General features: G+C 67.9%; 34 protein-coding genes and 1 pseudogene. 8 read left to right on the top strand and 27 right to left on the bottom strand.

Going from position 1 to position 42,013, the window contains the following annotated elements:
* The first annotated feature begins 120 nt into the window (after nt 1-120).
* On the top strand, nt 121-447 hold the full coding sequence (locus ACTCB7_RS12955; protein ID WP_463006992.1) for a hypothetical protein: 327 nt from the start codon (nt 121-123) through the stop codon (nt 445-447).
* A gap of 133 nt (nt 448-580) precedes the next feature.
* Here ACTCB7_RS12955 and ACTCB7_RS12950 read toward each other — a convergent pair whose 3' ends face one another.
* Both ACTCB7_RS12950 and ACTCB7_RS12945 read right to left on the bottom strand, forming a co-directional pair.
* Nucleotides 581-910 carry a hypothetical protein gene (locus ACTCB7_RS12950; protein ID WP_224420850.1) on the bottom strand — a complete coding sequence of 110 codons (330 nt, stop codon included), beginning with the start codon at nt 908-910 and terminating at the stop codon, nt 581-583.
* Nucleotides 911-1,176: 266 nt separating this feature from the next.
* On the bottom strand, nt 1,177-2,238 hold the full coding sequence (locus ACTCB7_RS12945; RefSeq protein ID WP_224420849.1) for an oxidoreductase: 1,062 nt from the start codon (nt 2,236-2,238) through the stop codon (nt 1,177-1,179).
* Nucleotides 2,239-2,265: 27 nt separating this feature from the next.
* Between ACTCB7_RS12945 and ACTCB7_RS12940 the strand changes: the two genes are divergently transcribed.
* The gene (locus tag ACTCB7_RS12940) at nt 2,266-2,517 is read left to right on the top strand and encodes a hypothetical protein (RefSeq protein WP_224420848.1); all 252 of its coding nucleotides are present in this window, start codon (nt 2,266-2,268) and stop codon (nt 2,515-2,517) included.
* A gap of 95 nt (nt 2,518-2,612) precedes the next feature.
* On the opposite strand, the gene ilvD is transcribed toward ACTCB7_RS12940, so the two are convergent.
* The 12 genes from ilvD to nrdR all read right to left on the bottom strand — a co-directional run bounded on the left by ilvD (nt 2,613) and on the right by nrdR (nt 16,009).
* Nucleotides 2,613-4,457, bottom strand: a complete 1,845-nt coding sequence (gene ilvD, locus ACTCB7_RS12935) for a dihydroxy-acid dehydratase (RefSeq protein WP_463006991.1) — start codon at nt 4,455-4,457, stop codon at nt 2,613-2,615.
* Between the two features lie 93 nt (nt 4,458-4,550).
* A complete protein-coding gene (locus ACTCB7_RS12930) occupies nt 4,551-5,210 on the bottom strand; it encodes an ATP-binding cassette domain-containing protein (RefSeq protein WP_463006990.1) in 660 nt (219 codons plus the stop codon).
* Entirely contained in the window at nt 5,194-6,888 is a 1,695-nt protein-coding gene (thiP, locus tag ACTCB7_RS12925; RefSeq protein WP_463006989.1) for a thiamine/thiamine pyrophosphate ABC transporter permease, read from the bottom strand. The genes ACTCB7_RS12930 and thiP overlap by 17 nt, the downstream gene beginning before the upstream one ends.
* Nucleotides 6,885-7,889 carry a thiamine ABC transporter substrate binding subunit gene (gene thiB, locus ACTCB7_RS12920; protein ID WP_463006988.1) on the bottom strand — a complete coding sequence of 335 codons (1,005 nt, stop codon included), beginning with the start codon at nt 7,887-7,889 and terminating at the stop codon, nt 6,885-6,887. Before thiB ends, thiP begins: the two co-directional genes overlap by 4 nt.
* 92 nt (nt 7,890-7,981) lie before the next feature.
* Nucleotides 7,982-10,399 carry an endopeptidase La gene (gene lon / locus ACTCB7_RS12915; protein WP_463006987.1) on the bottom strand — a complete coding sequence of 806 codons (2,418 nt, stop codon included), beginning with the start codon at nt 10,397-10,399 and terminating at the stop codon, nt 7,982-7,984.
* 90 nt (nt 10,400-10,489) lie between these two features.
* Complete coding sequence (locus ACTCB7_RS12910; protein WP_163647592.1) at nt 10,490-10,963, bottom strand: phosphatidylglycerophosphatase A family protein; 474 nt, start codon at nt 10,961-10,963, stop codon at nt 10,490-10,492.
* Nucleotides 10,960-11,913 carry a thiamine-phosphate kinase gene (gene thiL / locus ACTCB7_RS12905; RefSeq protein ID WP_463006986.1) on the bottom strand — a complete coding sequence of 318 codons (954 nt, stop codon included), beginning with the start codon at nt 11,911-11,913 and terminating at the stop codon, nt 10,960-10,962. The genes ACTCB7_RS12910 and thiL overlap by 4 nt, the downstream gene beginning before the upstream one ends.
* A 13-nt stretch (nt 11,914-11,926) precedes the next feature.
* Entirely contained in the window at nt 11,927-12,427 is a 501-nt protein-coding gene (nusB, locus tag ACTCB7_RS12900) for a transcription antitermination factor NusB (RefSeq protein ID WP_463006985.1), read from the bottom strand.
* A complete protein-coding gene (gene ribH, locus ACTCB7_RS12895; protein ID WP_463006984.1) occupies nt 12,424-12,906 on the bottom strand; it encodes a 6,7-dimethyl-8-ribityllumazine synthase in 483 nt (160 codons plus the stop codon). Before ribH ends, nusB begins: the two co-directional genes overlap by 4 nt.
* Before the next feature lie 93 nt (nt 12,907-12,999).
* Complete coding sequence (ribBA, locus tag ACTCB7_RS12890; protein ID WP_463006983.1) at nt 13,000-14,184, bottom strand: bifunctional 3,4-dihydroxy-2-butanone-4-phosphate synthase/GTP cyclohydrolase II; 1,185 nt, start codon at nt 14,182-14,184, stop codon at nt 13,000-13,002.
* A 166-nt stretch (nt 14,185-14,350) separates the two neighbouring features.
* Complete coding sequence (ribD, locus tag ACTCB7_RS12885; RefSeq protein WP_224415374.1) at nt 14,351-15,484, bottom strand: bifunctional diaminohydroxyphosphoribosylaminopyrimidine deaminase/5-amino-6-(5-phosphoribosylamino)uracil reductase RibD; 1,134 nt, start codon at nt 15,482-15,484, stop codon at nt 14,351-14,353.
* 42 nt (nt 15,485-15,526) lie between these two features.
* A complete protein-coding gene (gene nrdR / locus ACTCB7_RS12880) occupies nt 15,527-16,009 on the bottom strand; it encodes a transcriptional regulator NrdR (RefSeq protein ID WP_224415375.1) in 483 nt (160 codons plus the stop codon).
* A gap of 164 nt (nt 16,010-16,173) precedes the next feature.
* On the opposite strand from nrdR, the gene ACTCB7_RS12875 reads away from it, so the two are divergent.
* The gene (locus ACTCB7_RS12875) at nt 16,174-17,124 is read left to right on the top strand and encodes an ABC transporter substrate-binding protein (protein ID WP_463006982.1); all 951 of its coding nucleotides are present in this window, start codon (nt 16,174-16,176) and stop codon (nt 17,122-17,124) included.
* Nucleotides 17,125-17,235: 111 nt separating this feature from the next.
* On the opposite strand, the gene exaC is transcribed toward ACTCB7_RS12875, so the two are convergent.
* Nucleotides 17,236-18,756 carry an acetaldehyde dehydrogenase ExaC gene (exaC, locus tag ACTCB7_RS12870; RefSeq protein WP_224415377.1) on the bottom strand — a complete coding sequence of 507 codons (1,521 nt, stop codon included), beginning with the start codon at nt 18,754-18,756 and terminating at the stop codon, nt 17,236-17,238.
* Between the two features lie 657 nt (nt 18,757-19,413).
* Nucleotides 19,414-19,725 (bottom strand): cupin domain-containing protein, encoded by a 312-nt coding sequence (locus ACTCB7_RS12865; protein WP_224420834.1) that lies wholly within the window; start codon nt 19,723-19,725, stop codon nt 19,414-19,416.
* Between the two features lie 423 nt (nt 19,726-20,148).
* Between ACTCB7_RS12865 and ACTCB7_RS12860 the strand changes: the two genes are divergently transcribed.
* Nucleotides 20,149-20,373 carry a hypothetical protein gene (locus tag ACTCB7_RS12860; RefSeq protein WP_463006981.1) on the top strand — a complete coding sequence of 75 codons (225 nt, stop codon included), beginning with the start codon at nt 20,149-20,151 and terminating at the stop codon, nt 20,371-20,373.
* 97 nt (nt 20,374-20,470) lie between these two features.
* Here the strand turns inward: ACTCB7_RS12860 and ACTCB7_RS12855 are convergent, their stop codons facing one another.
* From ACTCB7_RS12855 to ptsP, 5 genes are all read right to left on the bottom strand, one after another.
* Entirely contained in the window at nt 20,471-21,052 is a 582-nt protein-coding gene (locus ACTCB7_RS12855) for an antibiotic biosynthesis monooxygenase (protein WP_463006980.1), read from the bottom strand.
* A 128-nt stretch (nt 21,053-21,180) separates the two neighbouring features.
* Nucleotides 21,181-22,281 carry an NADH:flavin oxidoreductase/NADH oxidase gene (locus ACTCB7_RS12850; RefSeq protein WP_463006979.1) on the bottom strand — a complete coding sequence of 367 codons (1,101 nt, stop codon included), beginning with the start codon at nt 22,279-22,281 and terminating at the stop codon, nt 21,181-21,183.
* Nucleotides 22,282-22,459: 178 nt separating this feature from the next.
* Entirely contained in the window at nt 22,460-24,211 is a 1,752-nt protein-coding gene (locus tag ACTCB7_RS12845; protein ID WP_463006978.1) for a PTS fructose-like transporter subunit IIB, read from the bottom strand.
* Nucleotides 24,208-25,188, bottom strand: a complete 981-nt coding sequence (gene pfkB / locus ACTCB7_RS12840) for a 1-phosphofructokinase (RefSeq protein ID WP_463006977.1) — start codon at nt 25,186-25,188, stop codon at nt 24,208-24,210. Before pfkB ends, ACTCB7_RS12845 begins: the two co-directional genes overlap by 4 nt.
* On the bottom strand, nt 25,188-28,070 hold the full coding sequence (gene ptsP, locus ACTCB7_RS12835) for a phosphoenolpyruvate--protein phosphotransferase (RefSeq protein WP_463006976.1): 2,883 nt from the start codon (nt 28,068-28,070) through the stop codon (nt 25,188-25,190). Before ptsP ends, pfkB begins: the two co-directional genes overlap by 1 nt.
* Before the next feature lie 250 nt (nt 28,071-28,320).
* Between ptsP and cra the strand changes: the two genes are divergently transcribed.
* The 3 genes from cra to ACTCB7_RS12820 all read left to right on the top strand — a co-directional run bounded on the left by cra (nt 28,321) and on the right by ACTCB7_RS12820 (nt 32,055).
* Nucleotides 28,321-29,328: a catabolite repressor/activator gene (cra, locus tag ACTCB7_RS12830; RefSeq protein WP_463006975.1), complete on the top strand. Its 1,008-nt coding sequence runs from the start codon at nt 28,321-28,323 to the stop codon at nt 29,326-29,328.
* Between the two features lie 78 nt (nt 29,329-29,406).
* Nucleotides 29,407-30,069: a phosphoribosyltransferase gene (locus ACTCB7_RS12825; protein WP_463006974.1), complete on the top strand. Its 663-nt coding sequence runs from the start codon at nt 29,407-29,409 to the stop codon at nt 30,067-30,069.
* A 78-nt stretch (nt 30,070-30,147) separates the two neighbouring features.
* Nucleotides 30,148-32,055, top strand: a complete 1,908-nt coding sequence (locus tag ACTCB7_RS12820; RefSeq protein WP_463006973.1) for a metallophosphoesterase family protein — start codon at nt 30,148-30,150, stop codon at nt 32,053-32,055.
* A gap of 9 nt (nt 32,056-32,064) precedes the next feature.
* Here the strand turns inward: ACTCB7_RS12820 and ACTCB7_RS12815 are convergent, their stop codons facing one another.
* The 6 genes from ACTCB7_RS12815 to ACTCB7_RS12790 form a co-directional block, all read right to left on the bottom strand.
* Nucleotides 32,065-34,236 carry an ATP-binding protein gene (locus ACTCB7_RS12815; protein WP_463006972.1) on the bottom strand — a complete coding sequence of 724 codons (2,172 nt, stop codon included), beginning with the start codon at nt 34,234-34,236 and terminating at the stop codon, nt 32,065-32,067.
* Nucleotides 34,237-34,289: 53 nt separating this feature from the next.
* Nucleotides 34,290-34,790 carry a putative pterin-binding protein gene (locus ACTCB7_RS12810; protein WP_463006971.1) on the bottom strand — a complete coding sequence of 167 codons (501 nt, stop codon included), beginning with the start codon at nt 34,788-34,790 and terminating at the stop codon, nt 34,290-34,292.
* 97 nt (nt 34,791-34,887) lie between these two features.
* Nucleotides 34,888-35,715: an MOSC domain-containing protein gene (locus ACTCB7_RS12805; protein WP_463006970.1), complete on the bottom strand. Its 828-nt coding sequence runs from the start codon at nt 35,713-35,715 to the stop codon at nt 34,888-34,890.
* Between the two features lie 120 nt (nt 35,716-35,835).
* Nucleotides 35,836-36,264: a universal stress protein gene (locus ACTCB7_RS12800; RefSeq protein ID WP_463006969.1), complete on the bottom strand. Its 429-nt coding sequence runs from the start codon at nt 36,262-36,264 to the stop codon at nt 35,836-35,838.
* A 10-nt stretch (nt 36,265-36,274) separates the two neighbouring features.
* Nucleotides 36,275-38,872 (bottom strand): TRAP transporter permease, encoded by a 2,598-nt coding sequence (locus ACTCB7_RS12795; RefSeq protein ID WP_463006968.1) that lies wholly within the window; start codon nt 38,870-38,872, stop codon nt 36,275-36,277.
* Nucleotides 38,873-39,049: 177 nt separating this feature from the next.
* The gene (locus ACTCB7_RS12790; RefSeq protein ID WP_224420826.1) at nt 39,050-40,018 is read right to left on the bottom strand and encodes a TAXI family TRAP transporter solute-binding subunit; all 969 of its coding nucleotides are present in this window, start codon (nt 40,016-40,018) and stop codon (nt 39,050-39,052) included.
* Nucleotides 40,019-40,500: 482 nt separating this feature from the next.
* Here ACTCB7_RS12790 and ACTCB7_RS12785 point away from each other — a divergent pair.
* Nucleotides 40,501-42,013: pseudogene (locus ACTCB7_RS12785) on the top strand (BCCT family transporter); the annotation flags it as partial.

The following is a 42,013-nucleotide window of genomic DNA, read 5'->3' as shown; positions in this document are numbered from 1 at the left end:
GTCGGCGCTGTATTGCCTGCGTTTCCTGCTCATGATCAGGTTCTCCTGTCGGAATGATCAGAGCTTAGCGCCTGGTCCGAATTTCGGGGTCCACTTCAGACCTCGGCCCTGCTGGCTTCAATGCTGGTACTGTCCGGCACTGCCGTGGCGGATACCACCGTGGCACCCGACAAGGGCGTCGATGCTGGTGTCGAGGGCCACAATGTACCTCCGCAGAAGCCCGAGGAGCAGACGGAAGCGGCAAAACTCAATGGTACCCCCGACCAGGACGGCGCCGCCGGCACCAACGAGCTCGCCAAGGATGAGGGTGTCGATACCTACGAGGATCGCCCGTCGGATACCGGCGCCTCGGACGTCGACAAGCAGACCAGCTACAGCGACAACAGTGTGGTCAAGGACAAGGGGGTCGATGCCAAGGATGATCGCATCGGCGATGATTCCCCCTGATCACTGCTACGTGAAAATCGTTTCGTGTTCTGGTTGAACGACACCCATAAAAAAACCCCGCTCATCAGCGGGGTTTTTTTGTAGCTCGGCACTACCGAACCGGGCCTGGGAGAAAGGACCCGGAAGTGGGCGGTTATACACCACCGTCGCTCACCAGCGGCTTGACCTGGTAGGCAGTGCGCATCACGGCATGATGGCCTTGTCCAATGCGCGCCTGAACGGCCTCGATGCCGGCGCCGGGGGCGAGATCGCTGACGTCGGTAACGACCTCGCTGCCATCACCAAGGTTGATGCCGGAATTGTGGGTCGCCTGCACGGGGTGCTGCGGCGGCACCTGATGGCCGACATCCAGGCCGCTGTCCGGGGCGATCGTGCTTGTTTCGCCGGCCATCACGGCACCGGAAGCCGCCAGAGTGGAAACCAGCAGGACAGACGCGAGGGAAATCGGATTGATGCGTTTCATGTTCGAACCTCCTCATGGAAGACGTGGCTATTGACCACGGAGTGACCCGACATTCAAGCGGCATGGGCCGAGCAGCGGGTTTCCATGTGTCACGGGACTTGGCGCTTGTGGCGCCGCGTCGACGGGAACAACATTAACACGCTAACAATTATCTCGCAATATCTATTGCAGGCTAATGTTAACCCGGCAATCAAAACCGCTCCCTCCCAGCATGAAAAACCCCGGCCGGAGCCGGGGTCGAAGGGGAAGCATGCGCATGACGGGCATCAGTGCCTCGGGGCGTTCTTTTCCTTGAGGCGCACCCAACGCTGCTGACGCGCGCTGTCGAGCCCCGTCTCGAGCAACTGCATTACCGCCAGTGCCTCGTCCACCGGCACCGGGTTGTCGCCCTCGCCCAGCAGGGCATCGCGCACGCCCTGATAGTAGGCCAGGTAATCGCCGGGCAGCGTCGGATGCTCGCGCTCCCCCAGCCGGCCATCCTCCGCGGCCAGCGTCAGTCGTCCGTTCCGCGTGTCCTCGCCCCACCGGGGTGCCGGTGTCTCGCCCTGCTTGAGCCGGCCCTCCTGCGGATCCAGCCCGTACTTGACGTAACTACCCTGCGTACCGTGGATGACGAAACGCGGCGATTCGGCGGCGACCAGCGCCGAGGCATGCAGGCTCACACGCTTGCCCTCGTAGTCGAGCAGAGCCAGGAAGTCGTCATCGATCTGGGCGCCGTCACGGCGCCGTGCCAGATCCACGAGAATCGCGCGCGGCATGCCGAACAGCTGATGCACCTGATCCAGCAGGTGCGGCCCCAGGTCGAACCAGATCCCGCCCCCGGGTCTGGCCTGCTCCCGCCAGCGCTGGCGGACTTCGGGGCGGAAACGGTCAAAGCGTGATTCGAAGTGCACGACCCGGCCCAGCGTCTCCTCGGCAAGCAGCTCGCGCACGGTCAGGAAGTCACTGTCCCAGCGGCGATTGTGAAACACCGACAGCAGGCGCCCGGCCTGCTCGGCCAGCGTGCGCAGCTGCCGGGCCTCGCTCAGGGTCACCGTGAACGGCTTGTCGACCACTACGTGCTTGCCGGCGGCGAGCGCCGCCTTGGCCAGCGGAAAGTGGCTCTCGTTGGGCGTCGGAATGACCACCAGATCGACCTCGTGCCGCGCGAAAAGCGCCTGCGGCGAGGCAGCCACCTCCACCGCGGACAGGTCGCGATGAACCTTGGCGGCATCGCTCGATGAGACCGCCACCAGCTCGAGCCCCGGGGTGGCCTGGATGAGCGGCACGTGGAAGGTCTGGCTGGCAAAACCGTAACCGACGACCCCGACGTTGAATGATTCCTTCATGGCGTCTCCTTGCTGACAGCAATCCCCATGCCCACATGGACGGGCGAAGATCTTGCCGTGATAATTGTCAAGAACATGGTCGACACCCTTACCTCGACCTTCGTCGTATCAACCATACTGTGGCGTGAAGTTCAGCATTCCGCGAGGAAGGAGGAAACGACGATGTGTTATTCCGAGGACAGCCTGGAATGGCTGGAAGTTTGGTATGTCATCGAGTGCGAACTGGAGCTTCTGCGTGAAGCGGCCGAGGCCGAGGCAGAGGTGCCGGAAGCTGCCTGACGCACCGCGGCAGGCCCGTCGCCTGCCCGCGATCATCGAGGCCCGCGCCACCCGCGGGCCTCGTCCTGAGTTGGCGCGTCAGCCGCGCGACACGCTCAATCGAGCTTGCTCAGGTCCCGTACCGCGCCCTTGTCGGCGGAAGTGGCCAGCAGTGCATAGGCCTTGAGCGCCGCGGAGACCTTGCGCAGGCGCTGGATGCTCGGTTTCCAGGCCTCGCTGCCACGCGCCTGCTGAGCCAGGCGACGCTGCTCGAGTTCCTCGTCGGAGAGCTTGACGTCGATCGAACGGTTGGGAATGTCGATACGGATGATGTCGCCGCTCTCCACCAGGCCGATGGCGCCGCCGGCAGCCGCTTCCGGTGATACATGACCGATCGACAGTCCCGAGGTGCCGCCGGAGAAACGGCCGTCGGTAAGCAGCGCACAGGCCTTGCCCAGCCCTTTCGACTTGAGATACGAGGTCGGATAGAGCATCTCCTGCATGCCGGGGCCGCCCTTCGGGCCCTCGTAGCGGATCACCACCACCTCGCCTTCCTTCACCTGGCCGCCGAGGATGTGCTCCACCGCCTGATCCTGGGACTCGACCACGTGCGCCGGCCCCTCGAAGACCAGAATCGAGTCATCGACGCCGGCGGTCTTCACCACGCAGCCATCCTGGGCGATGTTGCCCTTGAGCACGGCCAGACCGCCCTCGGTCGAGAAGGCGTGCTCCAGGTCGCGGATACAGCCGCTCACACGGTCGCCGTCCAGGCTCGGCCAGCGCGCCGACTGCGAGAAGGCCTCCTGGGTAGGCACGCCGCCCGGCCCGGCTCTGTAGAACTCGACCACTTCCGGGCTCGGATTGCGCATGATGTCCCACTCGTCGAGGGCCGCCGCCAGCGAATCGCCGTACACGGTGGGTACCGACGTATTCAGCACCCCGGCGCGGTCCAGCTCGCCGAGAATCCCCATGATGCCGCCGGCACGATGGCAGTCCTCGATATGGTACTTCTGGGTGTTGGGCGCCAGCTTGCACAGCTGCGGCACTTCCCGCGACAGGCGGTCGATATCGTCCATGTCGAAATCGATCTCCGCCTCCTGGGCCGCCGCCAGCAGATGCAGGATGGTATTGGTGGAGCCGCCCATGGCGATATCCAGGGTCATGGCGTTCTTGAACGCCGCCTTGGAGCCGATGGCCCGCGGCAGCAGGTGCGCCTCGTCGCCTTCGTAGTAGCGCCTGGCCAGCTCGACGATGCGATGGCCGGCGGTCTCGAACAACCGCCGACGGTCGGCGTGGGTGGCCAGGGTGGTGCCGTTGCCCGGCAGCGCCAGACCCAGCGCCTCGGTCAGGCAATTCATGGAGTTGGCGGTGAACATGCCCGAGCAGCTGCCGCAGGTCGGGCAGGCGCTGCGTTCCACTTCGTTGAGGGTCTCGTCGTCGACCTTGTCGTCGGCGGCCATGACCATGGCATCGACCAGATCGAGACCGTGGTCGAGCAGCTTGGTCTTGCCGGCTTCCATGGGGCCGCCGGAGACGAAGATCACCGGAATGTTGAGGCGCATGGCAGCCATCAGCATTCCCGGGGTGATCTTGTCGCAGTTGGAGATGCACACCAGCGCGTCGGCGCAGTGGGCATTGACCATGTACTCGACGCTGTCGGCGATGATGTCGCGGCTCGGCAGCGAGTAGAGCATGCCGTCGTGGCCCATGGCGATGCCGTCGTCCACCGCGATGGTGTTGAATTCCTTGGCCACTCCGCCGGCCTTCTCGATCTCGCGGGCCACCAGCTGCCCCATGTCCTTGAGATGCACATGACCGGGCACGAACTGGGTGAACGAGTTGGCCACCGCGATGATCGGCTTGTGGAAGTCGTCGTCCTTCATCCCGGTGGCGCGCCACAGGGCGCGGGCACCGGCCATGTTGCGACCGGCGGTGGTGGTGCGTGAGCGATACTCGGGCATGGGGTTTCCTCGAAAAGGGCGAGCCGTCTTGGCCGACGCCATCGCATCGGCGCTGACGGTCTGTGGTGTCTGTCCAGCGAGCTCCCGATTCTGTCAGATCGCCGCGGAATCGACCAGTCGCCCGCCCTGCAGCCGACAGCAGCGATCCGCCAGGGCGCGGATGTCCTCGCTGTCGTGGCTGACCAGCAGCACGGCGACCCCTCGCCGGCGCTGCTCGCGCACCAGCTCCCAGAGTTGGTGCCGGTTGTCGGCATCCAGTCCGCTGAACGGCTCGTCGAGCAGCAGCAAGGGGCGTTCGCGCAGCAGGGCCCGCAGCAACGCCACGCGCTGGCGCTGCCCGCCGGACAACGCCTCCGGCAGACGGTCCTGCAATCCCTCGAGCCCGACCCGCGCCAGCCCGTCGCGAATGCGCCGGTGGGCGGCGGCATCCAGGCGCAGATCCGGCGCCAGGCCCAGGCCGACGTTGATCCATACCGGCAGATGGGCAAACAGGTTGTCCTCCTGGAAGACCGTGGTCAGGGGGCGCTCCCATGGCGGCAGGTCGCGCCACGCGTGCCCCGACCAGCCCAGCCAGCCCGATGCCGGCTCGAGAAAGCCCGCGATCAGGCTCAACAGAGTGCTCTTGCCGCACCCGGAGGGCCCCTGAACGGCCAAACACTCGCCGGGCGAGAGTGCCAGCGTGAAGTCGAAATCCGGCGTTTCGCCGGGGTCGGCACGCTCGTAGTGAAACTGCAGGTCACGACATTCCAGCATCGGCAGCCTCGGCGGCACGGGATGAATAGCGGGATTGCGGGTAGCGGGGCCGACGCCGCGAGAGGCGGTCCAGCAGCGCGAAGACCACCACCACGACCAGCAACAGCACCAGCGCCGTGGCCGCTGCCCCCTGCCAGCGGTAACCGCCGAGCTGCTGGTAGAGCAGCATCGGCAGTGTCGGACGGCTGGGGCTGCCGAACAGCGCGATGACGCTGAAATCCCCCAGCGACAGGGTCATCGCATAGGCCAGCGCCAGCCCCATCGGCTGCTTCAGCCGCGGCCAGACCAGCCAGCGCCAGTAGGCCCAGCCGCGCACGCCCAGCTGATCGGCCAGCCGCCGGGCGTTACCGACCGGCAGCGCCACCCCGCCCTGCAGCACCTGCATGACGAACGGCAGGGCCATGAAGGCATTGACCAGTGCCACCAGCGCATAGCTCTGCCAGTCGCCGCCCAGCCCCGGACGCAGCAGCAGAAACAACCCGGTGCCCAGCACCATCGCCGGCAGTATCAGAATCAGCTGTCCACCGCCCTCGAGCAGGCCGGCCGGCAGCGCACGCCTTCGATCCCGCCAGCGCCGGGCGGCAGCCACCAGCGCCAGCGCCAGCATCAGCGCTCCGAGTGCCGCCGCCAGCGCCATTGCCAGACTCAACAGGGTGGCTGGCCACAATGCCGACTGCCCGGGCAGTGCCGGCAGCCCGCGGGCACCGGCGATCACCACCGCCGACAGCGGCGGCAACAGCAGGGCCGCCAGCATCGTCAGCCAGACGCCATCCACGAGCCGCGACAGACCCCGGGCATCACGACGCCGCCAGCGACCGGCCGGCCGCGCCGCGTCGCCGGTGGCCAGCAGCGGCATCCCGCCACCCTGGCGCAGCGCCAGGGCCCACAGGGCCAGGCAGACCGCCAGCTGGGTCAGCGCCAGCAGCGCCGCGCGCGCCAGATCCCCTTCGTAGGTCAGCGCCTGGTAGAGGGCGACCTCGAGGGTGGTCGCGCCGGGGCCGCCGCCCAGCGTCATGACGATGGCGAAACTCGAAAAGCACAGCGTGAAGACCAGCGCCATCAGGCGCGGCAGCAGGCGCCGTATCACGGGCCATTCCAGACAGCGCCAGATGGCGCGCCGCGTCAGGCCGAACTGGGCAACCAGCCGCCACTGGGCCTCGGGCTGGCGTTCGAGCCCCTGCAGCAGCAGGCGCGCCGCCAGCGGCAGGTTGTAGAAGACATGCGCCAGCACGATGCCCGACAGCCCGTAGAGATAGCCGAGCGGTTCACCACTGAGCTCACGCCACAGCGTCGACAGCCATCCCTGCCGGCCGTGCACCGCGACCAGCCCGAACAGCGCAATCAGCGTGGGGATCACCAGCGACAGTTCCATGGCCCGCAGCAGCAGGCGTCTCCCGGGAAAGCGCGGCCGCCGTGCCAGCGCCACGGCGACCGGAATCGCCGGCACCACGCTGAGCAGCGTCGACAGCCCGGCCTGGAGCAGCGAGAAACGCAGCACCCCGCTCAGGTAGGGGTCGCGCCACAGCGTGTCGAACGCCACCTCCGGCGCATTGACCAGCAGCGCGGCGAGACTGCCCAGCCCCAGGCCGACCACCAGCGTCCAGGCGAGCACGCCGACGCCCAGCACGCCACGGGCCGGGCGCCAGTCCCGCCCGGGGCCGGTCCCCGCCTCGCTCATTGGGTGCTGACGCGCAACCAGTCATCGACCCAGGCCTTGCGGTGCTCGCGGACGACCGGCGGCGAGAAGGTGTAGACCTTGGGGTCGATCAGCTTCGAATACGCTTCGGGCAGGCCGTCGCCGAGATCGATCGCCGGGTACATGACGTTGGTCAGCGGCAGCTCGCGCTGAAAGTCGCGACTGAGCATGAAGGCCAGAAACTCGCGGGCCAGCTGGGGATGCTCGCTGTGGCGCGTCCTCGCCGCCACCTCGACCTGCAGGTAGTGGCCCTCGTCGAACGCGGCCGCCTGGTAGCGATCCGTATGGTCCACCGCCATGTGGTAGGCCGGCGAGGTGGCGTAGGACATTACCATGGACGCTTCGCCGTTCAAAAACAGCGAAAAGTAGGCCTCGCTCCAGTCGCGGGTCACGGTCAGGATGTGCGGCTGCAGGCCACGCCAGATCGCGTCGGCGCGATCGCCGTAGGCATGCTTGATCCACAGCAGCAGCCCCAGCCCCGGCGTGCTGGTGCGGGGGTCCTCGATGATCACCTTGAGATCGTCCGGCGCGTCGATCAGCTCCTGGAAGCTGTGCGGCGGCTCGGGCAGCGCCTGAGAGTCATAGACGAAGGCGAACGGCGCCCAGTCGAACGGCACGAAGGTGTCGTCGTCCCAGTCGACCGGCAGCGCCAGCGGCGACAGGTCGACGCCATGCGGGGCCAGCAGCCCGGTGTCGCGGGCCTCGGCCATGAGGTTCATGTCCAGCCCCAGCACTACGTCGGCGGCGCTGTCCTCGCCCTCGAGCTTGAGCCGCTGGAGGATGCCCACACCGCCGTCGAGGGCGACGAAGCGGAGCCGGCAGTCGCATTGCGACTCGAAGGCCTTCTTGACTGACGGCCCCGGCCCCCACTCGGAGACGAAGGCATCGTAGGTATAGACCGTCAGCGTTTCCTCGGCCTGAGCCGGGGAAACGCTGCACAGGGCGGCCAGAGTCAGGCCGCCGACGAGAGTCCTGCGAGACATGGCGTGTCCTTGTCGTGTCGTGGGCGATGAGCGTCGCGGCGCATTATAGTCCCTCGCCTCTCACCCCGTCCTCACGACCGGCGCGCCCCGTCTCAGTCGAACACGACGCGGGCAACATCCTTGTACTGCCTGGCGAAATGCACGGTCATGCCCTCCTTCAGGTAGTCCGGCAGCTCCTCGTAGTCGCGCCGGTTGGCCTCGGGCAGGATCACCTCGAAGAGGTCGCTTCTGCGCGCGGCGATGATCTTTTCGCGGATCCCCCCGACCGGCAGCACCTGCCCGGTCAGGGTCAGCTCGCCGGTCATCGCCAGCGGGCGGCCGATGGCCTGATTGCGCGCCAGCGACAGCAGCGCCGTGGTCATGGTCACCCCGGCCGAGGGGCCGTCCTTGGGGGTGGCCCCCTCGGGCACGTGCAGGTGCACGAAGGCCTCGTTGAAGAAGTCGGCATCGGCACCGTAATCACCGAGATGCCCCAGCGCATAGCTGTAGGCGATGTTGGCCGACTCCTGCATCACGTCGCCGAGCTTGCCGGTGAGCTTCAACCCACGGGTCAGGGCGTGCACCTTGGTGGCCTCGATGGGCAACGTCGCCCCGCCCATCGCCGTCCAGGCCAGGCCGGTGACCACACCGACGCCCTTGAGCACCTGCTCCTTGCGGAACAACGGCGCGCCGAGGAAGTCCTCGAGGTTGTTGACCGACACCTTGACCGTCTGCTGGTCGTTCTCCAGCAGCTTCACGGCCGCCTTGCGTACGATGCGGTGCAGCTGCTTCTCGAGCTGGCGCACCCCGGCCTCGCGGGCATAACCCTCGATCACCTGCCGGAGCGCCGCGTCGGTCAGGTTGATGCGCTTCTTGGCGATGCGGTCGCGCTCGAGCAGGCGCGGCCACAGGTGATGTTTGGCGATCGCCACCTTCTCCTCGGCGATGTAGCCGGACAGGCGGATCTGCTCCATGCGATCGAGCAGCGCCGGGGGGATCGAGTCCAGGGTGTTGGCGGTGCACACGAACAGCACCTTGGACAGGTCCATGCGCACGTCGAGGTAGTGATCGAGGAAGTCGACGTTCTGCTCCGGATCAAGTACCTCGAGCAGTGCCGAGGCCGGGTCGCCCTGGAAGGACTGGCCCAGCTTGTCGATCTCGTCGAGCATGATCACCGGGTTCTCGACCTCGACCTCCTTGATCGCCTGGACCAGCTTGCCGGGCATGGCGCCGATATAGGTGCGCCGATGGCCCTTGATCTCGGCCTCGTCACGCATGCCGCCCACCGAGAAGCGATAGAAACGCCGGCCCAGCGCCTCGGCGATGGAGCGCCCCACCGAGGTCTTGCCGACCCCCGGCGGGCCCACCAGCAGCAGGATCGAGCCGCCCACGTCGCCCTTGAAGGTACCCTCGGCGAGGAACTCGATGATCCGCTCCTTGACGTCGTTCAAGCCGTCGTGGTCGCGGTCGAGCACCGTGCGCGCGTGCTTGAGATCGAGCTGGTCGTCGGAGGTCACGCCCCAGGGCAGCGCGGTCAGCCAGTCGAGATAGTTGCGGGTGGTGCCGTACTCGGGCGAGCCGGTCTCGAGCACCGAGAGCTTGTCGAGCTCCTCGTCGATGCGCGTCTGGACGCGTTCGGGAACCGTCAGGTGCTCCAGCCGGGCGCGGAAGGTATCGACATCGTTCTCGCGATCGTCCTTGGAGATGCCCAGCTCCTTCTGGATCACCTTGAGCTGCTCGCGCAGGAAGAACTCGCGCTGGCGCTCCTGCATCTGGGCGTTGACCTGCTCGCTGATCTCGCTCTGCAGCTGGGCGACCTCGATCTCCTTGCGCAGCAGCGGCAGCACCTTCTGCATGCGCGCCATCACCGGCAGCGTCTCGAGCACTTCCTGGAGTTCCGGCCCCTTGGCAGAGGTGATGGCCGCGGCGAAATCGGTCAGCGGCCCCGGCTCCTGAGGGCTGAAGCGATTGAGGTACTGCTTGAGCTCCTCGCCATAGAGCGGGTTGATCGGCAACAGCTCCTTGATGCCGTTGATCAGTGCCATGGCATAGGCGCGCGCCTCGTTCTCCTCGGCGTCGACCGGCTCCTTGGGATAGGTGACCTCGACCAGATAGGGCGGGGTCTTCGACAGCCAGCGCACGATCCGAAAGCGCCGCATGCCCTGGGCGATGAACTGGATCTGCTGCTCCTCGCCCTGCGCCTTGTGCACCTTGACCGCGGTGCCGATCGTCGGGAAGTCCTCGTGGCCGAGCTGGTCGACGCCGGCATCACCGACGTAGGCTACCCCCACCACGTGATGCGGCGTATCGGCAACCCGCTGCATGGTCTCCTCCCAGCGCCGGCGCTGGATCAGCAACGGCTGCACCTGGGCGGGAAAGAACGGGCGGTTGTGGATCGGCAACAGGTAGATGCGTTCGGGCAGGTATTCCTGGGTAGGCACCACCGCCCCGCGCGGCGCCTGTTCGCCGTCGTCACGGGAAGCGCTGGAGTCCAGGAGAATATCCGGTGCGTCTTGGTCGCGTTCGCTCATCGTTCACCCTTGTCCGCTGGGTCGAATTACCCATCTGGAACCTGCTATGCGGGCAGCGCGGAAAAACTTCAAGCGCGACGGGCGCGGGACTCAGTGCAGCCAGAACCACAGGTGCATGGTGCTCCAGGCGTAAACACCGGCGAGAATGTCGTCGAACATGATGCCGAAGCCCCCGGCGACGCGCCGGTCGACCAGGCGAATCGGCCAGGGCTTGATGATGTCGAACACCCGGAACACCACGAATCCCCACAGCGCCGCCTGCCACGAAAACGGCACCGCCGCCATGGTCAGCCAGTAGCCGACAAACTCGTCCCAGACGATGCCGGAGTGATCGTGGACGCCCAGATCCCGGGATGTCTTCTCGCACAGCCAGATGCCGATCAGTCCGGCGACCAGCACCAGCCCCAGATACCAGGACAGGGTGAGCCCGGACATCAGCCAGTAGAAGGGAATCGCCGCCAGGGTGCCGAAGGTGCCGGGGGCGAACGGCACCGCACCGCTGCCCAGCCCGAAGGCGAAGAAGTGGGTAGGACGGCGCCAGACGCTGGAGGGAGCCCGGTTCATGGCGTCCCTCCCGGGAAATGCTGCCAGCCCGTGGGGCGGGTGCTGTCATCGATGCCATGAATGCCCGGTTCGCCGACCACCCGGCCGATCGGCGTCAGCGGCAGGCCGAGCGTCTGAAGGCGATTGACGGCCTCGTTCAGGGCCTCGGGCGGCAGCGCGACCAGCAGTTCGTAGTCATCGCCACCGGCGAGTGCCGCCTCCCGGGCGGCCGCCTCGCCGAGCCGCGCCGTCAGCCCCTCGGCCAGCGGCAGTACCTCGGGTTGCAGCGCTGCCCCGACGCCACTGGCGGTGCACAGATGCTGCAGGTCGGCGAGCAGACCGTCGGACACATCGATCGCCGCATGTGCCAGCTCGCGCAGCACCTCGCCCGCGGTCAGCCGGGGCTCCGGCAGCAGGTAGGCACGCAGCAGCGGATCATCGAGGTCGCGCACTCCGTCACGCCAGGCCGCGAGGCCGCCACGACCACCGCCCAGCGCGCCGGTCACGGCCAGAATGTCCCCAGCCTCGGCCCCCGAGCGGCGCAGCGCCCGGCCGGCCGGCACCTCGCCATGCACCGTCACCGACAGGCTCAACGGCCCGCGGGTTACATCGCCGCCGACCAGCGCCACCCGGCTGCGCCGGCACAGGGCGTGAAAGCCCGCGGCGAAGCTTTCCAGCCACGCCTCGTCGGCCTCGGGCAGGGTCGCCGCCAGCGCGCACCAGCGCGCCCGGGCTCCCATGGCGGCCAGGTCGCTGAGCGCCACCGCCAGCGCACGATGGCCGATCGCCACCGCCGGCGCCGCCTGCGGGAAGTGCACATCCACGACCGAGGTATCCACGCTCACGGCCAGCTCGCTGCCGGCACTCGGCGCCAGCAGCGCGCAATCGTCGCCCGGCCCCGCCACGACACCCGGCTCGGCGTCGCAGGGGCGTGCGAAGAAACGGGCGATGAGTTCGAACTCGCTGGGCATGGCAGCCGGCACGTCAGCGAAGACGCGCGTTGACCTCGGTCGACCGCAGGCGGGCGGCCAGCTTGTCGAGGATGCCGTTGACGTACTTGTGACCGTCGGTGGCACCGAAGGACTTGGCCAGCTCGACGCCTTCGCTGATCGCCACGCGATACGGCACCTCGAGGCGATGAGAAAGTTCGTAGGCGCCCAGACGCAGGATCGCCAGCTCGATGCTGTCGAGATCCTCGAGCCGACGATCGAGCAACGGCGCGATGGCGGCGTCCAGATCACTGCGATAGCGAGCCACGTTCTGGAACAGCTCGTGGAACAGCGCCAGATCGGCCAGCTCCATGACCTTGTGCCAGTTCTCGTGGTCCTCGAGATCCTCGTCGGCCACCTGACTGCGGAACTCCGCTTCCACGGTGGCCACCGGCTTGCCGGTCATCTGCCACTGATACAGTGCCTGCACGGCCAGTTCGCGGGCCGCGTGCCGCGCCTGGCGGCCCGACTGATTCGAGCGCTTGCGATCGGTCATGCCTGGCCTCCCAGGCGACGCATCAATGACACCATCTCCATCGCCGCCATCGCGGCCTCGGTGCCCTTGTTGCCCGCCTTGGTGCCGGCGCGCTCGATGGCCTGCTCGATGGAGTTGACCGTCAGCACCCCGTTGGCGATGGGCGTATCGAACTCGAGCTGCAGGTTGCCCAGCGCGGCGTTGCAGCCGCCGGCGACGTGCTCGAAGTGCGGCGTGCCGCCACGGATGACCGCGCCCAGCGCGAGCACCGCATCCGGCTTGACCACCTGCAGGGCGCGCTTGACCGCCAGCGGCAGCTCCCAGGCGCCGGGGACGTGCACGAGATCGATGTTGTCCTCGTCGACGCCGTGGCGCACCAGGCTGTCGACCGCGCCCTCGACCAGGCTGTCGACGACGTGATGATTGAACCGGCCGACGACGATCACGTAACGACCGTCGACGTCGGTGAAGGAACCTTCGACTTGAGATATCGGCTGCATAACCATGTCCTGGACAAAAAGGGGCCTATTCTAGGCAACCGCCGCGCGAATGTCTGCGTCGACTCGCGGGGCCCGCAGCGCCGGCGGCACGCGTCAGTCGGCGGCGCCCGGCGCCGACTCGGCATCGATCCGCTCGACCACTTCCAGGTCGAAGCCCGACAGGGCCGAGAATTTCCAGGGCGAGCTGAGCAGACGCATCTGCCCCACCCCCAGCTGACGCAGGATCTGCGAGCCGGTGCCGATCATCAGGTAGTTGCCGGCCCCGTCGGAATCGCTGGTGCGCGGAGCCCGCTGGCGACCGAGGAAGATGTCGAACTGGGCCTTGAAGTCCAGGGGCGCCCGCCCGTCGTCGAGCAGCACGAACACCCCTGCCGGGGCGGCGGCGACATGCGCCAGGGCGTTGTGAGCGGTCCAGCTGGCCTGGTCGCCCTTCTGCAGGGCCAGCAGATCGCGCAGGCTGTCGGCCAGGTGCACGCGTACCGTGGTCGGCTCCCCGGCGTGGGGCTCGCCCTTGACCAGCGCCAGGTGGTGAGCGCCCTGGATGCGGTCCCGGAAGACGTGCAGGGTCATCTCGCCGAAGGCGGTCTGTACCGTCTCGCTGTCGACCCGTTCGACGGTCTGCTCGTTGTGGATGCGGTAGTGGATCAGGTCGGCGATGGTGCCCATCTTCAGGCCGTGCTCGACCGCGAAGCGCTCGAGCTCGGGACGCCGCGCCATGCTGCCGTCCTCGTTCATCACCTCGCAGATGACCCCGCTGGGCTCGAGCCCGGCCATCGCCGCCAGGTCGCAGGCCGCCTCGGTATGCCCGGCGCGGCGCAGCACGCCGCCCGGCTCGGCCATCAGCGGGAAGATGTGCCCGGGCTGCACGATGTCGGCCGACTCGGCATCGCGCGCCACCGCCGCGCGCACGGTGCGGGCGCGATCGGCGGCGGAGATACCGGTGGTGACGCCCTCGGCGGCCTCGATCGACACGGTGAACTTGGTGCCGAAGCCGGAGCCGTTGTCGCGCACCATCAGCGGCAGCTTGAGACGCTCGCAGCGCTCGCGGGTCATCGGCAGACAGATCAGTCCGCGCGCGTGCCGGGCCATGAAGTTGATGTGCTCGGGCTCCACCTTCTCGGCGGCCATGATGATGTCGCCTTCGTTCTCGCGATCCTCGTCATCCATGAGGATCACCATCTTGCCCTGGCGAATGTCTTCGATCAGCGCCTCGACGCGCGCCAGCCCTCCGGGGGTCGGCAAGTCGGAATCGGCGGCGTGGGAGTTGGAAAGCGCCATGGAATCTCCGGTCTTCATGTTTCAGACCCAGCATGTCTAGAACCCGGCCCGGCCGGTAATGTCGTCACCGGCCGACGCCGGTGAACGCTGCGCGGCCTTGTACGCCGTGTCAGGTCGGCGGTCAGGGTACCTGCCCGGGGCCCGGCGCGCCAGCCCCGCGACACCATCAGCTCACGCGTTCGGGGCGGGCGATGATTCGCCAGTCGCGCCCCACCGCGCGAATGTCGTCGATCTGCAACGGGCGCTGCTGGGCCATGCGCGACAGCCCCGGCAGGGCGAACAGCGGACGCGCCTCGCCGCCCAGCAGCGTCGGCGCCACGAACAGCTGCATTTCGTCGATCAGCTCGGCATCGAGCATCGCCCCGGCGAGCGTCGCCCCGGTTTCCAGCAGCACCTCGTTGCAGGCCTCCTCGGCCGCCAGATGACGCAGCAGTGCGGCCAGGTCGACCCGCTCGGCCAGCGACGGCAGTTCGAGCACCTCGGCACCGGCCGCTTCCAGGGCGGCGCGGCGGTCCGGCTCGCGGGCGCAGGTCGCCACCAGGGTGCGCCCGGGCTCGCGCAGACACGCCGCCGCCAGCGGCAGACGCAGTCGCGAATCGACGATCACCCGCAATGGTTGGCGCGCGGCCACCCGGGCCGCCGCCCCGGCCTCGAGCCCCAGCTGATCGGCACGCACCGTCAGCCGCGAGTCATCGTGGATCACTGATTCGACCCCGGTCATCACCGCGCTGGAGCGCGCCCGCAGCCGCTGCACCTGGGTTCGCGCCGCCGGCCCGGTAATCCACTGCGATTCGCCGCTGGCCATGGCCGTGCGACCATCGAGGCTCATGGCCATCTTCAGCCGCACGAACGGCCGCCGGTGCGTCATGCGCGACACGAACCCCGGATTGAGCCGCCGGGCGTCGGCTTCCAGCAGCCCCGTCTCGACGGCGACCCCCGCCTCGCGCAGCATCGCCAGGCCACGCCCGGCCACCTCGGGATTGGGGTCTTCCATCGCCACCACCACCCGCTTCACGCCGGCCTCGATCAACGCCTGCGCGCAGGGCCCGGTACGGCCGTGGTGGGCGCAGGGTTCGAGGGTCACGTAGGCGGTAGCGCCTCGCGCCGCCTCACCGGCGGCCTGCAGAGCATGGATCTCGGCATGCGGCTCGCCGGCACGCACGTGCCAGCCCTCGCCGACCACGCGACGCTGCTTGACCAGCACGCAGCCCACGCGCGGATTGGGATCGGTGGTATAGAGCCCGCGTCGCGCCAGTTCCAGCGCGCGGGCCATGAAGGATTCGGGTGTCGCCTTGGCCATGCGTTCCTCGGCGGTTGCAGGATGGTCGTCCGGTGGACCGGCTCAGCGTGACTCGTCACCAGGCGAAAAGCTCGGCTCCTGGGCGAGCCGGTCGATCTCGGCGCGGAACTCGTCGATGTCCTGAAAGCGCCGGTAGACCGACGCGAAGCGGATGTAGGCCACCTGGTCGAGCCGCTTGAGTGCGTGCATGACCTCCTCGCCGATTTCACGGGCCTCGATCTCGCGCTCGCCGCGCGCGCGCAGCCGCTGGCGGATGCGCTCCACCGCGGCCTCGATCGACTCGGCGCTCACCGGGCGCTTCTCCAGCGCCCGCAGCATGCCGTCGCGCAGCTTGCGGGCATCGAAGGATTCGCGCGAGCCGTCGGCCTTGATCACCCGCGGCATGACCAGTTCGGCGGTCTCGTAGGTGGTAAAGCGCTCACCGCAGGCGCCGCACTGGCGCCGCCGGCGCACCTGATCCCCTTCGGCGACCAATCGCGAATCGGTGACCTTGGTATCGTTCTTACCGCAGAAGGGACAATGCATCGCTCGAGATCCACCAAGAGTAGGTGATGTCATTGTAACGGGATGGCGCGCGGCGCGGAAATCGCCATGATGACGTCCGGCGTCGCCCGAGTGTCGCCTGGCGGCAAAGGACTGCCGCTCTCCGGGATAGGCTGAGTTGGCCACTCATTATATGGAGCCTTGCCATGACCCGGTCCCTGCTGCCTTCCACCACGCTCGCCCTGCTCTCCGCCCTGCCCCTGTGGGGGGCCGGCAGCACAGCCAGCGCCGACATCGACACCGTCCGTCTGGGCGTTCCGCCCTGGCCCGGAGTGACGGTCAAGAGCGAGGTGGCCGCCCAGCTGCTCGAGGCGATGGGCTATCGCACCCGGCAGAACAACCTGGCGGTCAGCGTGATTCTCGACGGCCTGGCGCGAGGTGACCTGGAGGCCTACCTGGGCGGCTGGTATCCGGTCGAGGAGGACATGATCGAGCCGCTGGTCGACCAGGACAAGGTGGTCAAGGCCACGGCCAATATCCGCGGCGCCAACTCCGGCCTGGTGGTTCCCGACTATGTGTACGAAGCCGGGGTGCACAGCGTGGCCGATCTGGATGCCTACCGTGATCGCTTCGACGGCGAGATCCTCGGCATCGAGGCCGGCACCGGCATCAACAACGCCGTCAACGCGGCCATCGAGGCGGATCGCGCCGGACTGGGCGACTGGAGCCTGCGCGAAAGTTCCACTGCCGCCATGCTGGCCCAGGCCGGCCAGAAGATCGACAACCACCAGTGGGTCACCTTCATCGGCTGGGAGCCGCACTGGATGAACATCAGCTACAACCTGCGCTACCTCGAGGACAGCGACGACGCAGGGGTGGCCGACATCCGCAGCACCGTCTGGACCGTGCTGCCCGCCGATCTCGAAGCCCGTGATGCGGACGTGTACCGCTTCTTCTCGCAGATGGTGGTGGACATCGACGACCAGAACCAGTGGGTCTACGCCCACAGTCACGAGGAAAAGAAGGCCGAGAACGTGGCACGCCGGTGGATCGGATCGCACCTGGATGAAGTCGCCACCTGGCTCGACGGGGTCGAGGCCAGAAACGGCCGGCCGGCCATCGACGCGGTCCGGGCACGCTTCGATCAGGCGGAGTAACTCGCCTGCACCGGGCGCTACCCGAAAGGGGGCATTGCCGAAGCCATGGCCGGCAACGACATCGGGCGCGCCACTGGCGCGCCCGATCCATCGACAACGAAGCGTGAAGGCTCAGAAGAAGCCCAGCGGATTGGTATCGTAGCTGACCAGCAGGTTCTTGGTTTGCTGGTAGTGCTCCAGGGCCATCTTGTGGGTTTCGCGGCCGATGCCCGACTTCTTGTAGCCCCCGAAGGCGGCATGCGCCGGGTACTGGTGATAGCAGTTGGTCCATACGCGCCCGGCCTGGATGCCGCGACCCATGCGGAAGGCCACGTTCATATCCCGCGTCCAGACGCCGGCGCCGAGCCCGAACTCGGTATCGTTGGCGATATCCAGTGCCTCGGCCTCGTCCTTGAAGGTGGTGACGCCCACCACCGGACCGAAGATCTCTTCCTGGAACACACGCATGCTGTTGCGTCCCTTGAGCAGGGTCGGCTGGATGTAGAAGCCCTTGTCGTAGGCCGGATCGAAGCTCTCCTTGCCGCCGCCGGTGAGGAACTCGGCGCCCTCTTCGCGGGCCACCTCCATGTACGACATGATCTTGTCGTACTGCTCCTGACTGGCCTGGGCGCCGACCTGAACGTCGGTGTCCAGCGGGTTGCCACGCTTGATCGCCTGGGTACGCTCGATCACCTTGGCCATGAAGGTGTCGTACATCGATTCCTGGATCAGCGCCCGCGACGGGCAGGTGCAGACCTCGCCCTGATTGAGGAAGGCCAGCACCAGCCCTTCGACGGCCTTGTCGATGAACTCGGGCTCCGCGTTCATGATGTCGGCGAAGTAGATGTTCGGCGACTTGCCGCCCAGCTCCACGGTGGAGGGGATGATGTTGTCGGCGGCACACTTGAGAATGTGCGAGCCCACCGGGGTCGAGCCGGTGAAGGCGATCTTGGCGATGCGCTTGCTGGTCGCCAGCGCCTGACCAACTTCCTCGCCGTAGCCGTTGACGATGTTGACCACCCCCGGCGGCAGCAGGTCGCCGATCAGCTCCATGACCTTGAGGATCGACGCCGGGGTCTGCTCGGCGGGCTTGAGCACCACGCAGTTGCCCGCCGCCAGCGCCGGCGCGAGCTTCCAGGTGGCCATCAGGATCGGGAAGTTCCAGGGGATGATCTGCCCCACCACGCCCAGCGGCTCGTGGAAGTGGTAGGCGACGGTGTTGGCATCGATATCGGCGGCCGTGCCCTCCTGGGCGCGGATGCAGCCGGCGAAGTAGCGGAAGTGATCCACCGCCAGCGGCAGATCGGCGTTCAGGGTCTCGCGCACCGCCTTGCCGTTGTCCCAGGTCTCGGCGACGGCCAGCATCTCCAGATTCTGCTCGATACGATCGGCGATCTTCAGCAGGATGTTGCTGCGCTCGGCGGCCGAGGTCCGCCCCCAGGCGGGTGCCGCCCGGTGCGCGGCATCCAGCGCCAGCTCGATATCTTCCTCGGTGGAGCGCGGTATCTCGCAGAATACCTCACCGTTAACCGGACTGATGTTGTCGAAATACTGGCCCTTGCGCGGGGCGACGAACTCGCCGTCGATATAGTTGCCGTAGCGCTTTTCGAACGCGACGATGGCACCGTCGCTCCCCGGATTGGCGTAGATCATGGCTGTGCTCCTGACTGGGTTGTGATGAGTGGCACCGATTGAGTCTTGGTCACGACGCCCCGCCGCGACATAGTCCGAAGGTATGAGTCGCTGAATGAACCGGTGCCGCAGCAGTACTGCCCGGCCCCCTGCCGGGATCGACGAACGGCTATGCCACCAAAGTGGAGTTGTCTCGGAGGGGGCCAAAATCGATCATGAGTCCATCGCAACGACGCAGGACGTCGGCAAGAAATACAAGGCAGATCGACGGTGACGGGGTAAAACGGCAACAAGACCAAGAACAACCGAAGGCCGTCGAAGAGCAAGCACAAGACACGGCGGCAAGACGCATCACACAAGAACAACAAAAGATGCAAAAAAGTCCCCCGGCGAGGGGGACGAGGCGGAGCACGCCAGCTCACTGTTACGTCGCCGCCGGTCCACGACCCGCCATGCGACGAATTCAAGCGCCACGACAAGCGGCGCCGCTGGAGAAGATCAGCAAGAACAACGCCAGCTTCCAAGAAATCCAACAACAACAATATTCAAGAAAAAGAGACAGTCATCGCCCAGCCCTTGCCATCAGGGGCTGGGTGCTCTCTTTTGGGCCCCCGAACGCTGCTCTCGCCCGCTTCCGGTGCATCATTCCCCCTTCCTCTACCACCCCGACAAGCCGCATCAGTAATGGATCGCCAGCCAGACGGTCGGGCCGTCGGGATCGGTCCAGGCGACCCGATGGCGCATGTGCGCCGGAATGACCACATGATCGCCGGGTGCCAGGGTCATCTCCTCCCCTCGCTCGAACGCCAGCACGGCACGCCCCTTGAGCACCACCACCCACTCGTCGCGCGCCTGGTCGTACCAGCCCCATGCCGGCGAACGCTGCCCGCGCGAGACGATCCGCTCCACCGTCACGGCCTCGTTCTCGATGATCGACTCGAACAGCTCGTCATCGAGCCGCTCGGGAATCCCGGCAAACAGATTGTCCATGAGCCCACCTCCGACAAGGTGCGATGCCGGAACCGCCATCGCACTCATTCACACCGATCTCGTAGTGCCGCTACCGATCCCGACGCCGGGCGTCCATCGTGTAGTTAAGCTACAACCACTTGTGCGCCCAATGGCGCTTTGTGGGATATGCCGCCCTGCACCATAGTGAAATCACGGCGCCGGACAGGGTATCGCCACCGTGATTCACTGACCGTCGCCCGGCTACCACCTGAGCGCCAAGCCGCCGTTGACCCGGGCGCCAGGAGCGAAGGTCTTGGAGAACTTATGACCCTGACGCAGTGCAGCCATGGGCGCTTATCCGGCCCGGCATGCGTAGCCAAGGCACCAGAGCGCCATCGGTGATGGCAGCCCGGGACGGGAATCTCCCTCCGGGTAATGATGACCTTGCATGAGGATTGAATCATGAACAACATCCAGTTGACCGAGCAGGCCGACCTTATCGCCAGCACCTTCAGCAAGCAGGACCTTGCCAAGGTCGTGGTCGCGCTGAAAGCCAACGGCCAATCCCTGCAGCATGCCGTCGAGGTACTCGACACCATCGATGCCTGCCAGGGCTACACGCTCGATCAGGCCTGGGACGAAGTGCTCGCCGGGGAGAACCACGTCATCCTCGCCGACGACGACTGACCCCTTCGGTCATGAGCGGCCCGATCGACTCCCGGGCTACGCCATGCCGACTCGAGCCGAGGCGCAATGCCTCGGCTTTTTTCGTACCAATGAGCCGTCAGGCACTCCGCCGGGCCCGACGCCATGCCGGCAGACGCCGGGTTCCGGCGGGCGGGGCGTTGAGCCACGGCGCCAGCAGGCGCGTGGAGAGCGGGATGAACAGGAATACCATCACCGGGGTGAGCATCAGGGTGCTGGCCAGCACCCGCGGCACCAGCGGCAGGGAGCCCAGCGTATCGCCGAGCAGCCATTGAAAAGTCAGCGAGACCGGGAAGAACGCCAGCCAGATGGCGATGGCCTGCTTCCAGCGCGGCGGAGTCCGGCCACAGCTGCCACGAAACCAGCTGTCGAGCCCGGTGGCGCGATGCTCCTGGGGCGCCTCGAACAGGTCGCGACCGCGGACCAGCCAGGCACGCCGCGAGGCGGAGTGCTCCCAGGCCGATAACGTCGCCTCGTCGGCGAAGCGAAAGACGATCTGATATTCGTTGTCGTCGGGCGGTGGTGCCAACACGCCGGAGCCCAGATAGCCGGCAAAGTCCGCAGCCAGGTCACGGCCCTCGTTGAGCCAGGCGTTGAAGTCCCGGTAGCGCCCGCGAGCCACGCGACGTGCCACCATCAGGGTGACGGGTGAAGTCGACATCGTGTATCTCCTTTTGCATCCGGCATCCCGGGTAGGGAGCCGGTGTGACGGGGGCCGGGGTAACGGCCCGCCGTTTCAAGGGATGCAAAAGCTACACCATCGATGCCGAGACGGCTACTGCGACGTGGCTAGTCGAACAGCCCCTTCAGGGTACGCGGCTGACACCGCAGGTACTGATTCGGCGCGCTCACGCTCGCCCCCAGTCGGGCCGCCGCGTGCCACGGCCAGCGCGGGTCGTAGAGCATGCCCCGGGCCAGGGCCACGGCGTCCGCCTCCTCGCCGACCAGAATGCCCTCGGCCTGCTCGGGCTCGGTGATCAGCCCCACCGCGATCACCGGCATCGCCGTCTCGGCCTTGATGCGCCGGGCGAACGGCACCTGGTAGTTGGGGCCGACGTCGAGGGCCTGATCCGGCGACAGGCCGCCACCCGAACAATGCAGAAAGCTGCAGCCACGCGCTTCCAGGGCGCGAGCCAGCACCACGCTCTGCTCGAGATCCCAGCCACCCTCGACCCAGTCGCTGCCGGAGATGCGCACGCCCACCGGCTTGTCGGCGGGGAACACCTCGCGCACCGCGTCGAACACCTCCAGCAGCAGGCGCATGCGGTTCTCAAGGCTGCCGCCGTAGGCATCGTCGCGCCGATTGCTGAGCGGCGAGAGGAACTCGTGGAGCAGATAGCCGTGCGCGGCGTGCAGCTCGATCAGGTCAAGCCCCAGCCGGGCGGCGCGCTCGGCCGAGGCCACGAAGTCCGCCTTGAGCTGCTCGATCTGTTCGCGGGTCATCGCCCGCGGCTCGCGCTGGCCCGGTGAATAGGGTACGGCAGAAGGCGCCAGCGTCTCCCAGCCGCCCTCCTCCAGCGGCAGCTGGCCACCGCCCTCCCAGGGCACCCGGGACGATGCCTTGCGCCCGGCATGGCCGAGCTGGATGCCGATCGGCATCGGCGAATGCGCCCGCACGGCCGCCAGGGTCCGCGCCAGCGCCCGTTCGTTGGCGTCGCTGTAGAGGCCATGGTCCCAGGGGCTGATACGCCCTTCCGGCGAAACCGACGAGGCCTCGATGATCAGCAGGCCGGCGCCGGACAGCGCCAGCTGGCCGAGGTGGATGGTATGCCAGTCGGTCATGCTGCCTTCGCCATCGGCGGAATACTGGCACATGGGGGCGATGACGATGCGGTTGGGCAGCGACAGCCCGCCGAGTGTAAGGGGCGTGAACAGTCGAGGTGACGCCATGCGAACTCCCGAAACGAATGCGTGTGTTCGGGAAAATTTACGCGGCTAACGATTGCCTGGCAATGTCGCCATGGCGACGTCGATAACGACAGGGTGTGAGGGAAGAACTGACAAAAGACAACCGGCGGCAGGCCGGCATGCTGCGCCGCCCTGCCGCCGGATCAGACAGACGAGGCTGTCAGGCCGCCTCGGCGACCGCCACGGCCTCGCTGTGACGCTTGATCGCCGCATAGCCCAGGCCGGTGACCAGCGAGCCGGCAACGATCGCCAGCAGGTAGAGGAGTACCGGGCTGATGGCGTTGGGGATGAGCAGCACGAAGATGCCGCCGTGGGGCGCCATCAGCTTGGCACCGAAGAGCATCGACAGCGCACCCGTCAGCGCGCCACCGACCATGCAGGCGGGGATCACTCGCAGCGGGTCCTTGGCGGCAAAGGGGATCGCCCCCTCGGTGATGAAGCACAGCCCCAGCACGAAGGAGGCCTTGCCCGCCTCGCGTTCCGGCTCGGAAAACTTCTGCCGGGCAACGAAGCTGGCGATGCCCATGCCGATCGCCGGCACCATGCCGGCGGCCATGATCGCCGCCATCGGCGCATAGGTCTCGGAAGCCAGCAGCCCCACCCCGAAGGTGTAGGCCGCCTTGTTGACCGGCCCGCCCATGTCGAAGCACATCATGGCGCCCAGCAGGGTACCGAGCAGCACGGCGTTGGCCGAGCCCATGTTGTTGAGGAAGCCGGTCAGGCCGTCGAGAATGGCCGCCACCGGCGTGCCCACCACGTAGATCATCACCAGCCCGGTGAACAGGCTCGCCAGCAGCGGAATGATCAGGATCGGCTTGAGCGACTCGATGCTCGCCGGCAGCTTGACGTAGCGGGTCACGGCCTTCGCCGAATAGCCCGCCAGGAAGCCGGCGAGGATGCCGCCGATGAAGCCGGCGCCGAGCGTGGAGGCCAGCCAGCCACCGATCATCCCCGGGGCGATGCCGGGTCGGTCGGCGATCGAATAAGCGATGTAGCCGGCCAGCACCGGCACCATCAGCTTGAAGGCGCTGCCGCCACCGATCTGCATCAGCGCTGCGGCCAGGGTACCCTCCTGCTCGAAGGCCTTGATGCCGAAGACGAACGACAGCGCGATGCACAGGCCCCCCGCCACCACCATGGGCAGCATGAACGACACCCCGGTGAGCAGGTGCTTGTAGACGCCCTTTTCCTTGAAGCTGGTCTTGCTCTCGCCACCACCCCCGGCCGCAGCCTGGGTATCGCTTTCCACGGCGGCATTGTCCAGCGCCGCCGTGATGGTCTCCTTCGGCTTCTTCAGGGCATTGCCGGTGGAGGTGCGCCAGACGCGCTTGCCGGCAAAGCGGCTGGGGTCGACCTCGATGTCGCAGGCCAGGATCACCACGTCGGCGTCACGGATTTCCGCGTCGGTCAGCGCATCCTGGGCGCCGACCGAGCCCTGGGTCTCGACGCGAATGGCGTGGCCCATGCCACGCCCCGCCTCGGCCAGCGCCTCGGCGGCCATGAAGGTATGCGCCACCCCGGTCGGGCAGGCGGTGACGGCGACGATGTGCCGCCCTTCCGGACTTTCAACCGCCGTGGTCGCTTCAGGCGCGGCGGCCGGCGTGAAGGGGGTCGCCTCGCGGGCGGCGCGATCGAGGAAGTCACCCGGGTCGGGCAGCGCCTGAGCGATCGGCGCCTGGAACAGCGGCTTGTCGCGGAAGCGCTCCGGATCGGGCACCCGGTCGGCGGCGACCACCACCAGATCGGCGGCGTCGATGGCCTCCCGGGAGACGGGCGTGACCGGGGCCAGTTCGCCATGCATCTCTACCGTCGCGTGCCAGCCCCGGCGGACGGCCGCCTGCTCAAGCCGCCGCGCCGCCAGGAAGGTCGTCGCCATGCCGCTGGGGCAGGCGGTAATCAGAATCACGTTCATGCGTGGACTCCCCCTGCGTGCCGGGCGCCGTCGTCGAGGCGCTGCACGCGTGTTTGTCGTTGGAGATCGTTGAAGTCGTCGGCGTGCGGGTCGCCCACACCAACATGGCGCACGGCTTCCGCGGACAGCGCTGTGGCGAAACGCAGTACCTGCTCGGGCGGATGACCGCTCAGCACCCCGTGCAGCATGGCGGCGACCAGGGTGTCCCCCGCGCCCACCGTGCTGGTCACCGCGACCGACGGCGGCAGTGCCAGCCATTCGCCGCGGCGGCTGGCCCACAGCACCCCGTCCTGACCGGCGGAGATCAGCGCCTCGGCGATGCCCGCGGCATGCAACCGGCGCACGGCCTCGAGGCGCGGGGCCTCGCCATCCAGCGAGCCGCCCGCCCAATCGGCCAGCTCCTGCTCGTTGGGCTTGACCGCCGTCGGCCCGGCGGTGATCGCCGCAGTAAGTGCGGGCCCGCTGGTATCCACCCACACCGGGATGTCCCGCTCGCCGAGCCGGGCGATCAGCGCCACCAGGTCGGCGGCATCGACCCCCGGCGGCAGGCTGCCGGCGATCACCACGGCATCCGGACGGCGTGCCGGGTCGTCGGCCCGGGCGTCGAGATCGGCGCGCAGCGCCTCGAGCGCACCGGCGTCCACCGCCAGGCCGGGGCCATTGATGTCGGTGACGCGCCCATCGTGCTCGGCGACCTTGGCGTTGATGCGGGTCTCGCCGGCCACGCGCCGGCAGGCGTCTTCCACGCCCAGGTCGGCGAAGGCACGCACGAAGACGCCGTCGTTGGCCGCTCCCAGAAAGCCCGAGACCGTGACGTCATGACCCAGGGCCACCAGCACCCGAGCCACGTTGACGCCCTTGCCGGCGGCCTCCAGGTGCGTGGACTCGGTACGATTGACCCGGCCCAGCGCCAGTTGCGGCAGACGGATCGCCAGATCCAGCGCGGGATTGAGGCTGATCGCGAGAATCCGGGCCATCAGAGTGCCTCCAGCGCTTCACGCACCGCCTCGGCGGTGGGCTGGGCCAGCGCAGTCTCGGCATGGTGACGGGCCTCGTCGAGGCTCAGTTCGCGCAGCCGGGCCTTGACCATCGGCACCTGACGGATCGATACCGACAGCTCGTCGACGCTCAGCCCCAGCAGCACCGGAATCGCCTGGGCGTCGCTGCCCAGCTCGCCGCACACGCCGACCCACTTGCCCCGGGCATGCGCGGCGTCGACGGTCATCTGGATCAGCCGCAGCACCGCCGGATGCAGGCCGTCGGACTGCGCCGAAAGCTCGGCGTGGCCACGGTCGATCGCCAGGGTGTACTGGGTCAGGTCGTTGGTGCCGATCGAGAAGAAGTCGACCTCCTCGGCCAGGCTCGGCGCCAGCAGCGCGCAGGACGGAATCTCGATCATCACCCCGAGCTGCACGTCGCTCGCCCCCACCTCGGCCTGGACGCGCTCGAAGATGGCGCGGGCGGCACGGAACTCGGCGATGTCCTTGACCATGGGGAACATGATCCGCAGCGGCTTGTCGCCGGCAGCGGTCAACAGCGCGCGCAGCTGGGTCTCGAGAATCTCGGGCCGGGTCAGTGCCAGGCGCAGCCCGCGCAAGCCGAGGAAGGGGTTGTCCTCCTGCGGCACCGGCCAGTAGGGCAGCGGCTTGTCGCCGCCCACATCCAGGGTCCGGGCCACCAGCGGACGGCCGTCGAGAGCATCGATGGCCTGGCGGTACTCGCCGATCTGGGTCTCGAGATCGGGTGCCTCGGCGTGGGCCATGAACACGAATTCGGTACGCAGCAGGCCGACGCCCTCGGCACCGTGCTCGACGGCGTCGCCGGCGTGGGCGGTATTGCCCAGGTTGGCGGCCACCTCGACGCGATGGCCGTCCCGGGTGTGTGCCGACTCGAAACGCTGGGCATGCGCCTCGCGCTCGCGGATCTCGCGCTCCTTGAGGCGCAGCTCGGCGCGGTCGCGACGCTCGGTGGACGGCGCGGGGATCACCCGGCCGCGCTCACCGTCGAGGATCAGCTCGGTACCGTTGGCCAGCGTCATCACCCGCTCGCCGGCGCCGACCACGGCGGCGATGCCCAGCGCCCGCGCCAGGATCGCGCTGTGCGAGGTGGCGCCGCCGCGCACGGTCAGCAGCCCACGCACCTTGCTGGTGTCGAGTCGCGCCACGTCGGAGGGGCCGACATCCTCGGTGACCAGGATGTAGGGCGAGTCCGGCGGCGTCGGCATCTCGGCACCGCAGAGAATGCCCAGCACGCGGCGACCGACGTCGCGCAGGTCGGCCGCGCGCTCGGCGAGCAGACGATCGGCGAGCACTTCCTGGGCACGTGCGGCGGTATCCACCGCCTGCCACCAGGCCGCCTCGGCGGAGAGCCCGTCGGCGATGCCCTCGTGGGCGGCCTCGCGCAGCTCCGGGTCGTCGAGCATCTCCTCGTGCATCGACAGGATCTCGGCCACCTCGCCGCCCTTGGCTTGACGAATCAGCGCCTCGAGCTGCTCGATCGCCTCGTGCATCGCCCGCTCGAGACGCCCGCGCTGGGTCGTGGCATCGCCGGCCCGCTCGCCCTGCAGGTCGCGCGCCCGTTCCGGATAGTCGAAACGCGGCAGGCGCATCACGAAGGCCGGCGCGATGGCCAGGCCCGGTGACGCGGCCACCGCCGGATGCGGCGTGTCGGCCGGCAGCGGCTCGAGCTCGACCGTGCGGCTCGGCTGCTCGACATCATCGACACCGCGACGCTCCTCGAACGGCTCGACCTTCTCGCCCAGCCCGTCGCGGACCGCCGCGGCGACCTCGGCCAGGGCCTCGGCGGCACCCGCGCCCTCGGCGGAGAACACCAGCGTCTGGCCGCGACGGGCGCCGAGGCCGATCACCTTGGTCAGGCTCGCCGCCGAGACCGACTCGGCCGCGCCTTCGAGCAGGCGCACCTTGATCGGCAGGTTCTGGGCGCGAGCCACCTGGACCAGCTGCTTGGCCGGGCGCGCGTGCAGGCCGTGGGCGTTGAGCACCCGAACCCGCGCGGTCTCGGCGCTGGCGGTCTCACCAGCCAGCCGCGCCAGCACGGTCGCCACATCGGCATCGGCCAGCGCCTCGCCGTCACCGGCATCGAGCAGTCCGGCCAGGCGCTCCAGCAAACCGCGATGCGCATCCCCCTGCCCGGCCAGGCAGAATACGCCGTTGACCGGCCCCAGCGGACCGGTGAAGGCCTGCTCAGGCGTGGCCAGCGACAGCGCCGGCGTGCGCACGCCACGGTCGCTGCTGGCCAGCCACAAGCCCTGGCCCAGTGCTACCGGCTCCTGCTCGACGACCGCCGCGACGAAGTCCCCGTCGACACAGCCGACCTGACGCAACCGCGCCGCCCCGGCCAGGGCCAGCTCGAAGCGGTCCCGGGCGGGGAAGTTCAGGCACAGCGTGTCGGCGTCCACGCGGGCGTTGACCGGCGCCCTGGACAACTCGCCGAGCACCGCCTCGCGACTGGCGGCCGATGCCAGCCGCTCGGCCACGCCGTCACGGTCGAGCACATGGGTGAGCGCACGCAGGATGTCCAGGTGCTCGTCGCTCTGCGCGGCGATGGTCACCAGCACGTGGACCCGGTTGCCGTCGTGCCACTCGACCCCGTCGGGGAATTGCAGCACGCGCACGCCGGTGGTCAGCACCTGATCGCGGCTCGCCGGCGTGCCATGGGGTATGGCGATGGCGTTGCCCAGATAGGTCGACGACTGGGTCTCGCGCTCGTGCAGACCGTCGCGGTACTCGGGGGTCGCGCGGCCGGCCTCGACCAGCGAGCGTGCCGCCTGGTCGAGGGCGTCGCGCCAGTCGGCGGCCCGGCAGCCGAGCACGACATCGTCGGTTTGAAGCGTCAACATGGATAAGCCTCCTCGCGGTGCCGACGGCCATGGGCCCGGTACCGCCCTCGAACACGGGACAGGGCCGCCGTGAATTCGACTTGTCCTGCCTCGCTGAATCGTGTCACCTTAATCATGAAAGCAATGCTGAAACGATCCACCCGATTAATCAAGCACCCATTCCTACGACCTTAGCAGGGGCCCCAGGAGGGCCCGCGCTTCGTAGAATGGGCGCACTATGCATACCCGGAGCCACAACAACGAGATGGCCATGACCCTTGCCGAAATCGCCCGCCTGGCCGGCGTCTCACGCACCACCGCAAGCTATGTGATCAACGGCAAGGCCGAGGAGCGCCGTATCAGCCGCGACACCGTCGAGCGGGTGATGGCCATCGTCGAGCGCTACCAGTATCGGGTCGACGCCCAGGCCGCCGCCCTGCGCCGCGGCCAGAGCCACACCCTGGGCCTGATCATTCCCGATCTGGAAAACGCCAGCTACGCCCGGCTGGCCAAGCGGCTCGAGCGCGGCGCCCGCGAGCAGGGCTTCCAGCTGCTGATCGCCGGCTCCGACGACGACCCCGCCACCGAACGCGAACTGGCCCGCGCCCTGCGCGCCCAGCGCTGCCAGGCACTGATCGTTGCCACCAGTCTGGCGGCGGAAGACCCCTTCTACGTCGACCTGATGGCCGGCGGCCTGCCGGTGATCGCCGTCGACCGGGCACTCGATCCGGCGCGCTTCGTCTGCGTGCTGAGCAACAACGTCGCCGCCGCCGAGACGCTGACCCGCTCGGTGCTGGATGCCGATGTGCACCACATCGCCTGGCTCGACGCGGTGGACGAGCTGTCGATGACCCGGGAGCGCCGGCAGGGATTCGAGCAGGCCGTGGCGGCCGCGGGGGCCGAGCCGTGGATCCTCTCCGCGGCACGCTACGACCGCCACGACGGCGCCCTGCTGATGGAACGGCTGCTGGCGGAGCGCGGCATGCCGGATGCCCTGGTCACGGCCTCCTACACCCTGCTTGACGGCGCCCTGGATGTACTGCTGGCACGCGGCGGCCTGCCCGATACCCTGCGGCTGGCGACCTTCGGCGATGATCGGCTGCTGGACTTCCTGCCGCAACCGGTCAACTCGCTGCCCCAGGATCACGCCCGCATCGCCGAACTGACTCTGGCCCGCGCGATCGCCGCGGCGCGCGGCGACTATCGGCCAGGTGTGACGGTCGTGGAGCGCTCGCTGCGTTGCCGGGCGCCACGCCCCGCCCCCTCGACGATCGGTTGACGCCGGACATTGACCCCGGCCCACAAGACTGGCCACGCTGAACACAGCCAGCCAATCCCGTTGCCGAGGAACCCCGCCATGACCGAGTTGCCCTTTGAGGATCGTCGCGACGCCGGTGAACGCCTTGCCAGCCACCTGGCGGGCCGGGTGACAGCGCCGGCGGTGGTGCTCGGACTGCCGCGCGGCGGCGTGCCGGTCGCCGCCGAGATCGCCCGCACGCTCGACCTGCCGCTGGACGTGCTGGTCGTGCGCAAGCTGGGCGTGCCCGGCCACGAGGAATTCGCCATGGGCGCCATCGCCAGCGGCGGGGTCACGGTCGTCGATGACGAGCTGGTCACCCGGCTGCGGATCGGCTCGCGGGCGCTGGATACCGTCATCGAGCGCGAGCGCGCCGAGCTGGCCCGACGTGAACAGGCCTATCGCGGCGACCGCGCCTATCCCGACCTCGCCGCCACCACAGTGGTGCTGGTCGATGACGGCATCGCCACCGGCGCGACCATGCGCGCCGCCGTTCAGGCGGTACACCGGCTCGGCGCCAAGCGCTGTGTCGTCGCCGTGCCGGTGGCCGCCCCCGACAGCCTGGCACTGCTGCGCGACACGGCCGACGAGGTGGTGTGCCTGGCCGCGCCCGAGATGTTTTCCTCGGTCGGCCAGTGGTATCGGCACTTCGACCAGACCAGCGACACCGAAGTGCGCCAGTGTCTGGCCGACGCCGCCGCGCCGGGCACCTCGAAACAGTAAGTCGCCGGGCCCATGGCCAGTGGCGGCCGGGCTCGCTAAGCTGAGCGTTTTCGCCCCCGGCAGGACCCGACGCACCCGATGACCGACACGCCGCCTCCCTCGCTGCCCGAAGTGCTGGCCGGCCCGCTGCTGCGGCGGGCCGAGCCGACCAACCTGACCCTGTGGCTGGTGGCTTCCCGGCCGCTCGACCTGCAGCTGCTCCTGACGCCGGACGGTGGCGAGAGCCGCCGCCTGCCCCTCGACGCCGCCTGTCGTCGGCTGCGCGTCGGCCATCACGCCTGGGTGCATCTCATCCACGTCACGCTGGACGATGCCCTGCCCGAGGATGTGCCGATCGGCTACGACCTGCACATCTTGGCCGAGGACGGCGAGTCACGCGGCATTGCCGAATGGGCGCCGCACCTGCTCTACCCCGGCCAGACACACCCCGACTTCGTGCTGCGCTCGCGCTGCGACGACCTCCTGCACGGTTCCTGCCGACGCCCCCACCACCCGGCGGCCGACGGCCTGGCCCGTGCCGACCGCTGGTTCGCCGAGCATCGCGACACGGCCGAGGCCCGTCCGGCCCTGCTCATGCTGACCGGCGACCAGATCTACGCCGATGACGTCGGCGGCCCGCTGCTGGCCGCCATCCACGAACTGACCCGGCGCCTCGGACTCTACGGCGAGCGCCTCGAGGGGGCTGTGGTCAACGACAGCGCCGAGCTGCTCGCCCATCCGGCCACCTACTACCATCGCGAGCGTCTGCTGCCCGCGTTCGAGTCCAGCGAGGCCCTGCGCGAGCGCTTCTTCGGCGGCGTACGCAAACCCATCTTCACCACCGCCAACGCCTCGAATCATCTGATCACCTTCGCCGAGGTACTCGCCATGTACCTGCTGGTCTGGTCACCGGTGCCATGGCGGTTGATCACCACGTCGAAACCGGCCCTGAGTACCGAAGACGCGACCACCTGGGACAGGGAAGCGGCAGCCATCGACGACTTCGTCGCCACGCTGCCGCAGGTGGCCCGGGTCATGGCCCAGCTGCCCACACTGATGATCTTCGACGACCATGACGTCACCGATGACTGGAACCTGACCGCCGCCTGGGAGGAGACCGCCTACGGCCATCCCTTCTCGCGGCGGATCATCGGCAACGCTCTGCTCGGCTACCTGCTCTGCCAGGGCTGGGGCAACGCCCCGCAGCGTCTCGACGCGCCGCTCGGCTCGCTTGCCGACCTGCTCGACGCCGTCGTCGACGGCGAGCTGCCGGCCGACCGGCAGGACGGCCTGATCCGCGAGCTGCTGCGCTTCGAGGGCTGGGACTATACCCTGCCCACCACGCCGCGAGTGGTGGTGCTGGATACCCGCACGCGACGCTGGCGCAGCGAGCGCGCCCGACACCGCCCGTCGGGACTGATGGACTGGGAAGCGCTCAGCGACTTCCAGCAGACGCTGCTCGACGAGCCCAACGTGATCGTGGTGTCGCCGGCACCGATCTTCGGCGTCAAGCTGATCGAGGGCGTCCAGCGGGTCTTCACCTGGCTGGGCAAGCCGTTGCTGGTGGACGCCGAGAACTGGATGGCGCATCGCGGCGCCGCCAGCGTGATGCTCAACATCTTCCGTCACTCGCGTACCCCGGGGCATTACGTGATCCTCTCCGGCGACGTGCACTACTCCTTCGCCTACGAGGTCCGACTGCGCCACCGCCAGCGCGGCCCGCGCATCTGGCAGGTCACCAGCAGCGGGCTGAAGAATACCTTTCCCGATACCCTGCTTGACGCCTTCGACCGCCTCAACCGCTGGCTCTACGCCCCCTGGTCGCCGCTCAACCTCTTCACCAAGCGCCGACGCATGCATGTTCGCCCGCTGGTGCCGGAACGCGCCCGAACCGGCGAGCGACTGTGGAACGGTGCGGGTATCGGCCATGTGCGCCTCGACGCAGACGGGCGCCCGCGCGAAATCGCCCAGCTCGGCAGTGACGGGCGCGACACGCGCTTTCTTTGACGACGCCGCTCAATCGCTGCCCAGCGCCGCCAGCGTCTCTTCCAGGGTGTGGCGAAGCGTCTCCAGCCGCGCCTCGCGGGCCGACGATGTGAGCCGCCCGGCCTGGATCTCCAGCTCGCCGGATAGCGTCGCGACGCGATAGAGGCCGATCCCGGCCGCCTCGCCCTTGAGCAGATGCGCCTGATGGGCGAGCGCCGCGCCGTCCGAATTCGCCTGGGCCGCCGCCAGCCGGGACAGACGCTCGGGGATCTGATCGCGGAACAGCGCGATCAATTCCTCGAGGCCCTCCCGCCCCAGCGAGTCGCGCAGTTCCCGGAGCACGTCGCGGTCGACCAGCGGCGAGTCCAGCGAGGCATCCAGCTCGGCCTGAAACGCGCGCAACGTCTCGCCCCGCTCGCCCAGATAGTGATGCAGCAGGCGCTCGAGGGGCTCCGGCAGCACCGGCTTGCTCAGATAGCCGTTCATGCCCGCCGCCAGGGCGCGCGACTTCTCGCCCTCCAGCGCCCCCGCGGTCATGGCGATGATCGGCACCTCGGCCTGTGCACCGCCCCGTTCGCGGATCGCCCGGGTCGCGGCGATACCGTCAATGCCGGGCATCTGCATGTCCATGAAGATCAGGTCGAAGGCCTCCTCTCGTGCCCGCGCCACGGCGGCCCGGCCGTCCTCGACCATCGACACCTCCAGACCGAAGCGCTCGAGCATGGCGACCGCCACCCGGCGGTTGACGGCGTTGTCTTCCGCCACCAGCACGCGCCCCGCGAATCCGGCCCGGGCGGCGTCGGGAAACGCCACACGGGACGGCAACGGCAGGGAAGCGGCGTCGGCGGTCGGCAACGGCAGCTCGACCCAGAAGCTGCTGCCCTCGCCTTCGCGGCTGGTGCAGCCGATCCGTCCATTCATGGCGCTCGTCAGCCGCTTGCAGATCGCCAGCCCCAGCCCCGAGCCGCCGAAGCGCCGCGCCGTCGAGGCGTCGGCCTGGCGGAAGGGCTCGAACAGCGAGGCCTGGCGATCGACGGGAATCCCGCACCCGGTGTCGCTGACCTCGAAGCGTATGTGGCCAGCCGCCGTGGTCGCGACCGTCAGCGTCACACGTCCCGCCTCGGTGAACTTCAGGGCATTGGAAAGCAGGTTTAGCAGAATCTGGCGCAGACGGCCGGCGTCGCCGCTCAGGTATTCGGGCAGCGCGGGATCGAGACGCCGTGTCAGGGTGACGGCCGTGCCCTGCGTCCGAGGGGCGAACAGCCTCATCACGCTGTCGATGCAGCCGCGCAGGTGAAACGGCTCGACCTCCAGCTCCAGATGACCGGCCTCGATCTTCGAAAAGTCGAGAATGTCGTTGATCAGGCTGAGCAGGATCTCGGCGCTTTCGTGCAGGGTTCGGGCATAATGGCGCGCGCGCGGTTCCTGCAGGCGATCCAGCAACAACGCGCTCATGCCGAGCACCCCGTTGAGCGGGGTTCGGATCTCGTGGCTGACCACGGCCAGGAAGTCCGACTTGGCCCGGCTCGCCGACTCGGCACGCACCGCCGTCGCCTCGAGCTCCCGACTCAGCTTCTCCAGGCGGCGCCGGGAGGCGGCGTTGTCCCGCGCCTCCTGAAACAGAAAACGCACCACCACCAGCGTGGCCAGGCTCATCAGCACGATCAGCGCGAGCAGCAGGGCATAAAGCTGGAACATGGTTTCCCGCGCCTGCGACCGGGTCTGCGCGAGATAGGCATTGATCGCCATGACCAGACGCTGGGTATCCGTACTCAGGGACTGAAAACGCCCCTGCAGCTGCTCGATGGCCGCGGGTGTCAGTCGATCCAGCCCGCGCAGGGCGTCATCGAGGGCGGCCACCTTCGCAAGAATCGGGCCGATACGCCGGTTGACCGCCGGTATCGTGTGCATCAGCTCGGCGCTCTGCCCGTCGATGAGCAATCGCGAACGGCTGTAGAGCAGGTCGAAGGCCCGCCGCAGCGCCGTCAGGTCCGCCCTGCTGCTCGGCCGGCTGCGCAGCACCTGACTGCGCAGCTCCACCGTGTCACGGTCAAGCTTGGAGGCGACCCAGGCGGCATCGCTGCCGACCGTCGGCACCAGGCTGCCCTGACGCCAGAAGATCAGACTGACCACACCCAGCGCGGTGACGAAACACAACAGCGCTGCCACGCCGCCCAGCTTGAGACGCAGGGGATAATGCACGCGGACCTCCGCAGTCAGGAATCATCCGGTGCTCGTTCACCGGCTCGCGGCACTCACTCCACCGTGATGGCGGCCACCTGCCAGACGCTGCGCACATGGATGCGTTCGGTCTGCAGCTCAGGGTGGGCGTCGAACGGATAGAGCACGAACAGCGGCCCGAAGCTGCGTATCGTCAGCGGCTCGCCGTCGCGGCGCATGGCCAGCAGCACGTCGTAGTCCTCGACGTCGCTGACCGGAATCGCGGCGACGAAATCGTTGAGTGCCTTGACCTGCAGCCGCTGACCACGCGCGCCGACCGCCTTCAGCACATCCCGTAACAGCGGCCCCTCGAAACGCGACACCCCGTCGGTCCAGGGGGTGTGAGTCGCGACCGCATGCATGCCCAGCCCGCGCAGCATGGCGGCATCGAAGCGCGCCTCGTCACCGGTGTTGGTGCGGGTGATGTCACCGGATACGGTCAGAATCACCCGCCCCTGCGGCGCGGGCAGTTCGGCGGCCGCCAGCGCGGCGGTGCACGGCAGGAAAAGGATCAGCAGCAACAGGACAGGACGCATGATCGGCCTCGTTCTCGCAGGATGGGAGCCTCGGCTCCGCGATCACCCGGGCGGCCACGTCCTGTCGCAGGGCCCGGAGTGAATGAGGGTACCGGCGTCAGACGCCGGCCGCTCGGGTTTCCAGAATCTCGACCGGGGCACCGAGGTGCAGCTCGCCCGCGTTGAGCGCGATCAGATTTTGGCCGAACAGCACCTTGCCGTCCGGACCGCGGCGATACCCCGCCAGGGTGCGCAGCGGCTCGCGATCCGGCTGGAAGCGCCCCGTCGCCGGGTCGACGGTGGTCATGACACAGCGCGCACAGGGCGTGTCGACGAGAAACTCGACCTCGCCGATGCGCACACGCTGCCAGGCATCCTCGGCATGGGGTTCGGTGCCCGCCACCACCAGGTTGGGACGAAACTGGGCCATGCGCTGCGGCCGATCGAGACGCGCGTTGAGCGCCGTCAGCGAGGCCTCGCTAATCATCATCAGCGGATAGCCGTCGGCAAAGCTGACCCGCTTGCCCAGGCCCGGCCGGTAGCGCGACGAGACCTCGCCCAGCCACAACAGGTGTGCCGGCTCGCCCAGCAGCTCGGAGAACCAGCGATCCAGAGCGGGCTCCGTGGTCCAGGCCGCGAAGCGATCTCCCCACACCGCCGTCTCGAACGGCCGGGCGGCAAAGCGTTGTATCACGGCCTCGATGCGCCCGGCCTCGGGGTGCCAGATGGACAGCCCGGCGGGCGACGGCTCGGCAACGATGCACTGCAGGTGCGGATGGGTCCGCGCCGTGAGAAAGGTGCCGTCGGGACGCACCAGCATGTAGCGGCGATCCCCCAGCAACCCCTCCTCACTGACCGTGGCACGCTCCAGCGAACGGCCGGCGGTGGATTTTATCGGGTAACGGTACAGGCCGGAAAGGCGTGGCGAAGCCGTGGCTTCATGCATGGCGACTCCAGAACGACAACACGAAGAAAGATACTGCCGGCCGGGCCGACAGTATCAGGCGCGTCACGGCGAGTGCGCGACGGCGACTCGGGCGGGGCGCAACCCGCCCCGCCGGTCGGGTCAGCGCACCACCATCACCGACATGCCGGCGCGGTGGACGACATGTTCGGCATTGGGGCCGAGCAGACGATCCGCCAGGCTGCGCCGAGTGTGCGACGCCATGACGATCAGGTCCGCACCGATGGCGCTGGCACTCTCGACAATCCCTTCGTAGGGCGAGCCCTCGGCGACGATGCACTGGGTCTCGACCTCGTCGGGCACATGCTCGGCGACGAAGCGATGCTGGGCTTCGGACAGCGCCTTGCGGGCCTTCTCGCCGAAGTCCTCCGGGAAGAAGCTGCCCACCAGCGGCATGTGGTAGTCGGGCAGCACGGTGACGACATGCAGGCTGGCCCCGAAGGTCCGGCACAGCGCCAGCGCCGTGGGCAGTGCCCGTTCCCAGGAGGCCGGCTCGTTGAGGTCGACGGGCAACACGATCTTGCGATACATGGCGATTCTCCTACACCGCGGGCGCCGGGTCGGACGATGCCTGCCGGCGACGACGCTGCAACAATACCACCAGGGCGAAGACCGCCAGCCCCGGAATCCACATCCACTCCTTGGCCCAGCGCTCCTCGGGCGCCTTGACGGACAGGATCTGCTGATCGAACTCGAAGCCCAGCTCCTCGGCTTCGCTGCCGAAGGTGGTCATGTCGACGACCGTCTTGCCGTCATCCTGCATCAGCTGCAGGCCGAGGTTGTCCATCCGCTCGGCGCCGGTGGCCCCGTCCGGGCGCGGAATCTGCACGAAGAACTCGGTGGGGTTGCCGTAGGCATCTTCCCCGGCGACCTTGACGCGCAGGTTGTCCCCCTTGCCCAGGCTGCCCAGGGCCTGCTCGAACTGCGCCGGCGGCACATCCCGGTAAGGATCGTGGATCATGTCCATCCAGAACCCGGGGCGGAACAGCGTGAAGGCCACCAGCAGCAGCAGCAGGCTCTCGTACCAGCGGCTCCTGACCAGCAGGAAGCCCTGGGTCGCTGCGGCGAAGATCAGCATCGCCACTGTCGCCACCACGAAGATCAGCAGGCCATGCCAGAGGTCGACATCGATCAGCAGCAGGTCGGTGTTGAAGATGAACAGGAACGGCAGTGCCGCCGTGCGCAGGCTATAGTAGAACGCCTGGAAGCCGGTGCGTATCGGATCGCCACCCGACACCGCTGCCGCGGCGAACGAGGCCAGCCCCACCGGGGGCGTGACGTCGGCCATGATGCCGAAGTAGAACACGAACAGGTGAACGGCGATCAGCGGCACCAGCAGGCCGTTCTGCTGGCCCAGCGAGACGATCACCGGGGCCAGCAGCGCCGAGACCACGATGTAGTTGGCGGTGGTCGGCAGCCCCATGCCCAGGATCAGGCTGAGCACCGCGGTGAGCAGCAGCATCAGCATCAGGTTGCCCATCGACAGCGTCTCGACCAGATCGGCCAGCACCAGGCCGACCCCGGTCTGGGCCACGGCGCCGACGATGATCCCCGCGGTCGCCGTGGCGATGCCGATGCCGATCATGTTGCGCGCCCCGTCGACCAGACCGCCCCACAGGTCGAGGAAGCCTTCGCGGATATCCGCGGCCATGCGACTGCGCCCGCGGAAGATCGCGATCAGCGGCCGCTGGGTGACGATGATGAAGATCATGAACATGGTCGCCCAGAAGGCCGACAGCCCCGGCGACAACCGCTCCACCATCAGACACCACACCAGCACGATCACCGGCAGGATGTAATGCAGGCCGACCATGACCGTGGGCCGGGTCTGCGGCAGCGTGACGACCGCTTCATTGGGGTCGTCCTCCTCCAGCTCGGGGTAGTACGAGCTGACCTTGAGCAGCGCCACGTAGATCGCCACCAGCGCCACCGCGACCACCCAGGGGGTCGACTCGCCGAGCACCGGCTTGAGCCAGCCCAGGCCATAGTAGACGGCGAACGACAGCGCCATCAGCGCGATCAACCCGCCCAGGAAGCCGATCACCTTGTTGAGCAGCGGCTTGACCGGATTGCTGCTCTCCAGCCCCTTCATGCCGGCCTTCATCGCTTCAAGGTGAACGATGTAGATCAGCGCGATGTAGGAAATCAGCGCCGGCAGGAAGGCGTGCTTGATCACTTCCACATAGGAGATGCCGACATACTCGACCATCAGGAAGGCCGCGGCGCCCATCACCGGCGGCATGATCTGGCCATTGACCGAAGACGCCACCTCGACCGCACCGGCCTTTTCGGCGGAGAAGCCGACCCGCTTCATCATCGGCACGGTGAAGGTGCCGGTAGTCACCACGTTGGCGATCGACGAGCCGGAGATCAGGCCGGTCATGCCCGAGGCGACCACGGCGGCCTTGGCCGGACCGCCGCGATAGTGGCCCAGCAGCGAGAACGCGACCTTGATGAAGTAGTTGCCGGCCCCGGCCTTCTCGAGCAGGGCGCCGAACAGCACGAACAGGAAGACGAAGCTGGTGGAAACCCCCAGCGCGATGCCGAACACCCCCTGGGTGGTCAGCCACTGGTGGTTGGCCAGGCCCTCGAAGCTCACCCCGCGGTGAGCCAGCATGCCCGGCATGTACGGGCCGGCCAGCGAATAGACCAGGAACACGATCGCCACGATCATCAGCGGCGGGCCGAGCGCCCGACGCGTGGCTTCCAGCAGCAGCAGCATGCCCACCACGGCGACTACCACATCCTGAAGGATCGGGTCGCCGGGCCGCTGGGCCAGCTGGTCATAGAAGAGATACAGATAGGCCGCCGCGCCGGCGCCCAGCAGTGCCATGACCCAGTCGGTCAGCGGCACCCGGTCGCGCGGCGAGCGCTTGAGCGCCGGATAGGCCAGGAAAGCGAGAAACATGGCGAACGCCAGGTGAATCGAGCGCGCCTCGGTGGCGCTGAACACGCCGAACTTGAGCATGAAGGGAAGCGGCGAGGCAATCCACAGCTGGAACAGCGACCAGAGGGCCGCCACCCCCAGCAGAATCTTGTGAGGCGTTCCCGTGAGCTTGCGGGAACCGGTGTCGCTGGACGCGACCAGATCCTCGAGCTCCTGGGAACTGGCAGGTGACGACTTGTTGTCTTCAGCCATAGCAATGCCCTGTGTCTGCGACCGGGGCGACCGGCAGATTGTCGCCAACGATCATCGGCTTGTGACGCATACATTCAGTGTAGGCGGCGTCGAGCGCATTTCGACGACGCCGAGAACCAACGATGCGCGACCGCCCGAAGGCAGCCGCGCATCGCGTCAAGCGGAGGAGCTGTCGACTCAGTCGATCCAGCCGCGCTCCTTGTAGTAGCGAGCCGCGCCTTCATGCAGCGGTGCGGTCAGGCCGTCCTTGATCATTTCCTCGGGCTTGAGGTTGGCGAAGGCCGGATGCAGCTTCTTGAAGCGATCGAAGTTCTCGAACACCGCCTTGACGGTCTGGTAGACCACGTCCGGGTCGGTATCGGCATCGGTGACCACGGTGGCCTTCACGCCGAAGGTCTGGACGTCATCCGGGTTGCCCTTGTACAGGCCGCCGGGGATGGTGACCTTGGAGTAGTACGGGTACTTCTTGACCAGGGAGTCGACGGCGTCGCCGGTCAGCGGGATCAGCTTGGCGTCGACGGTGGTGGTGGCTTCCTGGATGGAACCGTTGGGGTGGCCGACCACGTAGACCATGGCGTCGATGTTGTTGTCGGCCAGGGCGGACGCCTGCTCGGCGGCGGTCAGCTCGGACGCCAGGGAGTAGACGCCGGAGTCCCAGCCCTTGGCATCCATCAGCACTTCCATGGTGGCGCGCTGGCCGGAACCCGGGTTGCCGATGTTGACGCGCTTGCCCTTGAGGTCGTCGAGCGTCTTGATGCCGGAATCGGCACGGGCCAGCAGGGTCAGCGGCTCGCCGTGCATGGAGAACACGGAGCGCAGATCCTTGAACGGCTTGTCGAAGGTGCCTTCGCCGTTGTAGGCACGATAGGCGACGTCGGACTGGGCGACACCCATGTCGAGCTCGCCGGAGATGATGCCGTTGATATTGGCTACGGAGCCGCCGGTGGACGGCGCGTTGCACTTGATGTTGGCGTCGTCGACGCGATTGACCATGCGGCAGATCGACTGGCCGACCACATAGTAGACCCCGGTCTGGCCGCCGGTGCCGATGGTGATGAAGTTCTGCTGCGCCTGTGCCGGCGTGGACAGCGCGGCGGCGCCCATCAGCGCCCCGGAGAACATGGCGGAAAGTACGTGGCGTTTCATGCAAGACACCTCTTTCTTGGTTTGTTGTCGATCGCTTCCTGCCCCGATGCCCGGCAAAGCCGAAGCATCCGGCAGGCGGCCGGACCCTTCTTCGCTCGGCCATCGCCGAGCCGGTACGGCTTACCCGCAAGATACGCACGGCAGCAAGCGGCTGCAAAAGGAAACGCTAAAACAGCGCTCACCCCGCACTGCGGGCCTGTCGACCATCGAGACACAGGGTAGCCGATTCAAGCGTTTACAGGGCGTTTATCTTTCTGATTAGCCCGAGACAAAACAGTCGGTTAAGCGGCGCTTATCATACAAGAATTCCTTCCGGAGAAAAGCCTGGCCGCAGCAACTCCCGCTGGCCCGTACGCCCGAAGCGGCTGGCCGACCTCCGGGCCACATGGTAGGGTGGGCCGCTTTTGCGCGCACCGCCCCCGAACCGACGACGGTCGACGATGCCGGTCGCGCCACAAGCTCTCGACCAAGGTCCCTCTCTCATGCCGGATACGTCCGCTTCCCCTCGCCCCCGCTCCGAGAAACGCTGGGGCGACCCCCTGGTACTGACACTCACCATCGGGTTCATTGTGGTCTTCGTGGCCCTGTCGCTGTACGACATCGACGGTGTCGCCAGCGCCATCGGCGCCGGCTTCGCCTGGACGGCCCGCACCCTCGGGGCCTACTTCCAGCTGTTGCTGCTGCTGACCTTCTTCATCGCCATCGGCCTGGCGGCCACCCCCGCCGCCAAGGCGCGCATCGGCGATCTCGCCGTCCCCGAGATGAGCACCTTCAAGTGGCTGTCGATCATCCTCTGCACGCTGCTCGCCGGCGGCGGGGTGTTCTTTGCCGCCGGCGAACCGGTCTACCACTTCGTGGTTACCCCGCCGGCCTTCGACACCGAGCCCGGCACCCCGGCAGCGGTACCCGGCGCGCTGGCCCAGGCCTTCATGCACTGGGGCTTTCTCGCCTGGGCGGTGCTCGGCACCCTGACCGCGGTGGTGCTGGCCCACGCCCACTACGTCAAGGGCCAGCCGCTGCAGCCGCGCACACTGCTCTACCCGGTGTTCGGCGAGCGGATCATGCGCGGCGCCTTCGGCGGCGTGGTGGATGCGCTGTGCGTGATCGCGGTGGTCGCCGGCACCGTGGGGCCGATCGGCTTTTTGGCCACCCAGGTCAGCTTCGGCCTGCACGAGCTGCTGGGCTGGTCGCAGGGCTACGGCACCCAGCTGGTGATCCTCGCCGCCCTGGGGGCGATCTACGTGACCTCGGCGGTGAGCGGCATCGAGCGCGGCATCCAGCTGCTCAGCCGCTTCAACGTGATCCTGGCACTGGCCATCGCCGCGGTATCTTCGTCTTCGGCCCCACGCTGTTTTTGACCAACGCCTTCACCCAGGGCTTCGGCGAGTACCTGTCGTCGTTCTTCCGCATGGCGACGATGACTGCCGAGACGGCCCCGGCCTGGTGGATGCAGTGGTGGACGGTGTTCTTCTTCGCCTGGTTCATCGGCTACGGCCCGCTGATGGCGATCTTCGTGGCACGCATCTCCCGCGGGCGCAGCGTGCGCGAGATGATCCTCGCCGTGGCGGTGCTGGCGCCGATCGCCACCACCGTGTGGTTCACCCTGCTGGGCGGCTCGGGCATCCACTACCAGCTGACCGGGGCGATCGACCTCACCGAGGCGCTCAACAACTTCCAGTTCGACGTCGCCACGCTGACCGTGGCCCAGGCGCTGCCCGGCGGCACGCTGATGGCCATGGCGATCCTGCTGCTGACCACCATCTTCGTCGCCACCACCGGCGACTCGATGAGCTACGCGATCGCCGTGGTGGGTTCCGGGCATGACGAGCCCAACCCGCTGATCCGCGCCTTCTGGGGCATCGCCATGGCGCTGATGGCGGCCATCCTGCTGTACATGGGCTCGGGGCAGATCAGCGTGCTGCAGCAGTTCATCGTGATCACCGCGATCCCGGTGTCGCTGGTGCTGCTGCCCTCGCTGTGGACCGGCCCCAAGGC

This window comes from Modicisalibacter sp. (assembly GCF_055145905.1).
Note: the sequence above shows the minus strand (reverse complement) of the source record. Positions and strands in the feature narration are given on the sequence as shown.

Excerpts from the sequence above, each read along its gene's own strand:
- exaC (WP_224415377.1), bottom strand. The coding sequence starts at position 18,756 with ATGATCTACGCCAATCCGGGGAGCGACGGTGCCATCGTCGCGTTCGAA.
- ACTCB7_RS12825 (WP_463006974.1), top strand. The coding sequence starts at position 29,407 with ATGACCGAGTTGCCCTTTGAGGATCGTCGCGACGCCGGTGAACGCCTT.
- ACTCB7_RS12875 (WP_463006982.1), top strand. The coding sequence starts at position 16,174 with ATGACCCGGTCCCTGCTGCCTTCCACCACGCTCGCCCTGCTCTCCGCC.
- thiL (WP_463006986.1), bottom strand. The coding sequence starts at position 11,913 with ATGCCCAGCGAGTTCGAACTCATCGCCCGTTTCTTCGCACGCCCCTGC.
- ACTCB7_RS12940 (WP_224420848.1), top strand. The coding sequence starts at position 2,266 with ATGCCCACATGGACGGGCGAAGATCTTGCCGTGATAATTGTCAAGAAC.
- ACTCB7_RS12860 (WP_463006981.1), top strand. The coding sequence starts at position 20,149 with ATGAACAACATCCAGTTGACCGAGCAGGCCGACCTTATCGCCAGCACC.
- ACTCB7_RS12810 (WP_463006971.1), bottom strand. The coding sequence starts at position 34,790 with ATGCGTCCTGTCCTGTTGCTGCTGATCCTTTTCCTGCCGTGCACCGCC.
- ribH (WP_463006984.1), bottom strand. The coding sequence starts at position 12,906 with ATGCAGCCGATATCTCAAGTCGAAGGTTCCTTCACCGACGTCGACGGT.
- ACTCB7_RS12910 (WP_163647592.1), bottom strand. The coding sequence starts at position 10,963 with ATGAACCGGGCTCCCTCCAGCGTCTGGCGCCGTCCTACCCACTTCTTC.
- cra (WP_463006975.1), top strand. The coding sequence starts at position 28,321 with ATGACCCTTGCCGAAATCGCCCGCCTGGCCGGCGTCTCACGCACCACC.
- thiP (WP_463006989.1), bottom strand. The coding sequence starts at position 6,888 with ATGAGCGAGGCGGGGACCGGCCCCGGGCGGGACTGGCGCCCGGCCCGT.
- ACTCB7_RS12865 (WP_224420834.1), bottom strand. The coding sequence starts at position 19,725 with ATGGACAATCTGTTTGCCGGGATTCCCGAGCGGCTCGATGACGAGCTG.
- nusB (WP_463006985.1), bottom strand. The coding sequence starts at position 12,427 with ATGACCGATCGCAAGCGCTCGAATCAGTCGGGCCGCCAGGCGCGGCAC.
- ACTCB7_RS12845 (WP_463006978.1), bottom strand. The coding sequence starts at position 24,211 with ATGAACGTGATTCTGATTACCGCCTGCCCCAGCGGCATGGCGACGACC.
- nrdR (WP_224415375.1), bottom strand. The coding sequence starts at position 16,009 with ATGCATTGTCCCTTCTGCGGTAAGAACGATACCAAGGTCACCGATTCG.
- ACTCB7_RS12950 (WP_224420850.1), bottom strand. The coding sequence starts at position 910 with ATGAAACGCATCAATCCGATTTCCCTCGCGTCTGTCCTGCTGGTTTCC.
- ACTCB7_RS12955 (WP_463006992.1), top strand. The coding sequence starts at position 121 with ATGCTGGTACTGTCCGGCACTGCCGTGGCGGATACCACCGTGGCACCC.
- ACTCB7_RS12945 (WP_224420849.1), bottom strand. The coding sequence starts at position 2,238 with ATGAAGGAATCATTCAACGTCGGGGTCGTCGGTTACGGTTTTGCCAGC.
- ribD (WP_224415374.1), bottom strand. The coding sequence starts at position 15,484 with ATGGCCAAGGCGACACCCGAATCCTTCATGGCCCGCGCGCTGGAACTG.
- ACTCB7_RS12805 (WP_463006970.1), bottom strand. The coding sequence starts at position 35,715 with ATGCATGAAGCCACGGCTTCGCCACGCCTTTCCGGCCTGTACCGTTAC.
- thiB (WP_463006988.1), bottom strand. The coding sequence starts at position 7,889 with ATGTCTCGCAGGACTCTCGTCGGCGGCCTGACTCTGGCCGCCCTGTGC.
- ptsP (WP_463006976.1), bottom strand. The coding sequence starts at position 28,070 with ATGTTGACGCTTCAAACCGACGATGTCGTGCTCGGCTGCCGGGCCGCC.
- ribBA (WP_463006983.1), bottom strand. The coding sequence starts at position 14,184 with ATGGCGCTTTCCAACTCCCACGCCGCCGATTCCGACTTGCCGACCCCC.
- ilvD (WP_463006991.1), bottom strand. The coding sequence starts at position 4,457 with ATGCCCGAGTATCGCTCACGCACCACCACCGCCGGTCGCAACATGGCC.
- ACTCB7_RS12790 (WP_224420826.1), bottom strand. The coding sequence starts at position 40,018 with ATGAAACGCCACGTACTTTCCGCCATGTTCTCCGGGGCGCTGATGGGC.
- lon (WP_463006987.1), bottom strand. The coding sequence starts at position 10,399 with ATGAGCGAACGCGACCAAGACGCACCGGATATTCTCCTGGACTCCAGC.
- ACTCB7_RS12800 (WP_463006969.1), bottom strand. The coding sequence starts at position 36,264 with ATGTATCGCAAGATCGTGTTGCCCGTCGACCTCAACGAGCCGGCCTCC.
- ACTCB7_RS12855 (WP_463006980.1), bottom strand. The coding sequence starts at position 21,052 with ATGTCGACTTCACCCGTCACCCTGATGGTGGCACGTCGCGTGGCTCGC.
- ACTCB7_RS12820 (WP_463006973.1), top strand. The coding sequence starts at position 30,148 with ATGACCGACACGCCGCCTCCCTCGCTGCCCGAAGTGCTGGCCGGCCCG.
- ACTCB7_RS12850 (WP_463006979.1), bottom strand. The coding sequence starts at position 22,281 with ATGGCGTCACCTCGACTGTTCACGCCCCTTACACTCGGCGGGCTGTCG.
- pfkB (WP_463006977.1), bottom strand. The coding sequence starts at position 25,188 with ATGGCCCGGATTCTCGCGATCAGCCTCAATCCCGCGCTGGATCTGGCG.
- ACTCB7_RS12795 (WP_463006968.1), bottom strand. The coding sequence starts at position 38,872 with ATGGCTGAAGACAACAAGTCGTCACCTGCCAGTTCCCAGGAGCTCGAG.
- ACTCB7_RS12930 (WP_463006990.1), bottom strand. The coding sequence starts at position 5,210 with ATGCTGGAATGTCGTGACCTGCAGTTTCACTACGAGCGTGCCGACCCC.